Below are 57671 nucleotides of genomic sequence, written 5' to 3'. Positions count from 1 at the left end.
GCAGTCTTGATGCAGATGCCAGTCATCCTTATGGCCATCAACGCATTGAAACAGCTGCGACTTTATTGTTATCTCTTTTACTTATTTTTGCAGGCATTGGCATCGCCTGGGATTCAATATATGACTTACTCCACTCCAACTATATCACGCCCAATTGGTTCACTCTGCCAATAATTTGTATTTCCATCGTAAGCAATGAAATTTTGTTTCACTATACACTGTATATTGGAAGATACATCAATTCCAAATTAATTACAGCAAATGCCTGGCATCATCGCTCAGATGCGGCTTCCTCTCTGGTTGTCTTGGTAGGCTTAATTGGCAGTATTGCCGGTTTTGGTTATCTTGATGCCGTAGCCGCCATTATAGTCGGGATTATGATTGTTAAAATGGGTTGGGATTATGCTTGGAATAGTGTCAAGGAATTGGTTGATACCGCGGTCAGCCCTGAGTTATTGGCACAAATTGAAGAAGTAATTCAAAATGTAGATGGAGTTGAAAAAATTCATCAATTAAGAACTCGCTCAATGGGAGAAGATGTATTAATTGATGTACATATTTTAGTTTCACCTAAAATATCGGTTTCTGAAGGACATTATATAGCGCAACACGTCCACCATGCACTTGCAGATCAAATAGAGAGCGTCAAAGATGTGATTGTCCATGTTGATCCAGAAGATGACGAGCGTTGTTGCCCCTCTTTGCATTTGCCCAGCAGAAAAGTATTGCACGAACTACTACTCAATGAAGTACATATTGATTTCCCTCAAATTCAATTTTGGAATTTACATTATCTGGATGGCAAAATTGGAATAGATATAGTCTGCGATGAAACATTCAACCAGTGGCAAGAATTACATCATCGAGTGATTCTGGCATTAAAACTACAATCTGATATTGTAGAAGTTCGTTTATTTAGCTTGCATGAGGCCATGCATCACTACTAAACTACTGGATTTAATTAAGTCTTGTTGTTTCCCGGGTGAACTACGGCCTGGGTGAAACAGCGAAACCCGGGGTTTAAAAAGGCATATTCCAGTCCAGAAAATTCCGAGTTTCACTTCAATTCACCCAGGCTTCAGTACACCCAGATTACAATTTAAACTATAAAATTCTAGAATAAATAATAGGATAAACGATGGTATCAGCTACCACCTTAAAGATTTTTTTTGCATGTTCCATTTTTATAGTCATTTTAATTGCTGGCTGGTATCCGTTTAGAAAACGTATTAAAGATGATCAGCATATTGATTTTCCTGTAGGAGAAACCCTCGCTACAGGAGTGTTCTTGGGGGCTGGGTTGTTGCATATGCTTCCAGATGCGAATTCATTATTTAAAAAAATGGGATATAACTACCCTTTTGCTTACATCATTACTGGTGCCGTATTTCTGATTTTTCTCTGGTTCGAACATTTAGGGAAAGAGCTTTATCATCATAATAATACAAAACATCCTGCCTTTGCCATTTTAGCCTGGGGTATGCTATCCGTTCATTCAATTATGTTGGGAGCGGCTTTAGGATTATCTCATTATAACTCCATGATAATTATGATCTTTCTTGCTATTATTACCCATAAATGGGCAGAAAGTTTTGCTGTGGCAGTGCAATTAAATAAAAGTTCTATGAGCATGAATACCAGCCTGGTCTTTTTTATTTTATTCAGCTTGATGACTCCCCTCGGTATCTATTTGGGTTGGTACTTTGGACATGGAGTAGAAACCGATTCATTATTTGATCCAATTTTACTTGCGGCTTCATCAGGAACATTTCTCTATCTGGGAACCCTACATGGCTTGGAACGCTGTGTTATGGTAGAACGCTGTTGTAACCTCAAAGATTTCAGTTTCGTGATTATAGGCTTCTCGCTTATGGCATTGGTGGCTGTTTATGTCTAAATTGATACAACAAAAACCGATTATCCTTGCCTCCAGCTCTTCAATAAGATTAAAATTGCTGCAGTCTCTTGGCATTGAATTTTCTGTGGTTCCCTCTCATTGCGATGAAGATGCAATTAAGGCATCCTTCAACTCAGAGAGCACACTAGATTTAGGCTATGCGCTTGCAGCAAGTAAAGCATTGGCAGTCAGCCAGCAATATCCAGACCATTTCATTATTGCCGCAGATCAACTTTGTCTATTTGGACAAACCCTGCTGAACAAACCATTGAACCATCATACTGCTGTGGCGCACTTGCGTTTGTTAAGCGGCAAAGAACATCTGCAAATTGCCTGTCTTTGCATCGCAAAAAATAATGAACTCCTTTGGCAACATCATGAAACAGCGTACTTAACATTGCACCATTTAAGTGAACATTCAATTGAGGCTTATTTACGCAGTGAAAAGCCTTATCATAGTTGTGGTGGTTATCAATATGAAAGCCTGGGTAAATGGTTATTTAAAGAAGTTCAGGGCAATGAAGATACTATTTTAGGTTTACCTTTACTTCCTTTATCCAACGCATTAATGAAGCTTGGTGCGGTCAGTTTCTGATTATTTCATAGAACCCAGGGGATCAAAAGGCATTATATTTCCTGGGTTTCGTTTCACTTCACCCAGGCTGCTTTTTCAAATAAATACTAGAAAAATCATCAGATTAATGAATTATTGTATTTATTAAGATCATTTTGTTATGATTCTTTATCACTTGCTATGGAATTTAGAAAAAAATGGAAGGAAAAATTGAAAATCCTGTTACAGAAACTCCTGCATTAAGTTTGTTTGAATTTAAAACACAACTCGCAAACCATATGAAAGAGTGTGCAATTTTTAAAATAACATCAGAGAAAGAAATTGAGGAATTAGAATTAAGAAATGATCATGATGGTTTGATTGGGCTACATGAACAGATAATTACAACGGTCAAGGAGCAAATTGCGGTTAAAGAACAGCAATTAAAAACCGCTGATTCCTATATAAATTACACTTGGGATTTATTGCCTCGGATTACTAGCCAAATTGCCAGGCAAAACATGTATATAGAAGAATTACAATTACAATTGATTAAAATAAAATCTTTAAAATTTTTATTCTCTTTGAATCCGAGTGAACTGTTTGAGGAAGCATTAAGAAACAAACCCTCTGCTTTACTCATTATTCAGACTCCAAAACTGATTGCAAAAATCCCTAACCATCAATTAACGGATATGACGAGCAAGGACCCAGAGCTCATTAAATCACTGGCCCCTATTTTAGCAGCACGTGAATACTCATTTGAAACATCTAATATTTTTGCCGAACTCAAACAGCAAGTCCAAACTGAGGAAGATAAATCCTTTATTGTCGAAAAAGAGAATGCTGCGATCCGCGATTTGCTAGTCAAAATTAATAAGTATCTCGATAAAAAAATAGAACAAGCCTTGAACGAAAATACTCATCCCTGGGCACTTGGATATTTTGGATCACGCCACAAATTAAATAAAGGCGATAAAAAAGTATCTGTACCCCAGGGTATTTATGAATTAAAAGGGCATTTAGAGCAACTCAATCAAATTGCCCCCAGTGAAATCTTGACCAAGATGCAAAATACACTGCAGATTAAAAACCTAAGAAATCAGAATGAATCCTTGCTTCAGCAGTTTAAACGACTTATTAGTTATCTTTTTGGATATTATCAATCGCAAGATACAGCAGAAGAATATGAATATCTGGATCAAGTCACAGCAGGAAAACGATCTATCTCTTGACAAAGCAAGTACATATCAAAACAATACTTCAATTTGAACACGCAGTAGAAGCCTACTGCTCTCCCAGATTGGACAAATTTTAATCGTAATCAGGACTCAACATGCAAATTACAAAAATTCAGGCCCGTGAAATTCTGGACTCTCGTGGTAACCCTACTGTTGAAGCGGATGTTATTTTAAAAAGTGGAACTCAAGGAAGAGCGAGCGTTCCATCCGGAGCATCAACAGGAAGTCGTGAAGCCTGTGAACTCCGCGATCAGGATCCCAAACGCTATAATGGTAAGGGGGTGCAACAAGCGGTTGCTTATGTTAATCATGAAATCAATCAAGCATTACACCTTTTTTCCATCGAAGATCAAGACGCTTTGGATCAGAAATTATGCCAATTAGACGGCACAGAAAATAAATCACGTCTTGGAGCAAATGCCATTCTTGCTGTTTCTCTTGCAGCCGCAAGAGCCCGAGCAAATGAGCAGAAGTTACCTTTGTATGCTGCACTAAACCAAGGTGAAAAAATGTGCATGCCTGTACCCATGATGAATATATTAAATGGCGGTGCTCATGCGGACAATAATGTTGATATTCAAGAATTTATGATTATGCCCGTCGGTGCTGCTGATTTTCCCACTGCCTTACGAATGGGTACTGAGATTTTTCATGGATTAAAATCTGTTTTAAAAAAACAAGGTTTAAATACTGCAGTAGGAGATGAAGGAGGTTTCGCTCCCAATATTAAATCGAACGACCAAGCCTTAGACCTGCTTTGTGAGGCAATTGAAAAAGCTGGATTTAAATTGGGTGATGAGATAGTACTTGCATTGGATGTCGCTGCTTCTGAGCTATATGACCAAGGCATGTATCATATGACTTCTGAAAATCAAAAATTTAATTCAATGCAACTAATTGATTATTATACTAATCTCGTTGCTAATTATCCTATAGTAAGTATTGAAGATGGCTTGGATGAAAAAGATTGGAGCGGATGGAGTCATTTGACAGCTCAATTGGGCGGAACAATTCAATTGGTAGGTGATGATGTATTTGTTACTAACCCCAAAATTTTACAAGAGGGCATCACTCAAAAGGTAGCCAATGCCATTCTCATTAAAGTCAATCAAATCGGAACTTTGAGTGAAACACGACAAACAATTCAATTAGCCCATCAAAATGGTTATCGTTGTGTGATGTCACATCGCTCAGGTGAAACAGAAGATACTTTTATTGCGGACCTTGCCGTTGCTACAGGCTGTGGTCAAATTAAAACGGGCTCCCTATGCCGTACTGATCGCGTTGCAAAGTACAATCAACTGTTACGCATTAATGAAATTGCTGCATTACCTTATGCAGGAAGATCCATATTGAAAAGATAGATTTTAATTATAACCCGGGTAAAGGCGAAAGCCTTACCCCGGGGTTTCGTGCAGGCATAATACTCATCCCGGATTTCACAGCTCTTTACCAGGCTACACGTTCTTAATCCTCCGAAAAATGAATATTTGTGTGGTACTTAGTGCGATTAAGGCAAAAACTGCTTCGAAATACTTTAATATTTGCTTAATTGGCAAATACTCTGCGTGCAAACTCATCAATGCAATGCACATGAAGAAGGATTTTTAGATCCACAAACGATTATGCCAAGATCAGAGCTTTTTTTGTGCATCCTAACCATGCTCGGCAAGGCCTCGGAAAAATGCTTCTGGAATATTGTGAGCAACAAGCCTTGTTTCAAGGATTTACAAAGGCAACCTTGCCTGGAGTCAAACTATATCAGGTTTGCGGCTATCAAATTATTGGACCAGAATATTTTACCCTCCCCGATGGTGAACAGTTTAAAATGTTAAAAGTGATAAAACACTTTTAAAATTAGGGTCTGCTGACAATTCGCCTCACCGCCTACGTGCCGCGGTTTTTCCCTGTCTCTTAATCAAGAGACAGGTCACTGTATTCGGACTACACTCATAAAACTAATCATTTTTTCTGGAACGATAGTCTGGGATTTCCTTAGGATAGCGGCCTTTTATCGTTTTAAAAAAATCAAGAATCATTGGGAAATCTTTATCGATATCTCCCGATGGTTGGAACTTTTCATGAATTCGCAGTTCCTTTGTTGAATAATCAGGTCCTACCATGACTATAGGCAACCCGGCTTGACACGCGATATGGTAAAATCCCTCTTTCCAACGAGTTACTGCACTACGCGTCCCCTCAGGGGTAATGGCAAGCTTAAACTCATCACGAGAGCGAAATATTTCTACGACTTGCTCGACTGTCTTATTTTTTTTAGAACGATCTACAGGGGCTCCGCCTAAAGCCTTTAACAATAAACCTAAAGGAAAGAAGAACAATTGATCTTTTGCTAAAAAGTTAATTTTAATTCCCATTGAAAAACGAGCAAATAAACCAACAGCAAAATCCCAATTACTGGTGTGAGGAGCCACAACAACCAAATATTTTTTATCTTCTGGTAATTTGCCGACAACTTTCCATCCAAACAGTTTTAAAATAAAACGACCAAAATTTTTCATAATCAAAATCAAAAATTATTTTTTTTTAGTATATACAAATTATCATGTTGATACACCACTATCTCACAATGGAATCTAGTTTGCCAAAGCAAGAACGATAAAAAAATCAATAAACCGCACCACAGAACAATATTTATACTAAAATAATACATATATAGGTGGAGCTATGGAGTGCCAAAATGAATAAGCAAGATCCTGCACTTGAATTTTCCAATCCACGTTTACTGGCAAGTGTTTATTATGGATTACTGTCTGTTGTCGGAACGATACTCATTAATGCTTTTCTCACGACAATCGGTTTCGAGGAACTTGTACCTTTATTTAAGGCTATTATCCTGGGGATGATTGTAGCGTCCATAACTGGAGCTCTATTTGGAGAGCGAATCGTTCATTGCCCTGAACCCTATAAACTCAAAACATTTTTGTTGGGTTTTATCATGGTTCTGCTTTCCTTACCTTTTTTTGATCTTGGCCTGCTGCTCTTTATGGATACCTCAGAAAACCAAGTATTAAGAGTAACTAATTTTAATGATTTTGTTTCCGCTTACTTTATTGTCCTTGGCTACAGTTATATTCTTTTTGGCTTATGGCTCGCCATTGCATCGGGTTTAGCCTCTATCTATTTACGAGGCCATTTTGTCCACCATATTTTGTATACGGACAAGCGACGAAGTCATCGTTTACCTCAATATATAAGTGCAACAAAAAAAACCAAATCAAAGCCAGCACAAAAATCTCGTACTTTGCAGCGCAAAAAAACTTAAGTAAAATCCTTCAATACTCAGCTTTTCATCGCATTGTAGCCTGGGTAAACGCGCAAGCAATAACCTGGAATTCCTATCAGAGAGTTTCCGGATTTTACTTCGCTAACTCCAGCTACAGAGCATCCAGGATATAATTGATTTGGACTTTTATGCCTACATTTACTTTCACTGATAAAGAACATCTATTTCTTCGATTAGCTCAAAAAAACACTGTTCTCACCCCCAATAACCGACTCAGTGAAGCGATACTTCAACAGTATTTCTCCCAATGCAATAAGCAAACCATAGAAAAACCACAATGCATGCCGTTTAGCGTTGCATTAGTTAAGGCCTATGAGCAACTCAATTGCCTTAATCCACATAGTTTCCATCCCACTTTGTTAAACAGCACTCAATGTCAGTATCTATGGCGCAAAATAATTCAATCTGAATCGAATATAACTTACAGTGAAGGTCTGCTCAAATCGATAATCAGCGCTTGGGAACGTTGCCAACTATGGCAAATTAGCATGGAGGATCCTGCTTTTCATTACACAGCGCAAACACAACAATTCCAAAAGTGGTGGCAATTATTTGATAAGCAATTAAAACGACAACATTTAATTACTGAATATCAATTAGTCCCTTATTTACTCGATGTCGATAGTTCTTTTTTTTCTCAAGATATTGTTTGGGTTTGTTTTGATGATTTTACTCCGCAGCAAATACGTCTACAGGAGCATCTGGCGAAAAAGGGATTTGTTCAATACCAATATGATTTAAAAGAAAAATTATCCAACACTAAGGTATTCGCAGCTCAAGACAACAAAGAAGAATATCAACAGCTCATGTTATGGTTGCATTTAAAAATACAAGAAGGAAACCAACGGATAGGTGTCGTGGTCCCCAATTTAGAACAAGAATCGCCTTCATTACAAAGAATGTTGGCACATCATTTTGAGTCATCATACTTTAATATCTCTCTAGGCCAATCTCTAAGCAATTTCCCTTTAGTTTCCCATGCTTTATGCTGGCTTGGTTTAGATGCCACGCATCTAAATTCGCATCAAGCAAGCTTGCTTCTGCAATCACCTTATTTAGGCAGTTCTAAAGAAGAATTCATCGCACGATCTGAGTACTTGCAAGATGGAGTATTATTAGAAAATCGTTCCATTCCATTAAATACTTTGATAAAGGAACTGCATCGTTATGCCCCCAAACTTGCTAAGTTATTAGACAATATTACTCCTTACCCTCATGAAGCTACGGTACAAGAATGGATAGACTTGTTTCAAAAACGCCTAAATACTTTGGGATTTCCTGGGGATTATACCCTTAGCTCCGAGAACTATCAGTGTTTTAATCGTTTTATTACTGTCTTTGATGAGCTGAGGCAATTTGCTTTACTCAAGTCAAGTTTTACAAAATCGGATGCCTTTGAGGCAATAAAAAATCTTACTGACAACACCATTTTCCAAGCGCAAAAAACCAACGCCCCAATTCAAATTTCTGGTCTATTGGAAGCTTCGGGATGTGAGTTTGACAGTTTATGGATCATGGGGTTAACCGATCAATGTTTACCTCAAAAAGTTCAGTTATCTGCGTTTATTCCTCCACCGTTGCAACGTCAGTTATGCATGCCTCATAGCTTGCCTGCTCGTGAACTGCAATTTGCTCGTCAGACCCTGCAACGATTACAAAGAGGTGCCGACTCTGTAGTATTTAGCTATGCCCAATTACAGGCTGATACACCCAATTTACCTTGTTCCTTAATTACCAACATTCCCCATTTTGAACCACTGCCAACACATTATGAAGCACAAAAGTTGTCTGAGTTAATGACTATAGAAGAATGCTTTAACATTCCTGTATTGCCAGAGGAGAACATTTATGGCGGCACAGCAATCCTGTCGAATCAAGCCAAGTGCCCTTTTAAAGCATTTGCTGAACACCGACTCCGAGCAAAAAGCTTTTTACAAACAAGAGATGGTTTAGATAATAAAGAACGAGGTCAAATCATTCATAAGGTAATGGAGCTGCTATGGCAAAAATTGAAGAGCCAGCATCAACTGCTTCATTTAGCCGCTGAGCTGTTGGAACAGTATATTGATGAAGCCATTCATACGGCTTTAGCTTCACTAAAAAATCAACATTGTGACGCCACCAATTCAATTCAGGAGGTGGAATACACGCGTTTAAAACGGCTGGTACGTACATGTCTTGACTGGGAAAAACAGCGAGCTCCTTTTACTGTTGCAGCGATAGAGCAATCTTATAAAATTAATTTAGCCGGTCTTGATTTTCAAGTGCGAGTGGATCGCTTGGATCTGGTTGAAAACAAAAAATGGGTTATTGATTATAAAAGCTCGCTGCCAACCAGCAAACCTTGGAATGAAGAACGGCCTAAAGAATCACAATTATTGCTTTATGCTTTGCTCGATGAACAAATTAACACGCTGCTCCTTCTTCAATTGAAAACCGGCAAAATTAGCTGTTCCGGTTTTAGTGAAGAAAAACAAAATATTAGTGGGATTACTGCCTTAAAGAAAGAAGAAACATGGACAGAATATAGAGATATCTGGCAGAAGCAACTAACTGAGTTAGCTAAAGAATTTCAAGATGGTTTCTGCCCACCGCAACCAGCCCATATAACTATTTGTCAACAATGTGATTTTCAGAATTTATGTCGTTTTCAAGTAGAGGAATAGTATTATCCTTTTGATGTTAATTATGATATAAGACTTTTAGCCTATTCAAACTCCATTGAAGTGGTTTTAATCCCCATGGTTTCCCTACTATTAATAATAACAAAGAGATGAATCATGCCTTTTAATCAAAGAAAATTAGAACTACGTTTAAGCGCCTGTGACAGCAAACTACACGCTTTATTTGCTAAAGCTCAAATCGGCGAAAAATTACAACAACAAGTAAATGCCGTACAAGATTATTATAACCTTTCTTATACCAAAGCAACGACTGCCAAAAAAGTTGAAGAAATTGCAGCCAGTTATGAATTATTTATTGACCAATTATCCAAGCTAAAAAAAGGGGAGCTAACTCCAAAAGCAGCATCAGAACGAATTGCAAGTGCTTGTGAATCCAGAAAAATTGGAGTCCTATTCCATAATCTCGCTAAAGCATGCGAACTCATGTTCTATGCAGCAACCGCTTTTTCACTGTATGCAGGTATCTTCGGTATCGCGCTACCGGTACTCATTGTCCAACCTGTTTTAGGGGTTGCAGTCGGAATAACAATAGTCGGAGCAATGCTTTCGGCAATATACAAAGCGGGTACATGTCTTACAGAATTTAGATCATTAAGTCGCCACGATGCTGAATACACTAATGAGTTAAGTTTGGTTTCATTCTTTAAACCAAAACATCAAGAAAAAGAAAACGTTGACCGGATTGAAGATGAAGAGTTAGAGGGAGCTTGCTGTTATAGTTAATATTCCTACTGAGTTCTGCCGTTTTATATTATATGAGAGTAGTCTGGGGGTAATGCAAGAACGAGATTCGCTTTGCAGTCCCAGGCTATGTTTTTTATAACACTTGCTACAATTGCGAAATTTAACCAGATGTTTAATAATGATAAAATCACGGGACAAGGGAGTGAACATGTCACTCAAATTAGCTAAAGTACGAATTCTATATTGTAGTTTAATCACATGCTTACTGAGTAGTTGTTTTCATCCGCCATATAATAATTTCAAACCAGTACATCCCATGCCCAAAAGAGTTGCTACTGGAGCCGTTGTAGGAACCGCTGTGGGTGCTGCAGCAACAGGAAGCGTAGCTGGCGCACTCGTAGGCACTGTTGCCGGAGGCACTGTTGGTGCTGCTGTAGGATTTTACAAAACCAGTAGACGCAGCATTATTAAAGAATTAAATAAAGAAAATATCGAGTACGTACAATATGGGGATACCATAACCTTGATTGTACCAGTTGATAAATATTTTATGTTTGAAAGTCCTCGCCTCAATGAAATCTGTTATCCAGGTCTGGAAAATATTATTAGATTATTAAAATTTTACCCGAACAGTCCTGTTTATGTCGCAGGGTTCACGGACAATGTGGGCACGAGTCGTCATAAAAAATTACTGTCCCAAGCTCAAGCTGAAACCATGCTTACCTTTTTATGGGCCAATAAAATTCCTGCCCAACTTCTTAAAGCAGAAGGTTATGGGGATAAAAATGATGTAGGTGACAATAAATTGATTCATGGTAGTGCATTTAATCGTCGCATTGAAATTCAGTGGTTCAATAATTATGGTACTAAGACTTGTGCAACATGTCCAATTACAGTACCATCACCAGTAGTCTATTCAATGAAGTAAGGCGGATAATGCGTTCAAGATTTATTGGGGGAATTCTTTTAATTGTTGGTACGTCTATAGGCGGGGGGATGCTCGCCTTGCCAGTTGCCAATGCAGCAACTGGTTTTTGGCAGTCTTCAATTTTTCTGTTCCTTTGCTGGGTATTCATGACATTAGGGGCATTTTTTATCCTTGAAGCCAATCTTTATTTACCCAGAGGAAAGCATATGGTTTCAATGGCGCAAGCCACTTTGGGTAATTATGGCCTGCTTGCTGCTTGGATAAGCTATCTTTTTTTACTTTATACCCTACTCTCTGCTTATATTTCAGGTGGAGCTGATGTATTAAACAGCCTCCTTTTTAAAATAGGATTGCATCTCGCTGATTGGCAAGCAAGTTTGTTATTTACACTTCTATTTGGGCTGGTTGTTTACGGTGGGATTCGTTATGTAGACTATGTCAACCGCGGCCTGATGTTTGGTAAATTGGCTGTTTATTTCTTATTAGTACTGCTTATTGCGCCACACATTGAACTACAGCATTTGCGTCATGGCGACATACAATATATCGGCGGCGCGATTATGATTTTAATTACCTCCTTCGGATTCGCCATCATTGTCCCCAATCTAAGAGACTATTTTGATGATGACGTGAAACAATTGAAAAAAGTTATTTTTATTGGTTCGCTAATTCCTCTATTTTGTTATTTGGCTTGGGATGCTGTTATTATGGGCGCCCTTCCATCTGAAGGAAGTCAAAACCTTGAGAGCTTAATGCATAATCCACATACTACCAGTGCTTTAGCAAGCCTGCTCTCGAATAAAGTGCAAAATACTATGATCAGTGCTTTATTTAACTTCTTCACCTCTATTTGTATGCTCACTGCATTTCTTGGCGTGTCCTTATGCTTATACAGTTTTCTTGCTGATGGCTTAAAGTTGCGTGAACGAGGAAATCATGGCATTGGGTTATTTTTACTCACCTTTGTACCCCCGCTACTTATCGTTATTTATTATCCTGGTGCATACATCCATGCATTAGGTTATGCCGGCATTTTTTGTATCATCCTACTACTACTTTTACCGGCATTAATGTGTTATTTTGGCAGAAAAAATCATCACTCTGTCTTTATTGTTCCAGGAGGTAAATGGACTCAAATCGCTGTAGTTGCTGTTTCTGTCGGGTTATTGATACATGAATTCTGGAATTTGCTATAGATAACTTAAATGAAACACCACAACCCAGGATTTCGAAGAGCCATGGGCAATGATACAATTGACTAAAATTGAACAACAAGGTATCATATTGGATTGTTTTTAAACGATTTTGGATTATGTCTCATGATCAATTCAAAACTAATAGGTGGAATATTACTTATAGTAGGAACTTCTATAGGTGGAGGTATGCTTGCCCTACCTGTCTCGACAGCAGAAGTAGGATTTAGCAATTCGATTTTCTTCCTATTTTTTTGCTGGCTGGTCATGACTGCAGGCGCATTATTAATGCTAGAGGTCAATCTACGCCTTCCAGCAGGAAGCAATATGATTTCCATGGCTAAATCCACATTAGGCTTACCTGGTCAAATCATCGCTTGGATAACGTACTTATTTTTGCTTTACACCCTACTCTCAGCTTATATTTCAGGTGGTAGTGATGTATTCAATAGCTTATTACATAAATTGAATATCAATTTGCCTAATAGTGTCACTGCGATCCTGTTTACAGTTTTATTCAGTTTGATTGTTTATAAAGGTATACGCTCGGTAGATTATGTCAATCGCGGTTTAATGTTTGGTAAATTAGGCATTTATGTTTTATTAGTCGCGATTATTAGCCCCCATGCCTCAACTTTGAGTTTAACTGATGGTTCAGCACGTGCATTTACTGGCACATTAATGATCTTGATTACATCATTTGGCTATGCATCAATAATACCAAGCTTACGCGACTATTTTGGAGATGATATACGCAGCCTAAAACGCGTCATTTTATTAGGCTCACTTATCCCTCTTGCCTGTTATATTGTTTGGGATGCAGTCATTATGGGTGTAGTCTCTCGTGAAGGAGAGAATGGCTTACTGGCGCTGATGAACTCGGAACATGCGACAAGCGGATTAACTGAGGCTTTAAGTCAATCCGTGCAAAATCAATGGATTAGTGGATTCTTTGGCTTTTTTACATCCATCTGCATGCTTACAGCATTTTTAGGAGTTTCCCTGGGGCTATTTGACTTTTTAGCAGATGGATTAAAACTGAAGAAATCAGGTAATCAAGGAAAATATACCTTGGCTTTAACCTTCCTTCCACCACTAGCAGTAGTCTTGTTAAATCCTGGAATTTATCTACACGCTTTAAGCTATGCGGGTATTTGTTGTGTCATTTTATTATTGTTATTGCCCGCGATTATGGCATGGAGAGGACGTAAATCCTGCCTGGTCACAACAGAAACTCACTTGGTACCCGGGGGTAATTCCAGTTTAGCTTTAATCGGCTTCATTGCGGTGGGTTTACTTATCATCGCAATTATAAGCTAATGGCATAAGCGTAAATCGTTGCTTGGACAAAGCAATGATCTTAAGGAAAAATATACCTTAAATTCCTTGCATTATTTGCCCTAATTGACGCGTTGATACAGTAACAACAAGGAATCAAATCTATGAAATTTGGATATACCATTATTTATGTCAACGATGTAAAAGCTTCACTGGCCTTTTTTTCTGAGGCTTTTAATATAAAAACACGCTTCTTTCATGAAGCAGGTTATGGTGAACTTGAAACCGGAGAAACAACGCTTGCTTTTGCATCTCATCACTTAGGTGCGAACAATCTGCCTGATGGTTATGTAGCAGCTGATTCATCGAGCCAGCCTTTAGGTATGGAAATCGCGTTAGTTACCGAATCAGTCCAGCGAGCACATGAACAAGCTGTTGCAGCAGGAGCCCAATCAATTCAAGAGCCCATAAAAAAGCCTTGGGGCCAATTAGTCTCTTATGTTCGTTGTCCTGATGGAACATTAGTGGAGTTATGTTCACCATTATCTTAAATATCATTGTAGCCCGGGAATTTTCAACGTGAATAAAACGTTTTAACCTGGATTACGTGTTCATTCAATTAATCAAAAAGTTTAATTTGAATTTCTTGCGATGAACTTTTCCAAGCTCTTTTCATGATTTCCGTATTAAAAGAAATACCAAAATCACCCGTTTGATTAAGAGCAATTATACCCATTTCTCCATTTAACTTTTTATTACGCTCATGAATTACATAATCGCATGCCTCTTGTAATGGCATATCAAACTCCATCATCATGGATATAGTATGGCCAACCACCCCTCTGATTAAATATTCACCTTCACCAGTTCCAGAGACTGCGCAGGTAGTGTTATTAGCATAACATCCCGCACCAATCACACAACTGTCACCGATTCGTCCTGGAAGACAATTGCTGATTCCACCTGTGGATGTTCCCGCCGCAAGATTTCCTTGTAAATCTAAAGCAACAGCACCTACTGTTCCTTTCATTTTCTTTTTCTGAATTTCTTCCATAGTTTCTATTTTATTAAGCTTTTGATATACCTCATACTGATATGGAGTTATAAAATAAGATTCAGCTTCAAATTCCATACCATATTTCTTTGCTAACTCTAAGGCGCCATACCCAGAAAGGAAGACATGTCGTGTTTTCTCCATCACTAATCGAGCAAGACGAATTGGATTTTTTACCGTACGAACCATAGACACCGCACCAGCTTGCAGATCCTTACCATCCATAAGCGAGGCATCCATCTCCACTTCACCTCGTGCATTTAAGGCTGAACCTCTTCCCGCGTTAAATAAGGGATTATCTTCAAGAATCCCAACTGCCTCTTCAACTGCATCTAAAGCAGCCCCCCCCTTATCAAGCACTGCATAACCCTTTTCCGTAGCATTAGCTAAACCCTGCTCAAACTCTTGTTGATGTTCTTGCAAAAAAGAATAATTTTCACTAGCACCACCATGTACTGCAATTGCAATTTTATTCATAAGGTTTATTCCATCACTTAGATTGTTTGCTTACAGGGATTGCAGGGTTTGCCAGAGTACGATCTGCAATGGAAAACTGACATCCCTTTACTAAAAGATGAACGATCAAATTTTCAACAAATACGGGTTCCCCTTCTTCAACGTCAGTAATGTTCGTTTGATCAATATTTCTTCCATCAATGATAACTACCATACCTGAGCCATAACATTCTGCATCCGATCCATTCCGAATCACCAAAGCAGTATCTTCCCCTAAACCAATACCCAGTTGTTCTGGGTTCATAATAATTGCATGCGCAAGACGACTAAATCGCCCTCTTTTGATGAAATGTGTATCAACAATACAAGACTGTAAGATTCCTAACCCTGAAGAAGTTAATAAATTTCGATATCTTAAAGCCTCAGATAAACCTCCACCAGTAATCATAACCGTCCCCATAACCATAGCCCCGGCACTGGTTCCAGCTATAATAAACTCGCTATCATCCAGATATCTTTCTTTAATAATATCGACAATAGGAGTGCCGCCTAGTATGGTTGATAAGCGAAACTGATCCCCTCCGGTAAAAAAAATAGCTCCAGCATCTTCTGCTCTTTTTAAATATTCGTCCTGACGAGCCTCACTTCTATTTTTTATGGGAAGAAATCCTATATTGTTATAACCCATGTTTTGAAAAACTTTTTGATATATTTTTTTTACTTCATCCTGAATTTCAGAACCGGTAGTAATAATTTCTATTTTCTTATTCGATGGAGGCAATAATTCATTGAGAATTTCATAACGTGTAAATTCCTTTTTTTGATCCAAAAAATCCAGAGGTTCATTATCGCCCTTATCCTCAGCACCGCCAATGATCAATAACTTAGCTTTGGGCGTCATTATAAACCTCATTCACCAGCATCAATTGTTTTTCCTTTTTCTTGAGAAAATTGGTTGTTTCAAATACGTCTTCAACGGCGCAAAAAATAAAAGTATCTGGATCAGCAATTTCCATCATATGTTCAATAGCCTCAAGCTCATCTGAAATGATATTTAAAGACGGTTTAAAATCGGAGCGGAGTATTCCAGCAACAAGAAGACGATTTATTTCATGATGTGAGCGCCCTCTTCCGTCTTTATCATGACGAATAACGATCTCATCAAACATTGAAGCAACGTGATAGCCTAATTTTTCGATATCCTCATCACGCCGATCACCAACTACCCCAATAATTCCAATTTTTTTAGTACAACGAATCGAATCAAGATAATTTTTTAACTCACAAAATGCACCTTCGTTATGAGCATAATCGATCATAACTTGGCAATGAGGGAATTTGAAAAGATTCATTCTACCAGGAAGATTTTCAACAGTAGGATGGAAGATTTGAAGGGCTTCTTTTATTTTCTCTATAGAAAAATGACTGATCACGCCCGCTAGCGTGGCCGCTAAGATATTCATAATCATACCAGTAGCAGCGCCCTGAAAACTTAGTGGTATTGATTTTATATCTGCTAAAACCGTTCGTTCCGAGCCTTTTTGGATTACAATACTGCCTTGAGCAATATACGCGGCCAACCCACCTAAACTGCAATGTCGCCTAATCCTAATACTTTCAACCATACTAAATAAAGCAATATTACACGTTAAATCATTTCTTAAATCATAGGTTAAATCGTCATCCGCATTTAAAATAGCGTAGCCTGATTCTTTCGTACTCCGTGCCACAACGGCTTTCACCTGCGCCAATTCTTCAAGGGTATGAATATCATTTAATCCCAAATGATCTCCAGTAATATTAGTAATTACACTAATATCCGATTCATCAAAACCTAATCCTGAGCGCAAAATTCCGCCCCGAGCACATTCCAAGACGGCATAATCCACTTCAGGATCATACAAAACTACTTGTGCACTAGCAGGACCGCTGCAATCTCCGCTATAGATCAATTTATTATTTATATAAATACCCTCGGTCGTGGTATAGCCTGTGTAATGATTCGCAAAACGTGCAAGATGGGCAATCAAACGGACAACCGATGTTTTTCCATTAGTGCCTGTAACTGCAACTACCGGGATCCTTGAGGTTAAATTAGATGGATAAAGCATATTTAAAATAGGCTCTGCTACATTCCGTGGCGTACCTTCATTGGGGGATAAATGCATTCTTAATCCTGGTCCAGCATTTACCTCAATAATGGCTCCATTATTTTCATTGAGAGGATAAGCAATGTCTTTTGAAATTACATCAATTCCACAAATATCCAAATTCACAAGTCGTGCTACGCGTTCTGCAAGAAAAATATTAAACGGATGAACCTCTTCGGTAACATCTTTGGCGGTGCCGCCTGAGCTCAAATTTGCAGTTTCTTTTAAATATAAAATGTGATCTTTAGGTAAAATACTTTCCAAAGTAAGGTTATTTTGTCTTAAAATTGAAAAAGTCGATTCATCAATCTTGATTGTTGTCAGCATATTCTCATGAGACTCACCCCGATTTGGATCGTCATTCGCCTGATCAATCAATTGACTAATTGTAAGTATTCCATCACCTCTAACTTGAGCGGGGGTACGTTTTGCTACAGCAACTACTTTATAATTTATCACTAAAAATCGATAATCATCTCCGACAATAAAGCGCTCAATTATCAATTCATTAGAAATTTTTTTCGCAAGCTCATAACCAAAAATTGCTTTCTTGAGATCCGTAATATTAGTAGTTACCCCTTTTCCATGATTCCCGTTGTGTGGCTTTATTACTAAAGGGAATCCTAATTGCTCTATTGCATGGTGTAACTCTTCTTCGGCTCGAATAATCAACCCTTGTGGTGTTGGAATAAAATTGGCATTTAGAATCTTTTTGGTAAGTTCTTTATCGGAGGCAATATCCACACCAACAGAACTCGTTTTCGAGGATATAGATGCCCAAATCTTTTTTTGATTTCGACCATACCCAAATGTAATTAAAGAAGTATTTTCATAACGTTTCCAAGGTATTTTTCTTTTTTTCGCTTCTTCAACAAGCGCCTGCGTACTCGGTCCCAAACCCTGTTGTTTAAAAATTGCTTTTAAGCGATTGATAGCCTCATCAAGAGGATACTCTTTACCCTCTGCTATGGATTTGATGAAATTGACTGCAGCCTGTCCTGCATATATGCCTGCTTCCTCAATTTGGTATGCATATATCACTTGATACACACCATACTCATTTGTGCCATAAGTTCTGCCAAAACCACATTCCATTCCTGCAAGGCACTGCAACTCCAACGCAACATGTTCGATAACATGTCCTAGCCAGGTTCCTTCTTCTACTCGTTTTAAAAATCCACCTTCAATCCCCAAAGAACAACGATGCTTGTCTAAACTAGGGAGATTTTGTATCAATCGCTCCTTAAACCCAACCAACAGATTCGTAGGAAACTCCTCGTATGTCCCTAAATCGAGTTTGATAACAATGAGTTCTCTTCTGTAGTTTGACCAATAATTCGGGCCTTTCAAGACTTGGGTTTTTAAAATGTTCATTAGCATTCCTTTGGCATATAATGAATTACCGAAAACTCTTTTTAGCATAGGAAGAATTATTTAATTCTTCAAATCCATTTACAAAATAATTGATTCGTGGTTCAAGGTGAACTAAGGAAAATACTTAATTATTTGAAAGAAAATAATTTTTAGGAAAATTTACTAACTGCATTCCCAATAAAGCAATGCAGGTAAAATAGATTATTTTTTAATAAGGATGTGCGATAAGATATTAGGGTTTACATTACAATTTCCATTACGGTCACAGGATGTCCTTTGAAACTGTCAGTATCTATAATATTCCACCCTAATGATTGGTAATAATTCGGAATTGTTCGATCAAAAGCAAAAAGATAAAGCACTTTATATCCCATTTTTTTTGCTTGTTCTTTAGTCACCTCAATAAGACGTTGGCCAAGTCCTTGTCTTTGATACTCAGGTTTTACCGATAAAGAGCCTAGCCATGGCATTAAATCAGGGCGGATACCATCATTTTCACGTAAACTGCACATGCCTACTGGTTTTTCTTCATCGAATGCCACAAAGGTCATTGGCATCCTTTCATTATTCGCATGCTCAAGAAAACGCCGTTCAACATCGGCAAGCGGTACATCAGGTAGCCAAATTTTTCCAAGTCCTTCTCGCCAAATCAAAGCAAGCTCAGGGATCGCATCAAGATTATTTTGCAGAAGTTCAATTCTTATCATTTTTAATACCCATTAATTTTTTTCATTACCTGGTTAATAAAACTGATCAGGATACATCTTGTGTTTCTCTTTTACCACTGGTACTCCCAATAATTAACATGAAGCAGATATACCGTTAGTTTGGTGATTTCCCATATCTATTTAAAGTATAAAGTCCCATGTTTTTTGCTATTTCACCCTCCGCAAAAAACACTTTTCCCTTTATCTCTTTTTGTAGTAATGTAGCCTCTTCTTCATTATGGGTGCGGATCACAATCTCTATATCTGGATTGAGTTGAGTTGCATATTGAATCATCTTTCTTACATGAACCGTATCTGATATTAAAAGTACAAGCATACTGGCATGAGCAATATGGCTTTGAATGAGTACCGATGGTTTAGATGCATCTCCATAAACTGCTGGGATACCAGAAATTCGTAACTCTTCTATTAGCTCTCGATTATCATCTACCACAACATAAGGAACTGCATTTTCAGAAAGTAACTGAGCAACACGCTTACCCACGAGCCCATACCCCACCAAAACAACTTGCCCAGCAAGGTACTCTTCTTTAGTTGTCATTGGTAATTCAGTTAATGGATCTTTTGAACGCTCAAATACCTCAATTAATTTAGGGTGAGATTTTGCCCAGGAATGTATGGGATTTATCAATCTAAATATAAGAGGATTGATGGCTATTGAGATCAACGCGCCAGCCAAAATAAAACTTTGCCCTTCCACTGGAAGAAGACCAAGGCGTGTCCCAATCTCAGCAAGAATAAAAGAAAACTCACCAATTTGTGCCAAACTTGCTGATACGATTAATGCTGATTGTAAAGGATAGCGAAAAGCAAGAACTAATATAAACGCTGCAATCGATTTTCCAATAACAATGATACCTACAACAGTCAGAACTTGCAGTGGTTGTTTCACTAAGACAGCAGGATTAAATAACATACCTACAGAAACAAAAAACAACACTGAAAATGCGTCTCGCAGTGGCAAAGATTCTTGTGCAGCACGATGACTAAAAGCGGACTCCCTCATAATCATCCCAGCAAAAAAAGCGCCTAAAGCAAAAGACACTCCAAACAATTGAGCGGCCACATAGGCGATACTAATTGCGGCAGTAACAACACATAAAGTAAATAATTCATGAGAACCTGTGCGGGCAACATGCCAAAGCAATTTTGGGAAAAATCGACGCCCAACCAGAAACATCAGTGCAATAAAAGTTGAAACCTTTATCAATGTAAGGCCAAGTACAAACCATAATGGTTTGGGAATACTTTCTGATGCATTAGTACCTAACCATTGAGATAATGGCGGAAGCAATACAAGCACAACGACCATGGCTAGATCTTCTACCAAAAGCCAGCCTACCGCGATATGACCATTAATTGTTTCTAAGGTACCCCTCTCCTCAAGCGCTCTTAATAAAACAATTGTACTTGCAACCGATAATGAAAGCCCAAAAATTAATGCATAGCCATAATTCCAACCCCACATGAGGGCAGTACAACCGCCCAATATTGTTGCAACAATCATTTGCACAAGTGCACCAGGAATTGCAACCTTACGAACGTGCATCAAATCAGATAATGAGAAATGCAAACCCACCCCAAACATAAGCAGCATAACACCGATTTCGGCAAGTTCTTGAGCAATTTCAACATTTGCCATTAACCCGGGAGTAAATGGTCCCATAGCAACACCGGCTAATAAATAGCCTACCAAAGCTGGAATTTTGAATCGTACCGCAATGAACCCCATGATTAATGCCAAAGCAAATCCCATTGCAACGGTAGTTATCAATGGAAGAGCGTGATTCATACTAAAGTATCCTTATCTAATTTATTTTCTTTAGAAACCGTTGCTCGCATGCATATCTATTAATCAAACTGAACTTTGCCTTATTACAAATGACCTATCTGAGGAAAAATAATTCAGTCAGTCCCTCTTTATTTAATATAGTAAGCTTCCTTTAGATATCAACCAAATAATGATACCCTGAGTTGCCTCACCAAAGTTACAACTCCGGAATCATCATCTATACTAAAAGTAGTTTGTGGCATAGAGCAAAGGAATAATAATGAATACTCATTCTGGTAGTGGCCGCGGCGATTTTCATACTCTTTACCAAGGTCAATCTGTAGATGATCTCATCATTGAATATATGGAAGAAAATAACATTCCTGGAATGTCTTTAGCAATTGTTCAAGCGCCTTATATTACACGAGTAGTTGGCTATGGATTCGCAGATACAGAAAAAAAGCTTCTAGTTTCTACTCGCACCCTCTTTCATGTGGGGCAATTAACGCACGCATTTACTGCAGTAGCGATAATGCAACTACTAGAAGAAGGAAAACTACAATTAGATGACTCGATTTCTGCCTCAATATCGTCCTTACCTCAAGCATGGCAAGATGTTACCATCAGACAATTATTAACTCACAGTTCAGGAATACCCGATTACTCAGAGTGTGAAGGTTTTTCTTTCCATAAAAATTATGAACCCGAGGATATTTTTAGTTTAATCAAAGATCCGAATTTATTATTTACTTCAGGCACAAAAATGCAACCCAGTGCCTCAAATTATTACTTACTAGGAATTATTATTGAAAACATCAGTGGCATGAGTTATGAAAATTATGTTACCAAAAATCAAATTGAGCGCGTAGGGTTGAAACGCACACTGTTTGTCAAAAATACTTCCGCCATCGATAATGAAGTACATAATGGCACTACCCCTTTCAAACACAGTGAGTTTTTACATAATCCCTCTTATATCGACCCTGTAGAAGTCGCTGTTGGTTATAAAGTGGATAATAAAGCGGCTCCACAGCTTACTTGGACAACCACTTTTGCACACAGTGGCATAATTGCCTCCGCAGAAGATATCAGCATATGGGATATCAGTCTGGCGGGATCTATTTTAGTCAAAGAAGCCGAAAATAGAGATTTTCTATATCATTGTATTACTTTAAATAATAAAACAGTAATCCCTGGAAATGCGGGCTGGGTATTCCCTGGCCATCCTGGCTTAATGGAGATAAAAGGTAACATTCCTGGCTTTTCAGCCTTTTTAAGCCGTTTTACCGCGCCTAATGAGCTATTATGTGTAACTCTTTTAGCCAATAAAGAGAATTTATATGATTTAGATATTTTAGGCCGTAAAATTGCAGCCGCATTTGATATTAAGCTGGCCGCTCCAGCAGGTTCAGGCTCACAAACGCTGCAAAGTCCATATTCTGTCTCCCAAACAATAGAACGAATCACTAACATGATTACCCAAAAGGGAGGTAAAATATTTGCTCATATTGATCACAGTAGTGAAGCCCAAAAGGTGAATCAATCACTGCTACCTACAGAGGTACTTATCATAGGAAACCCTGAAAAGGGAACACCATTAATGCAAGAAAATGCGGCAGTTGCTCTTGATTTACCCTTGCGGATAATGGCTACGGAAGATCAAAGTGGGCAGGTATGGTTAAGTTTCACCGATCCAATTCAATTAGGTAAAGAATACAATTTACACACTAATGAATTAAAACAAATTGCCACTGCCTTGCGCATGCTTTGTGAAAAAGCCGTATCAGCACAAAGTATCATTTAAGATTATTTATTGACTGAAATTGACTTAAAATGAAAAATAGGGCTTATGTAAGCAGTCATTAATTTTACTAGAATAATCGAATGAAATTCTCAACATTATTAAGAATGATGCGATTTTGGCCACCTTTTTGGGGTGCTGGCATCAGTGTAAAAAGTTTTCATTCTGATGGTACTCAGATTGTCGTCCAAATGAAGATGCGTTTTTGGAATAAAAATTATGTGGGAACGCATTATGGTGGTTCCATGTACTCTATGGCCGATCCGTTTTATATGTTGATGTTAATGAATTTATTAGGGAAGGGATATGTTGTCTGGGATAAATCAGCATCCATCCGTTATAAAATACCTGCTAAAGGGACTCTTTATGCGCAATTCAAATTAACTCCAGAACAGGTTGAGAACATTAGGAATGAAGTCAATAAAGCAAAAAAAATTGACTCAGAATTTATTGTTCCTATAACTGATGAAGAAGGAAAAATCGTTGCCGAAGTGAAAAAGATTCTTTCTATTATCAAAAAGTAAAGATGCAAAAATTCGCAGTTGCTTTACACGATGTTCAGGATACTTAATTAATAAGAGAGAGTACTATGCCAATCCATTTCTTTTCAGAAGAAGAACAAGCTCCCATATTGCATCACTATAATGAAACCCAAACCAAGAAAAATAAAATCCCACATCTGCTACGCAATTACAATTCGGGTTGGCCACTCTTACAGGTAAGTCTGTTTAGTCTCAATGACACCGTTGATCCAATAAAATATGAGCATGTTCTAGGTGGTGGAACGTGTCATTTTTTTTATATTGGTGCTTTTAACTTCGCAAGTCTTTTAACAAAAATTCCAGGCAATATGGAGATCATTATCCCACATCCCATACCCCCTCAAAGAGAGCAGATCAAAGCTGATAATGTACTTTTGTTTTTAAAGGCATTTAGCATTCATCATAAAAAATTGGGTATTAAAATTATTAGTACCTCAGGAGGGTACGGTAAAAATTTAACCATTGAACTTCCTGTGGGCAATGCAGAACAACTACGTAATGCATTGAGCGCTAGTTTTTCATTTGCATTAAAAGAACACGCTTCGATCAAAGCAATTGGGCTATGGGAAGATTCTGACTACACACAAAAACAAATCGAGGATGCAATTAACCCTGAAGTTGCTGTTTTTATCAATGGTCAAATCTTTATTGATTTAGGGATGCTTTTAAAACAAACAGTAAAGGATAAAGAGATCAACTTATTATTTAAGTATCTATTTAAAGTGAACGCTTTTTTGGAACTAACAAAGAACTTTTCTGATTTCAAGCCCAATTCAACTACAATCAGTGGAATATCTCCAGAAACTCCTGCAAAACCTCTCGAGTCAAATCTCAAAAAAACAATATCCTTTTTCCAGGAAGAAAAAAAAGACACAACACCACTTCATGATATGGCAGATTATAGTAAGGCTCCAGCAACAAACCAGAGAAGTGAATTCTCATAATAAGAAGTTAAACATCAACTTCCAAAGGTAAAAGTGTATACTTTAAAACCAGGATCATGAGTAATAATTTGTAAATATCCATCGGTGAATCTTTTTTGCGAAAGTAACTCGTAAATGGAGTATTTATCAACTACCAGCATACGTTCTTGTAATTTTTTTCCTGATATGGAATCCGTTAAGATTACCTTAACCGTAATGGGGTTTGCTGTATTATTTCCCATAACAGCATAAACTTTGCGTGCCATAAAGTGTATTTTTAGACCAGCATTTGCTTCTGCCGATACAATGTTCTCTGCATTGACCTGCCATAATCCATTCAAACTCCATGCATTAGACGGTAATTTATCGGAAAAATGATATTGGGTGGTTTTGTCTTTTATGAGCTCCGGACTGTAATCAGAGTCAGCTTTTGCATACCCCAAATAAGTTTCTGGTGTTTGGGAGAGGTTGAATGAAATTTCCTTTAAAGATTTTAAGGTGCTTAAGTCCTTGATCCCCAATAAAAAGCGAATGTTATTCTCCATAACATCATATTCACCTTCCCCAAAATGCCTGTAAACCACATAGCCCTTTTTGTTAATTAAATAATGAGCAGGCCAGTAATGATTTTGATAATTTCTCCAGGTTACAAATTGATTATCGAGTGCTACAGGATACACAATTCCATATCGCTCCACCGCAGCTTTGACATTATCTAATTTTTTTTCAAAATCAAACTCCGGTGTGTGGATGCCAATAATAACCAAACCTTTATCATGATAACGATGATACCAATCTTTGATGTAAGGTATGGTGCGCAAACAATTGATGCATGAATAAGTCCAGAAATCGATTAAAACTACTTTTCCATGCAAATCGACCAAACCTAAAGCAGGCGAATTAATCCAGGCATCGATACCTTGTATTGGTGGCGCTGGATAAGTAAACCATAAACCATTGATGAGTGAATTTGAAGTTTTAATTCCTGTTTGAGGAGTCACTGAAGATGAAACCACCTCTCCTTCAAAGTAAATCATATAAATCACACTCGCAATAATTACGCCTCCTAAAAACTTACGAAAAATAGTGGCTCGCGTTTTAAAAAAGGTGAATGTATTTATTAGTTTTTTTCCATATAGGGAAATAATTAACATAGGAATTGCTGCTCCAAGGGCAAATGCCATCAAAGAGAAGAAACTAATTATTGTTGTTTTCTGTAATGCTGTTTGCACAATAATCGCAGCCAGTATCGGCCCTGCACAGGGAGTCCAAATAATTGCAATGACTCCCCCCAAAAAAAGCCCATTCCAAAAACCTCCTTCATTCTTATTGGCAGAAGAAAAAAAGTTACCTATTCGGGTAAATCCTTGTGTTATTTTGCCAAATTGTTCTGTTAAATAATTTGAGATCATGACGAGGCCTAAAAGAAGCAAAATGGCATAACCGAACCCTCGAACTAAGTTAAAATCAACATTTAAATAACGCACTAATTGATGAGAAAAGAATACGAATAATGAAAAAAACAAAGTAAAACCAACAATAATTCCCATTGGTCGTTTCTTGGATCCTGAGAGTGAACCTGCCAAAAAAATAGGTAGAATAGGTAAAATACAAGGAGAAATAATTAAACAAAATCCTTCTATAAACCCCAAAATAATATTAATAAAATTCGCTTCCATTTTATTTCCGGAAATCGCAATTGATTTTCAATCCATATCTTGTGCGTTGCGTGGCCACTCTTTGTTTTTTAATTGCAATTGCAGAGATCCATTGCTGCACACAAAAAATAAATTGGCGCGAAAAACATCAAATACAAACTATGACTTGTTATAAACGCACATGAGCTCCACTTTCTTGTAATCGCTTGGCAACAACTAACTGAATATTGTCGCGCGCGCGCGGAGGAAAATATTGATAAACTGCCAAAAAATCCCTTGCGGTAATCGTAAGAAACTGGCACGCAGTTATGGTACTAATACGCGCCGTTCTCCGAATATTACGTAAAATGGCAATTTCCCCGAACACATCGCCTGGACCCAAAGTATTAATGCGTTTCCACCCCATAGATTGGGTTTTTATAGAAACCTGAACAGTACCTCGAATAATAATATATAGCTTATCCCCTATTTCGCCTTGTTCTATGACAATCTCTTCGGGTCTATAGTTCGCTATAACACATTTATCAGCAAGCATTTTTTGCTCAATCAGGCCAATACCTGTAAAAATGGTTGCTCGAGAAAGGATGGGTATAATTTCTGCTTGAGATAAACTATTACTAGGTTCCATATACTTTCTCCCTATTTAAAATGATATCCTGGCAACGAGCTACCTACTGCTTATAGTATAGTTGTATTTTTTAAAATTTTTTAAAATCAGAGTAGTTAAATAGTTGTTTACAAAACAATTGCCCCAAAAATAATAAAACACTGATTAAATCAGCTACGCCCCCTGGACTAATTCCTAACTCAGAAAAATGTTGATGTAATTCCAATGCCTTTGTTTGGCGAGTTTGCACACATCGAATTGCTAATAATTCGGCTGCTTTACATTTTGCATAATCTAAACCTGACTTCCCCTTCCTATGAAGAATATTGGTATCATCCATACGCAGTAAAAGCTCTAAATAAGCAAATAAACAAACTGTATCCAGTGATTTAGTCTCAATAAAAAGTGAAATAAAGGCAGGAAGTAATTGAAAAATCAGTTGATAACCCTGCATCGCCATTTGCTTGGCATCAATAACCTTATATTTTCGACGTACTAATGCACCGTGGCTTTCTGGATTTTCAAGATGGTTTGCCAAATATTTCGGCCAATCTGTCAATATTTGCCGATGAACATCCATAGGAGTGAATTGTCTTTTTTCCTGGGCCAACCTCATCACTGAAATACAGATTATACCCAAGGCAAAAATAGCACCACGATGCGTGTTTATTCCCCTGGTTTTTTCAAACATCCGCCGTTCCGCCTCAATAGCTACTTGTTTTAATTCTTCAAAAGAGTCATGAATTAATCCCATTTTTGTAATTTGATAAAAATAATGACGCAAGGTAAATAGGCTACGATAAAATGTTTCACCATTCATATCATGATGTGCACCAGCATCCACAAAACTGACCAAACCTGGTTTAGGATACGCTTTGACTTCAAAATAAAGCGCTCTAACCGCCATTTTGGCAAGCGCTCTTTCACAACAGCGGATAATGTTCATAAAGTTCCACTCTTGATAATAATGTAACCTTGTCCTGACTCTTACATAACAGTTTTTTTGCAGCTAAATTGAGTAGCTCTTTGAGAGGAATATCGCCAAAACCAGGAAAGCGCACTTCGCCATCAATCGTTCGATTGAATTTTTTTGTTAATGCGTCAACGAATTCACGGAGAATAATCAAAGAATATCCTTGGTAATTGAGGAGTAAATCAACATCTGAATCGGACTCAACAAATGAGTCTCCTGATAAATAGTGAAATAAAAATGAGCCATACACCGCGATATCCGAAATCAAATACAATTCAAGAAGATGATTTAACTCCTTTACTCCATAATAACGGGAAAAAAAATCCTGCATCTCGATGAGTTGAGGAAGTGGCTTTTGTTTTTGTACTAATGATGGCGCAACTCGGATACCAACTCGGTGTTTTTTATTGGAAAACAGAAGGGTTAATCCAAGACTTATTGTTTCTTGAGAAACTAATTGTTTGGCATAAATACAAGGCAAGCCTTTTGCAAGCCAAAGTGTTACCTGTTCTTCAATCATTTGTTTGTCTTCATGTAATGAAGCAATAGCAAAATCAGCATCAGATTGGAGATAAATTAAATGATGTCGTTGTGGACTCATAAATGATTGGCTACTTTATTGATAATCGTGTAAGCAAGCTTTCTGCCATCACGTTCGCTCCCCAGGAGTGCTCGCTCATCTTTAGTATTATTTTTTCGAATTGCCAATGCAATTTTTTCAGCAAGTTCAGATGGACTTACAATCTCATGCAAACCTCCAAGTTCATAAAAATTTTGCACACCAGGTGCAAAAACTGGAAATGTCTTGCTAAGCTCCTGGAGTGTGCTCAATTCTATTTTGGTCACCTTTGCGATGCCTTCCAGCCACATCACAGCCAAAGCTGCATCAGGCAAAGCTAAGATAGTATCTGCCATTAAGCCATAGGCAATAAACGCGCCTCCTAAGGCTTGATTATACACAAGCGATATCAAAGCATTTCCTTGTTGGCGTAAACACTCCAAACATTCAAGCAAATGGCCAAAATATTGGTGCATCCCCAACCATTCGTCACGCATTGTTAACTTTTGCCCCGCAACATCGACTAAAAGCAGAACTGGATCCTTTGATTGACTCTCAAGAATATCGATGATGTGCTGAGCCATAATCAGTGCTTGCTCTACACCCAGGAATGTTGATTCCTTTACTCCAAGAAGATGGATCGGTTGATTATTCAGCTTTGCTTGTCCAGAAATAACCGATTGATGTTCCTGTAGCGTAACATCTTGAGAAAAAATCTGCTTGAGAAGAGCCTTTAATGCAACCATTTCTTATTCCTTCTGTATTATCGCAGCGCAGACTACAATCGATTACGATTCTTTTTTTATATTTTTTGCTGCGTTTAAAAATTCCTGTTCACTCATACCAAAAAGAGTTGCAGCATACTTTGGGGCAACTTTATTAAGATAAGTTCCCTCTTCTTGATATCCATCAGTTTCCTGAAAACGTTTTTTTAACAAAGCATGCTTGTGTTTTATGGAATAGAGATCCAATGGAACGCGCTGATTAAGAGCAGCAATCAGTTTAGTGCGTATTGCTGCAACATCAGAACCCACATAGCTTTGAGCAACATCCTGTAAATAGCGTGTTTTACCTCCATATACACGCCATACCAAAGCTCTATCCTGTGAATTAAACGCTTGAATTCCCGCTACCGCTTGAATCACCTCAGGACCCGATACTCCAATACGCCCTACTTCATTAATTACAAGATAATCCAAACAAGCCGAAATAATTCCCATACCACCAAAAGCACCATTTTTACCACAAACGACACCTATAGTGGTTACCCCTTGATGACGTGCGTCAAAAATAGCGCGAATTATTTCTGAAATTGCTATTTCTCCCGCATTTGCTTCATGCAAACGCACACCGCCACTATCAATAAGAAGAATAACTGCTTTAGCCTGGGTTTTAATTGCTGCTTTAAATAAGCCAGTAAGTTTTGCTCCATGAATTTCACCGACGGCACCACCCATGAAATCTTTTTGCTGGGCAGCAACAAGTACTTTATTCTTTTGTAACAATGCAGATCCGATAACAATGCCGTCATCTGCTTCACCTGGCAAATTTAATGCAGCTAAATAAGGACTGTACTGCTTTTCATCAGCAAGCCACTCCATAAACGAATCCTCATCAAAAACAACCTGGATTCGTTCACGTGCATCAAGCTCTTCATAATTAGTACCTATTTTGCAATTACCCTGAAACTCGTCCAATGCCTGACTTAAACGTAATAAAACAACAGCAGGTGTTGCTCCATTATCATTGAGTGTAAATTGCAAACCAACGGGTTGATGTTGACTCACAAAATCCCCAATTACCATTTTCCAAACTGGTTTATAATGTTCAATTGCAGTCTGGATCGTGAAAATCGTTTCAGAATTGGTATTTTCCTCAATAATGACTTCTAGATTTCCAGAGCCAACAACCCCACAAACCGTTTTTTTGCCTCGCAAACGTTCTCCAGAAAGTGTAAAGCGAAACTCCATCATTTCCATATTTTTTGTCCTACCAATTTCTAAATTTTACAGGCGGTTCATATAGACCCTGTGAACAATCAACAAGATCACGAATTGACTTGGCTGCCAATAAATCTCGAGTTGCATCGGAAATTTTAATTCCTAAATCTTCAGGACGTTTAATCACTCCTCGCTGACGCAATTCATCAACCTTTCTCCTATCACGCATTATTCCAACCTCAGTATATCCTGCGATGCCACGAATCGCTTGCTCACGCTCTTCAAGATTACGGCACATCAAAAGATTTGCAATACCCTCTTCAGTCACTACATGACTTACATCGTCTCCATAAATCATCACTGCGGGTAAATCAGCATTCATCGATTTTTGCAAAGCCCAGGCATCCAGATGCTCCACAAATGTAGGTTGTGTTGAACTCTGGAATGTTTCTACCATTTGAATCACCAATTTTCTTCCTCGCGGCATTTTTGTCGCCAGGGCGTCACTGCGTTCTTGTCCTGCTTTTAACCAAGCATATGAAGAATGACGTCGACCCGGAGCATCACAACCCATATTGGGAGCCCCACCAAAACCTGCGATACGCCCCTCAACTGCTGTAGAACTATTTCCTTCAAGATCCATCTGCAATGTTGCTCCGATAAACACATCACACGCATAATGCCCAGCCAACTGGCCTAACATCCGATTTGAGCGCAAGCATCCTTCTTTACCAGTAAAAAAGATATCTGGACGAGCAGCTGCATAGCGATTCATACCCACTTCGCCCCCAAATGGATAAATTGTTTTCACAAATCCAGCTTCGATAGCAGGTATTAAGGTAGGTAAAGGATTAACAACCCAATGCTGGCATATTTTTCCCTTTAACCCTAATGATGCTGCATAGGTCGGCAAAAGTAATTCAATGGCACATGTATTAAAACCCACGCCATGATTTAATCTATTCACTTGATAAGGTGCGTAGATCCCTTTAATCACCATCATGGCCATTAATATTTTCACTTCATCTATGTGTGCGGGATCCCGGGTAAACAGTGGTTCAATATAAGATGTATCTGGACCTTGAACAATGACATCAACCCAATCTCCAGGAATATCAACTCGCGGTAACTGCTCTACCACTTCATTGACTTGTACAATAACTATGCCATTTTTAAAGTTAGTCGCCTCGATAATTGCTGGCGTTTCTTCGGTATTGGCTCCGGTAAACAAATTACCTTGTTTATCTGCCTTATCCGCCATCAACAAACAAACATTTGGCGTCAAATCAGCAACCAATCGTCCAAATAATTCATTATAAGTATGGATATTTCCTATCTCGATTTTTTTATTTTTTACCATATCTGCAAGACGAATTGATTGTGGGCCTGAATAGGCAAAATCAATCCGGTTCGCTATTCCTTTTTCAAAAATATCGAGATGTTCGGACAAGGCAATAGCGGATTGGATCATATGTAAATGATTTACCCTGCCAGGATTTAACTGAGTCAATGCTGCAGCCAAAAAATTGGCTTGCTTTTGGTTATCTCCTTCGATGCAAACTCGGTCACCTGAGTGAATGAGCAGCGAAAGCACGGCAACTAGGTCAGATGCCTCAACAAATTTGTTGTTTTTAAGAAAAGATTTTATTTTGGACAGGCGCTTTAAATATTCTTTTTTATTCTGGTCCCACATTGTGCTTCCTGCGTTATTATTTTTGAATATATATCCAAGAGACTCCTCAAACCTTGCATTTTGGAGTTTCTTCGGTATAGCTAGTGCAATTTAAGCCGAGGTTTTACTCTGCGACTTAACACATTCGACAGAGAAAGCAAAAAAACTCGCCACCCGCCATATAATGCCATTTGGTGTTGTTTATATAAAGATAAATAGAATAAGCGTGCCAACTTACCTTCTATCATGAATCGTTTAGTAATTTTACCCATTAAATTACCAATCACATGATGACTTAAAGTAACTAAAGAACCATGATCATGATAATGATATACAGGTAAAGGCTTACCCTCCAAATATTTATCCAAATTTTTATATAAAAAACTTGCTTGTTGGTGTGCTGCTTGTGCACGTGGCGGAACCGTTTTATCCGAGTTGGTTTGTGGGCAACTCGCACAATCACCTAGAGCAAAAATAGAATCATCCAGGGTTGTTTGTAAGGTTTGCTTCACTAACAATTGATTGGTGTGATTCACCTCCAAACCATCCAGCTGCCTCAAAAAATCTGGGGCTTTAATGCCAGCAGTCCAGACAACAAGATCGGCAGGAATAAATTGTGTCGATTTTGTATGTAAACCACGTTCTGTGACTTTATCAACTTGTTCATTGACACAGATTGTTACCCCCATGCGAGTTAATTCCGCAGATACTTTTTCAGATAATTCTTCTGGAAGCGCGGTCAATAATCGGCTTGCTGCTTCAATTAGGGTAAACGAAATGATTTCAGGTTGAATACCAATACCATAATTTATAATTTCATGAATTGTGTTATTTAATTCTGCGATTAATTCAATCCCCGTTGCGCCACCTCCCACCACTACGAGATTAAATTGACCTTGCTGTGGTTGCTGGGAAAGACGCATAAAACGGTTTAATAATTCGCGATGAAAATAGGTCGCTTGCTGTATGTTATCTAAAAACAAACAATGTTCACGTACCCCAGGGATACTGAAATCATTAGCGACACTTCCCACCGCAATAATTAAAATATCGTATGAAACAGCTCGTTTTGGCAGAACCTCTTGTTCATGACTGAAAAATGGGGACAAATAAATTTCTTTTTTACTTCGATTTAAACCTTCAAGAGCTCCTAAAACAAAATGAAAATGATGTGTCGCTGCATAAGCAAGATAGTCAATTTCATTTTCATTGGTAAACAAGCTACCTGCAGCCACCTCATGTAATAAGGGTTTCCAAATATGGGTCGGGGAACAATCCACCAAAGTAATGGCTGCTTTACCTCCTTTCCCATATTTATTTCCAAACAGTGCAGCCAGCTCCATTCCTCCTGCACCACCGCCGACAATAACTATGTTGGGTACATGAATTTTATTTGGCATAAAAATTCTTCCACAGAATAAATTGTTATTATAGTAGGTTCTGCTGATAATTTATTTTCATACTAATGAGTTGCTTATCATAAGTAAACATGCCGCTCCCCCATTCATATTAAAGACAGAAGAGGGAAAACTTCAGGACTAATCACTACTGACAGAAACTGTCAACGCTATCATTTAAACTCAAATCTCCGTTCAATTTAGGAGAGTTTTTTATGAACCTTGATCCAAATTTAATAATTTTTTATGTTGATAATCCTCAGGTTAGTGCGCCTTTTTACGAGCGTTTATTCAAGAATCAACCTATTGCATCGTCACCTAATTTTGTCATGTTCTTATTAAAATCAGGCGTACGTTTGGGCTTATGGTCAAAGCACTCTGTTGAGCCACCCGTAAGAGTACTTGGTGGTGGTAATGAGCTTTCACTACAAGTGCATGATAACCATATAGTTGACGAACTTCACGCACTCTGGCAGCAAGAGGGAATTCAGATTGCCCAACCACTTACGATGATGGATTTTGGCTATACTTTTGTCGCACTTGATCCCGATAATCATCGTCTTCGGATTTTCTCATTGAAGGCCCAAAACAGTGCCTCGTAATTCCGGCCTTAAAATAATTAGCTTTTTTACTTACCCTAGGGCTTTATTCGAAATCCAGTCTCCCTTCCCCAAAGGGAGCTCCCACAAGGAGAGCTGCAATGAGGTCATATGGTTCACATCATGGGTATTACTTTGATGCACAGATTCAGGCAGGAGTAAAAATATTTAAATCTCGGTTCTAGGCGTTGAGGCCTCTTTCGCTATTTTAAATACTGGTTTTGCTCAGGTTGGCCAGTGTTTATTAGTCTGATCATTGTTTTTTATCTGATAACCAATAAGCCTGCGGGCTTTTAATTTATCCCCCTATTATGGGTTATAATTTAGATCATCGCTTAAAATAACTCTGAGCAGTATGCTCATTTATAAAATCGATCATTTTTTCGTTTTTATTATGTTCGGCCCAATCCATAGGGGATTGATTTAAACCATCACTAAGTTTTAAATCGGCTCCTTTTTCCACTAAATACTCTAATATTTTTAGATCGTTACGCTTGGCGGCAAGCAAGGCAGGAGTCATCCCATATCTATTTTGGGCATTCACATTTCCACCATACTCATTTAAAATTATCTGAACCTGCTCCAGATCGCCATCTAAAACAGCCTCGCACAAACTTTCATCCATTAAATTAAATTTAGTTTGCATGAATTAATCTCCTATGCTATTAAGTCTAATATGGTCTTTGTACCTGGGTCTATTGAAACCCTTTCTTGGGACTGTTGTAAGATACCATACCATATTGTTCGTCCCAAGCATTCTGAGCCGTCTTAGACTCGTTCTTGATCCCTTCTAGGTTTTCTCGAGATAGCGTTTTGAAAAAATCCAATGCCTGTTGACGTTCTTTCTTAGGTAAACTATCTACTGATTGTGCAATGACCTTCAAGGTTTCCTTGGTCATCAAATGTTCAAATGGTCTTGGAGAAGGAAAGAATGAAAACGGAAACATTCCTGTCAAATTAGGAGCTACTTTTTGCAGAAAACCAGGTGATACCTCAACTTTAAATTTTCTCTGATATCTATGTTCTAGTTCAATCGGTAATAAGGCATTACGTACAGGATTTTCATGCAAGTCTTTTACAATACAACCAAACAATTCGGCACATAATCGATTACCCGCGTCTGTATCGGGAATCAGCCTTGATAATGCTTCCAATGTGTGTTTTCCTGTTTGAAAACGTCCTGCCTCGTACTCTTGTTTCACAGTATTGTAATATCGAGCAAGAATCTCCATACATAATAGAGTATCTTGTTTACTTACGAATATATTTCGGGCATGTTCCGCCATCTTATAAAAATCTTGTGTTTGGTGTACATATTTGTATCTTTCTTCTTCCGCATGCCAACTCGGTATGTTTGTGTATACTCTGAGTAAACTTTTAAAATGATAATATCCATATTTAACGCCATTAATTTCAGCCTCAACAGCTGGCTTGCTCTTGCCATCATCTGAAGTTAACTTCCCAGTTAACTCAAGAACTTCCGGTTTCGGTGGAGGCATACCCACACGCCAACTTTCTCGTTGGCATGCAATAACAAGTGGCATCAATTTATATCGAGAATCATCTAAATTTGCTGGATAAAAATCAAAAGTTTTATCTTTTTTATATTTATCATCTATTCTCACTCTATAGGTAAGACCATACTGGCTCATGCCCTCACAAAAAGCGATATCATATACCCCATTGCAGTTTTCATCTTTATGCCATGGATCAGAATCATATTCAGTACAATAATCAACTAAAGTTTTCGCAAAAATTTCTGGTAACTTACTCTCAGAACCGGTGAATACTAATTTATTATGCGCAGAAACATAAACTTCAGAGCATCTGCTGCTATTAAACGCATCCGTATTGGAGTGAAAAGTTAACTCATACAGTTTATCAAAATTATTATTTGCCCATGTGACATTCGAGTCTGTCTGTAAGCATGGCCTGCCCTGGTTGTCTATAATCGTACGTGTTTTAACAATATCAGCAACACTTCCCATAGCCTTACAATTTCTTAAAAATTTAAGCTCCGCATCACTGACGTTACAGCTGAGAAAATCCTTAATCAAGATGTCATTTCCATAAAATTTTTTGGCATCTTGGATCATCCTTTCTTTTGCCGCTATATAATTTGGTGAATTATAATCTTCTCCCTTTTCCCAATTAGGTATAAGAAACAATGTAATTTCAACCTTAGGTGGTATTTCTTCCCTTTTTTTTGCAGCATTTTCAAGTCCTTCTTTTAAACGAACCACGTCTTGCCTATTTCCCTCACTTAAAATACCCGTGTGATATCCTGGCTCTGAATCGGTTCGCTTTGAATAAAAAGTTATTGCTACGACCGGTGAGTCTTTTTTGGCTATAACTTTTTTACTTGATTCATCAATTCTATTTAGCATATCGCATTCCTAAAATGATGTTGCTCTCGTTTAATAAGTATAGCCAAAAAGATTAAAATTTTTTCGTTTTGTTGATTTGAATTTCAATTAAACAGTACTCAAAGAGATTACAAATGCTTAGCTGCTTTTTAATGAACTGATTCCACGATATTCATGGATCGTTTAGACTTTTTTTTTGGAGGACAAATCAGGGGGGTAAAATAAACATCACTACCGACTATCGAACATATTTGGCATAGAAAATCGAGTATGATGCAATTGGATTATTAAACAATAAACGAACCAACATCTACATTATATTCAGATACATTTTTCAAATGTCTGGATGGAGCGAAACCCCGATCTTGTTCCAAAATCAACAGTCCTAAATTTCACTTTGAGCTCGTTGCTAGTAACTAACTCTAACTTGGGTTAAAAAGTTGAAATAAAATTGTTTGATATTAATTTAGTCAAGCGTGTCGCTACCTCGTTATAAATTCCGGGGCATCCAAGTCCCCGGAATTCACTCGCCAACGCGATAGGTTAAAGGCCGCGAGCGTCCTGCTTCCGGCACGTTTGCTCTGAACGAGTAAAGCGCATGCCTGCACCAATGACTTAACGCCTACAGAAAGATTTACTCCGCATCAGAGAGTTGCAGAATGAAAATGGTTCGTTATAATGCTCTTCTTTCAGCAATATGTTTATTTTTTATAAGATAATTAGGAGAGTTTTAAGTGCGAATCAAAGATGTATTAACATTCGCTTATTCAGAGTTGGTAAAATATTCCAATTATAATCCCACATCGAACACATTCTTTAATGTGGATTCTACCGGGCTACAAGATATAACAAAGCTCAAAGGTTGGTTAGCTACTATCATTTCAAATATAGATGATGAAACAACTCTCAGCCGGCATTATCAAACGCTGGTATCCGATCTGAAAAGAATTGTGGCGAGATCAACTAGAGATATTTCCTTTCTGCAAGCAAAAGAGACTATATCAGCTAAAGCAGAGTCACCTTTAGCTCATAATATGAATTTAACGATTCAATTAATAGAAGACAAATTTCGAGTCGCCGAATTGCATCAACAAAGTGAGTTGGCGATAGCCTTGTGTAATCAAATACAGCTAGAGGAAGATGAGCTTAAATTAAAAATGCAAAAGCAGGAAGAGGAATACAGAAGTAAAGAACTAGCTTTGTTGGACAGAGAAAAAGAATGCCAGCTTAGTGTAGAGAAAGCCACTAGCGACGCGCAAAGAAGTCTTGCTGTGCTTGCAAAAATTTTCAGCGCTATTCCATCAGAGTGGCAACAGAAATTCCAGAGTGATATAAGGGAATTGAATATATCAACCTTTCCAAATGGTACCATGGATATCGCAGTAACTTTTGCAGCGCCGATAGCCTCATCATCCCAGCTTTCTGCTTCTTGCTCCCCTGAGCCATTGAGAGCGATTAAACCCAAATATTTACCTGATAATCAATTAATGCTCAATGAACATATGTTGACTCATACTCCTTATGAAGGTGCAAAATTAGTTTTTTCATATGCAATGTCGCCACTTCATGCTCTGGCAGCTGCGTATTTATATCGTTACTTTTTAAGATTAAATGATTTTTTACCTAGCCTAAAATCTTCCTCTCACCAAACGGAATACAGAGAAGAAAATCATCTGAATAAAGAAAAGAACCTGGATATAGGTGGTTATATCATGGCAGCAATCTTTTATTTATTCATGGAAACAGAAAAAAACTGGGAAAAAATACAAGAGGAAATAGAGAGCGGCGAAATTTCTGTAAGTCCTTTAGCAGCCATAGCCAAACTGGCAAAGGATAATAACCTGACGAGATTAGTCAGAAAAATAGACAAAATCTCTCAGCTTCCTCTTGATATTAGTGATAAAGTGCCTGCGCCTGACTCAGGGAAAACACCACTTAGCTCTATCGGTAAATATGCCGGAATGTTTTTTAACAGTTCAAATTTAAGTGCGCGTCATGCTTCATATTGCCATCAATTGTATAGTAATAAGATACAGCAACATGATAATGATACTTTGAAAAGCTTATATCAACCTGGTTAATATTTTAGGGAAATAGGGAGAACAGTTCAAAATGAGTGAAATTTTAGCAAGACAGGCGACAGATTTATTAAAAAGAATAAGGGACAAGAAGCAAAGAATAATTCTTGAGCACATAACAAAGAAAAGTCCGCCAGATGTGATTGCTGATATTACTAGCTTTGAACCAGCGAAGGTCCTGATCTCCCTTATGGCCTTTTTCCCCGTGAATATTGAAGAAAAAAAAAGCGCTTATATTGATTTCCTTGCTCAATATTTTCCCGAAATTTTATGTAGCACTATGTTTATGTCTCGTGAAAAGGCGGCTAAATGGCCTCCCGTGGTAATTTGGCAAGACATAACAGAGGTGTTACACAATAAATTATCTACTGAACTAGATTTCGCCAATTATTATTTAGATTATTATACTTTGTTAATGATAAAGGATAGTTCGCAACACGTTCCCAACATTGATCTCGGCCAGATCGCGCCTGCTGCGGCAAAAAATTATTGTGAACAGAATAAACTTGATAAAGGTAAATTTTTTAATCAATTTTTAGGGGGCTTTGGTAGAAGCGTTGTCTCTTTTATTTTTGGTTATGGTGTTTTATATCAGTTTCTCTATGGTAGAACCCATGATCAAATAGCTGAGGATTTGCAAGCTGCCTTATCAGAAAATAAGGATAGGCCTAGTGATTTTTCCCCCATAGCTCCAACTTCAGAAGCCGAGTCAGGATTAACCGTTGGAGAAGAGCTTATAGCGGATGCAGAAGTATATATAGATCAGCCCCCTACCCCTACCACCAGCCCAGCCAAAGTATTGGGGCGCTTGGCGTCAGCTAACCTACCAATGCGAATAGAACCTATTTCACCAGACAGTACTTCAGCGAAATTACCCTCTTTAGTATCATCAACCCCGTTAACGTCTCCTTCATCCCCTAGCCCTAGTCAGCTTGGAGGCAGTATGCGGCCAGAAGATAGTCCTGATTTCGCTGATAGTGCATTAGCAACAAAGGACTTTTCAACACCACCAGCAAAGCGTCCCGTCCTTTCACAGAGCGTCCTCGAATTTTCTCCAGTAAAGAGGGGATTTACTTATTCTCCAGTTAAGAAGAGCCTTAGCTTCTCTCCAGTTTCGAAGGATAGCGCTCTTGCATTTTCTCCAGTAAAGGAAGGACGTACCACGTTCTTTTTCCAGGTTTCTGGAAACAATAGCTTCTCCCCCCCTCAGGTGAGACGAAGTGGCGATTTATCGTTGACAACAATACCCCAACCACGATGGAGCGATGCGGAGGAAGTCCCTAGCAACACTATGGACTCTAAATTGGGTTAAAAAGTTGAAATAAAATTGATTGATATTAATTTTGTGATGAGATTGATTGAATTTGTACAAAAAGAATCTTTATTAACCTTATAAATTTTATTTTGGATGATCAGCATCCTGGGGGGCTTCGCCATAAGAAAAAATAAGCAATTTCTGTACCTGCTACGGACTGCAGAAATGGCGCAGCTTGATCATCGTATAGGCAAATGCGACCTTATCCGCTTTGAGGGATTTGTGTCCGTTGCCCCCAAGATTATTGCCCCTTATTTAGCAGACGTCTTTGTTCCGTCGCCATGAGGAATACTTGTATCCAGTAAATTATTCCTGCAACCGACGCTTCAAACATGTGTTCAGCAGTTTTCTCCAATCGGCAATTTATTGAATTTAAATTGATTTTAATAAATTACAAAACGAATAACGAGTTCTAAAAAATAGAAGCGATTTGTTAAAATTCAAGAACTATGAACATGATTATTTGTAATGAATTTTCATGCGAAGAAGAATAAATTTTTCTAAAAAAGTATATGCGTTTTTAAGATTAAGATATTATCAATGAAGGACGATTTCTAATTAAAAAATGGAGCATCTCAATGCAATACCTAACAAAAATCCTGGCCTTAACTTTTGGTTTGACGTGTGCTTTCATAAGTTTTGCAAGTTCATCTGCCGCAGAAACACCTAATTTAGGAAAAACATTAACTCAAGAAAAACAACAGAAAATGACTCCTAAGCAAGCGCTACAACGCTTGAAAGATGGAAACCAACGTTTTTTAAACAACACCCCCATACCGAGGGATTATTTAAAACAAGCACATCAATCTTCTTACGGACAATACCCGTTTGCAGTAATCCTCAATTGTATGGATTCACGCAGTGTTCCCGAGTTATTTTTTGACCAAGGTTTGGCAGATTTATTTACCTTGCGTGTGGCAGGAAATGTACTCAATGATGATATTCTGGGGAGCATGGAATTTGCGACCAAAGTAGCGGGCTCTCGACTTATTGTCGTCTTGGCACATACTTCCTGCGGTGCTGTAAGTGGTGCATGTAGTGGCGTACAACTCGGACATTTGACCGATGTTATTGATAAAATTAAACCTGTAGTGCCGATGAGTATGCAAGAGCAAGGAACAAAAGATTGCTCTGATGCCAAGCTAATTGATGCTATTGCTAAAGCCAATGCCTTAAGAATTGTCAAAGAAATGCAAGAGCGAAGTCCTATACTTAGAGATTTAATTAGTAAAAAACAAGTAGGAATTGTAGCGGGATTACATGATATAAAAACAGGAAAAGTACAATTCTTTGAAGAAGAACGTTCTGTCCCCAATTAATCTAAACCTAGCCTGGTGCAGCAAAACCCGGATTCACAGAATTCCGAGGATTTTGCTGCAATTGCCCCAAACTAAATTTCTACCCTTTAGGCAGTCTTTTTTAATGTATCCATCAAAATGGTTTCAAGTTGCTCCTGATTTACCGTGGTACACACACGCACGGCATTACCATTTTTATCAACTATGGTAGTACCTGATTGGTCTTCCGGGCTTAATACAACCCGCAATTTTTTATTTGTAGATTTAACGATTGAATTATCATGAGCTACAACCGCGGAAAGCACGTCCCAAAAATACCACTTATGCTCAAATATCTCGGCCTCATTGCGATGAAAAAGTTCATAGAAAAATTTATTGCCCAGACTATTTTGATTTTGCTTTAATTTTAGATAAAAATCTTTAGTTACTGGAACCTGATTGGTCACATCCAGACCAATCATAGTGATAGGGATTCCTGAACGAAATACTTTGTCTGCAGCATGAGGGTCAACATAAATATTCCACTCCGCAGTGTTATTTCGAATTGAGCTATCTACCTCAATTAAATTTCCCATACTATCTACTGCCCCACCCATGACATAAATCATTTTTATTTTATTCTTTATTTTTGGCATCTGGGTCACAAGCTCTCCAAGGTTTGTCAACGGACCAATAGCTAAAATCTCAACAGGTTCTTTTGCATTCTTTAAAGTAGTCTCCAGCAATTGAACCGCAGTCTGTGAGGTGGATACTTCAACCTTGGGCAACAAATTTGCAGCTCCTGCTAAACTATCTGCTTGTTTACGTAACCAATTAGGGAATTGATGGGTTCCAGTCATCGGTGCAACGCGTCCGCAAGCTAATGGAATTTTTTCGTGGTGCGTCAACGCTAATAATCCAGCAACATTTCTCAATCCAGCAGGGCAATGTGACTCTCCAGTACCGACTATAGTAATCGCCTTTATGTCGATGTCTTTTTGTGCTAACAAATAGAACATTGCTAATTCATCATCGATTCCTACATCCGTATCAATAATAAAAGGTCTATTAGCATTTGCTAGAGAAAATAATATAGAGAGAATAAGAAAAACAACTGTTTGTTTTGCAAAATTCATAATCAATCTCCCGATTCTTCATATAATTTAAAAAATACTCGAAAAACCCCTACCTGGTGAAAAGAAGTAAGAATAATAATTTTTCGTTCTATAGAACCTAATTTCAACTCATGCACTTGCAAATCCTTGTCTCATAAAACTTTGTAAAATATCATAAGTGTTCATTGCATACCCGGTATATGAATTACATAAATCACTAAATTCTGCCCGTTCATAATATCATTTGGCTTATATTTTGGGCTCTCAGTGCCATTAGAAAATCGACTATAGACCGCATTAAAAATAAGTACATTTTAGTGCGTCTCTGCATAGAGACCGCTCATAAAGCGGTGGAAGTAGGTGGAATTAAATGAAATGTCAACAGACTCTAAATTTTTCTAATAAAAATTCTGTTTTTTTTCTTAAAAATAAGCAATACTTCTTTCTGAATAAATCGTGGTAAAACCTATGGTTAAAATAAGGCCTTTTCTTAAATGGGCAGGGAGTAAATACAATTGTTTGGAAAAGATTATTCCCTTTCTTCCTCCAGGTAAACGCTTAATTGAGCCCTTTGCCGGCTCGGGCGTCGTTTTTATGAATTCAAATTACTCTTCCTATTTGTTGGCTGAAAGTAATTTTGATTTAATTTATCTTTTTACTACGTTGCAACAACAAGGAGACGCATTTATTAAACACTGCGAAACCTATTTTAGCCCGGAGTTCAACCAGAAAGAAAAATATTACCAAATAAGATCTGATTTTAATGCGTCCCTGCATTCACCGCAAAAATCTGCGCTTTTTCTTTACTTAAACCGACATGGTTATAATGGATTATGTCGATATAATTCTAAAGGGATCTATAATGTTCCTTTTGGGCTTTACAGCAAACCTTATTTTCCACGCAAGGAAATGCAGCTTTTTCACTCCAAAAGCCAACAAACAGAATTCATCCATAATGATTTTAGAAAAACTTTTGAGTACGCAGAGCGAGGGGATGTGATTTATTGTGACCCCCCTTACGTACTTCTTTCAGAGAAATCACGTCATTTACCCTATAATAAAAAACTGTTTACAACTGAAGATCAAATCGAATTAACAGAATTGGCTAAGGAAACTGCTGCTCGAGGAATACCAGTGATCCTGTCCAATCATGACACTGAATTTACTCGCTACCACTATCGAAAAGCAGAAATTAGAAGTTTCCCAGTATCACGTTTTATTAATTGCCAAGGATCGCTACGTCGTCCAGTAAACGAGTTAATCGCAATATTTAATTAATGTGGGAGCATTTTAGACTGGCCGAAGCAAAACGGAACCAGGGTTCCACTTCGCTTCATTTGGCTACAATTTTAATTAACTTGATTATCTTTATGATCTTTTATAAAGAATGCAAGAATGGTAACGAGCAATAATGAAAGTGGTAAGATAGATAAAGCAACCTGATAATCCACCATGGTGTAGATATGCTCTCCCTCTACAATGCCACTATCACCAAAAGTATCCAGTAATTTACCAACTAATGGTTGGAAAATAACGCCACCAAGTGTAACTATCATGTTTGTTGCTGCAAATACCGTACCCGATAATTTAGCACCACTGCATTCTTTAGCCATAATAAATACGATAATTTCCGTGGCACTAAATACACCATACAAAAACAATAAAACATTTAAACTAAAGTATGATAGCCCTGGGCAATATAATACAAGGCTAATACAAACCAAAGCCAAAATTGCACCTAAAACCAAAGGTAACAAGCGTCTTCCGGTATGATCCGATAAATAACCCGCTATAGGGGCACCAACAGCCCAACCTAAAAAGACAGCAGAGACTGTCTTGGCGGCCTCAACTTTAGTTAAGTGGTGCGCTTGTTCCAAATACGTTTTTCCCCACAACTCCCCAAATACAGATAAAGAAGTGTACAAACAGGCACCGACAAAACCAATAACCCAAACTTCTGGAGCCATTAATACTTTAAGAACATCTCGGAAGAATTCTGGTAAAGGATGTTTATTCGGTTGATGTCCTTCGGGTCCATCACGAACCACGATGAACATTAATACACTCAATCCAGAGCCTACAATGGCAATAAACAGCAACACCTGTTCCCAACCAATGCTCTGAGACCACTCGGTAATCTTCACTTCACCATAAACAAGACCTAACATTCCTAGAGTAGTCATCAAACCCGCAACTAAAGAAAAGTAGCGTCTGGGCAACCAATGTAGTGCTAGAGATAAAACTCCTACAAATGCAAAAGAAGAACCAAACCCCACTAGAAAACGCCCTGCTCCTACCAAAAACATGGATGAGGTCAAGGTAAACATCCAGGAACCCACGGTACAACAAATGCAGGCAAAAGTTAAAAGCCGTCTGGGACCAAATCGATCCATGAGCATTCCTACGGGCATTTGCATGGGCGAGTATGCAAAATAATATAAGGCAGATATTTGTCCAAAAGTAGTCGCTGAAATATGCCCCAACGCAATACTTAGCTCCGTTTGCAAAACACCTGGAATAATGCGTAAGATAAACTCATAGCAATAAAAAATAGCCCCAACAAAGCAGATAAACATGCCAAAGAGCATTTGTTTTCTTGAAACAATATTATTTAGGTGCATGTGCGTGAGTTTCCTTTAAAAAGAAAGTTAATAAAGCTGCAATAAACATGCTTAGAGGTATGAATGCCAGCGCAATGCGATAATCACTCACGTTATAAAGCTTATTAACGTTTTCAACAACCAGCGCTGAAGAAAGCGATGCACCACTCCGTAAGGAATAACTGAAATCCAGTAAATGTCCTACCAAAGGCTGTAATAACATACCGCCGAGCATAACGATCATGTTGGTAAATGCCATAGCGGTACCAGCTGCTTCCCCCGGACTCAATTCTCTTCCGACGGCAAATACAATTGCTTGCGCGCTATAAAATAAACCCAGGAAAAACATGAGTATTTGTACATTAGTTTCATTTAAACCTGGGAAATACAGAATAACCAGCATGAGAACGGTAGCCATACTAGCGCCTAGAAGCATAGGTAACTTTCTACGTGCTATTCGATCAGAAAAGTAACCCATTAGAGGGGCGCCTACGGTAAAGCCTAGGAAAAGCAATGAGTTTGCTAAACCAGCAGCGTGTGTTGACAAGCCGTGTGCATGTCTTAAATAGGGAATCCCCCATAATTCAGCAAAAACAGTTGTAGGAAGATAAACCATACAACCGTACAGTCCATTAATCCATATCTGTCTATTTCTGAGTATTATATTTAAGTCAATTAAGCCAATTTTAAAATTAGAAACAGTACCACTTTGTCTATATCGTCCTTTTTTATCGTGGATGCCTAACCATAAAACAAAGGTTAATACAATCCCAAAAAATGCGGTCATATTTAGGGTTTTAATCCATCCTAATTTCGTAACGAATAGTTCTAAAAAATTATCACCAAGCATGGCACCGACTGTTCCTAATGCCGAGGTGATACCAGAGACCATAGCGAGTTTATTCTCAGGCAACCAGATTGTAGCAAGCTTTAATACTCCCACAAATGCAAATGCAGAGCCTAATCCAACTAAAAATCGTCCTGAGGCGGCAACCCAAAAAGATGTAGTACTTGTAAATAAGAACGTTCCTAAGACACAAATAAAACAGGCTACAGTTAATAATCTTCGCGGGCCATACCGATCCATCATTATCCCTACAGGCAATTGCATAGGGACATATGCATAATAATATACAGATGAAATGAGTCCAAAACCTGTTGCAGACAAATTAAAATGTTCGCGTAGAGCAGTTTCCATGACACTAGGCGCAATTCGAAGCAAATATTCGTAACTGTAAAATAAAGCTCCAAGACCACAAATAAGCCATCCAATTAATGCGTAATTTCTCCGGTTTTCAGAAAGCAAAGTAATCTCCTTAACTATTTGTTAGGCAAGAACATTCACTGTCTTAAAGTCCAACAGTTAAAAATTCGTACCTACAATTAACCTACTATTATCCCGAGCGCAAACAGGAATATCTCATATGGTATACTCCTACACCTTGAGATCCCTTATTGCTTTCGGGATGCTACTTTTATTCTAAATTACAACTTACTTGATTCGCGCCGCTTGCTATTGCAGCCTGAGCCACAGCAGCAGGGACTCGTTCTCTTAAACGAGGGTCTATAGGCTTGGGAATAATGTAGTTAGGGCCAAAATCCCAATGCGTAACACCTGGGTAATTATCCTTCACTACCTGGGGAACAGGCTCGTGCACCAGTTGACGAATGGCTTCAACTGCCGCAATTTGCATCGATTGATTGATACACTTGGCACGTACATCCAACGCGCCACGAAAAATATATGGAAAACACAACACATTATTGACTTGATTAGGATAGTCGCTACGTCCAGTAGCAATAACCAAATCGTCACGTACTTGAAAAGCTAATTCAGGTCTGATTTCAGGATCAGGGTTAGATAAAGCAAAAATAACAGGTCTAGGGGCCATTAATTTCAATAAATCAGCATCTAATAAATTCGGTTTCGCAACCCCAATAAATACATCAGCATCAACAAGTGCATCAGCTAAAGTTCGGCATTCCGTAGTACGAGCAAAGGCAAATTTATAAGCATTTAGATCTGCACGACCCGAATGGATGACTCCTTTGGTATCCAAAAGTAACATATTCTCTTTATTGGCACCCAACGCAACAAGCAATCGCATAGAAGCAATTCCAGCAGCCCCAGCACCAATACACACAATTTTTGCATCAGATAATTTTTTTTGCTGCAAATCAAGAGCATTAAGCAAACCTGCCGCAACAACAATGGCCGTACCATGCTGATCATCATGAAATACAGGGATATTCAATTGCTCAATTAAAGCCTGCTCAATCTCAAAACATTCAGGAGCTTTAAGATCTTCCAGGTTAATCCCTCCGAAAGTAGGAGCAATTCGTTTTGCTGTAGAAATAAAAGCTTGTGAATCATGAGCATCAATTTCTATATCAAATACATCAATTCCAGCAAAACGCTTAAATAAAACGGCCTTACCTTCCATAACTGGTTTACTGGCGAGAGGTCCAAGATCCCCTAACCCCAGTACCGCAGTGCCATTAGTCATTACTGCGACTAAATTTCCTTTATTCGTATAACGATAAGCATCTTCGGGGTTTTCTGCTATTGCAATCACCGGGGCAGCAACACCAGGTGTATAAGCCAGAGACAAATCACTCTGAGAGTCCGTTGATTTGGTAATATGAACACCGAGTTTTCCAGGGGTTGGAAACTCATGATAATCCAATGCGCACTGCTTTAAAACTTCATTATCCAAAGTACTCACTCTCTTACATTGAAATAAAACTTAAGTAAGGTCTAAAAATCCTACCAACCATTATCAATTCATTGTTCATCCATAGTGCTAGAGGCACACAAACATCAGACTATGAACTCTTAATAAAATATAAGAGAAACAGCCTAAGGATGATGGGATGGAGACAATAATTGGACGTCAAGAACCTGCGACACTGAAATTAGCATTGCAGGAACAATCTGTCAATAAGATATACTTCGAATGAAGTATATACAAATAAGGCGCAAAGTAACGCGCCTTATTTCTTTTCTTCTTTAGAAGCTTGTGTAGAACGCTGGCTATAACGATCGCGGAACTTCTGAACACGACCTCCAGTATCCACCAATTTTTGTTTACCAGTATAAAAAGGATGACATTGTGAGCATACTTCAATGTTCAAATCTTTACATAATGTTGAACGAGTTTCAAATTCCTCGCCACAACTGCATATTACCTTAACTGTTTTATATTCTGGATGAATTGATGCCTTCATAATACTACTCTCTATAGTTTAAATGAGTATCGCCACCTGAACCCAATGCCAGGCACCATACTCGGTATAAATGACGCAAAACAATAGCAGAAAAACGTCTGTAAAGCAATTTTTATCAAAACCAAACCGAGGTTATACCCCTGTTTGTTATATTAAATGAAACATTGATACACAATGAAAACCGATAATTAACAAAAATATGAGTTGTGATATTGAGCTGTTTCATCATCTAATTGTGCTTTAACGGCTTACATTAAAGTTAGTTTTTCTCTAGCTTGCCTCTAATTAAAATAGACTATAATAATCCACGGTTCATCCAGGCAATGATTATGACAATAAAATATAAGCCCTTTGACCAGCTAAAACGTGTCGTCTGATAAGATCTGATGTTGAACCAACATAAATAGTGGCATTTCGTTTGGATGCTAAAATGTAGACATAATACGAATAAACAACTCTTTACTTCATTTCTTCATATCTGGTCATTGAAGTAACAATATTGATTGGCAATTGAACAAAATAGCCACAATTGGTCTACGCTTATAAAAACAAATTAATTTAACAGGAGTTAAAATGAAAAAACTGGAACTGTATAAGCTTGAAACACCAAATGATCTCGATATAAAAGATCGTCGTAAAATTGCCGAAGCGGTTAATCCCCTCTTGGCCGATACCTTTGCTTTATTTGTTAAAACCAAAAACTTCCATTGGCATATGACAGGCCCCCATTCTCGTGATTATCATCTTTTATTGGATGAACAAAGCGAACAAATTTTTGCGATGATTGATGCTTTAGCAGAACGTGTGCGCAAATTAGGAGAAAGAACGATACATTCTATTGGAGAGATCAAGCAATTGCAGACGCTTCGAGACACAAATGAAACTCTTTCTGCAGATGATATGCTCCAAAATCTACTGGAAGACAATAAAAGTTTCTTAAAAAGCTTGAGAAGAGTTCATGAGGTTTGTAGCAAAAAGAACGATTTCGCTACCACGAGTATCTTAGAAGTTTATATTGATGAAACAGAACGGCGAATTTGGTTTTTATTTGAAACCTTGCAAAATCAATGATGGAAACAGAATAACAACAGTAGACCTAATTATAGCCTGGGTACGAAACTGGAACCCGGTATCTGGTGTTTTCCAGATCCCAAGTTCCACTACAACAGACTACATCTAACTCACATTAAGATCCAATTCAACCCATACAGGTGCGTGATCAGAGGGTCTTTCTGATTTGCGCGGCTCTTTATCAATAACAGATTGCCTACACAATCCATTAAGCGTTTTACTCAATAAAATATGATCAATCCGTAAGCCTCGGTTACGCCTGAACGCAGCAGCACGATAATCCCACCAACTGAATATCTGCTCATCCTGCGTAAAATTTCTAAAACTATCATATAATCCGAGTTGTAACAGTTGCATAAAAGCTTCTCGTTCAGCGGGACTAACTAATACAGAGCCCACCCATTCAGCAGGATCATGAACATCACGATCTTCAGGAGCTATATTAAAATCGCCAACTACAGCTAAATTGGGAAAAATGCTCATTTGCTGTTGAATAAAAGCCGTAACTTTTTGCAACCAATTTAATTTGTATTGATATTTATCTGAAGTTAATTCTGACCCATTAGGGACATACAAATTGATTAACCGAATACCTGCAACGGTAACCACCAAAATCCGTCGTTGCGGATCATCAAAATCAGGGATATCAGTTAGAACATCAGAAAAAGGATATCGGCTTATTACAGCAACACCGTTGTAAGTCTTTTGTCCTGAAAATACTACATGATAGCCTTTCTCAATAAACGCATTCATAGGAAAATTTTCATCAAGTAATTTTGTTTCCTGCATGGCAAGAACATCCACATGCTCAGAATCAAACCATTCCAAAACTTGATCCAATCGTATCTTTAAAGAATTCACATTCCAGCTTGCTAATTTAAGCACACCAATCTCCTTTATATTCAATTAACAAAGGAGCGTGGTCAGACAGGCGTGCTTCTCGAAAAATGCAACTGTCAACTACATGCCCTGTGAGTCCAGGGGTAATTACTTGATAATCAATTCTCCATCCTACATTTTTTTCCCATGCACGCCCTCTAAAAGACCACCAGGTATATTGTTCTTCTTCCTGATTATGAACACGAAACGCATCAACAAACCCCATAGCTCCAAACAATTCATCCATCCAGGCCCGTTCCTCAGGTAAAAATCCTGAATTCTTTTGATTACCACGCCAATTTTTCAAATCGATTTTTTTATGAGCAATATTATAATCACCACACAATATCAACTCTCGTCCATCATTTTTTAATCGCATTAAATGCTTGGCAAATTGTTCGAGAAAATCGTACTTCACCATCTGACGTTCATCACCACTTGTACCTGAAGGTAAATAAAGTGAAATGATACTGAACTTGGGATAATCAAATTGAATGTATCGTCCTTCATTATCACAATAATCAAAGCCCATTCCTTTAACTATGCGATTCGGTTTATGACGGGCATAAATTGCCACACCGCTGTATCCTTTTTTTTGAGCTGAATAATACTCACAAAAATAATCGCGTGGATAATACAATTCTTCCGGAATTAATTGTTCAGGCTGAGCCTTCGTTTCTTGAATGCAAACAAAATCAGCATCTTGCATTGTTAGCCACTCATAAAATCCATTACGCGCCGCTGAACGAATACCATTGGCATTAAAACTAATTACTTTCATTTTTTTCACTCAATTTTAGAGCAGCTCGAGCCAAACGCTCGCCTAAGTGCTTGGCTATATTAATTTCATCCTGACTCAGAGGCCAATCATTTGCCACACCAGAAACATGCGTTACACCATAAGGTGTTCCGCCACTAACCGTTTCATTTAAAGAAGGCTCAGAGTAAGGTACTCCCAATAAGAGCATGCCGTGGTGCAATAAAGGCAACATCATACTCAATAAAGTTGTTTCCTGGCCACCATGCATACTCGCAGAAGAGGAAAAAACACAAGCCGGTTTATCTACCAAATCACCCGCCAGCCATAAAGATGAAGTACTATCCAAAAAGTATTTCAAAGGGGCTGCCATATTTCCAAAACGGGTTGGGCTACCTAAAGCAAGTCCCTGACAATGACGTAAATCATCCAAGGTTACATAAGGCGCGCCATTATCCGGAATCGCCTTATCAACTGCTTCACATGTTGCAGAAACAGGCGGAACCGTTCTTAAACGCGCTTCAATTCCCTCAACACGCTCTACACCTCGTGCAATATATTGTGCTAATTGCGCTACAGAACCGGTTCGCGAGTAATATAAAACCAAAATATAAGGATTAGACATCACACAACTCCATTACCTTAAATCTAAAAATACAGTCGAGCCCGAGCGAAGAATACTAAAATTGCCAGTTTCTTTGCTTGCAACAACTCAACTGCTTTTCGGATTAAAATTTAAAATCATACTTTAGTTGGGCTTCCAATTTCATTTCAATAAATTTAATTAGCTGGTACAAAGTTCCTCCTTTTCTAGGTTTTAATTTTTTCAAATCAGAAACAATGTCATCAGCTGAATCATAATAATTATTAACCGACATATTCGCGATAATTTTACTTATTGCACTAACATGATGTCTATTCCAATTTCCTGAAATCATACGGCCGATAAATGAACCAAATAAACAGTCTTCTTTTGTGTAATCTATAAGCAACGCTTTGATTCTTCTGTGATTTGAATCTCCCCTGCATTTATTCCAAATCTTGGTATAATCCGGGAAATCTAAAGTCAATTTTGGATGATTAAAAAATGAATATGCTTTTACACCAATACACGAAAAAGAAGATTGGGACTCATAATTTTCGGAAGAATCATCTGTTCCCTCTTCTATAAACTCAAGATCTTCACTTCTTATTGTAGCAATACTCAGTTGATGTGACATTTTATTCTCCTCCGTGAGAACAACCGTTTTTTAGAACTTGCAGTTTCTTTTATCACATACCAAAATTACAATTGAATCAAGTCCTCCGCAAATTAAACAGGAGGCCGAGTTGTCATAATAATTTTCCTTAATTTATTTTGACTTCCTCATTATAACAAGCAAATAAAAAATATACCTTGGTTTTTAGAAATAAAGATAATCGCATTGAATTTCTGGAGATTTTAAGTCAGGGCGCAGCGCAGAATCCGGGATTGAACAATTCATTTATTTTCATCAAACCCGGATTCACTTATTGCACACAGACCACTTTAGTTTAAAGAATATAACGAGCTAAATCCTCGTCCGCGACGAGCTGCCCGAGGTTTTTTTCAACATATGCTTTATCAACATGAACAGATTCGCCTGATTTATCTGTGGCTTCAAACGAAACGACTTCTAATAACCGCTCCATCACGGTATAGAGCCTACGCGCACCAATATTTTCTGTACGCTCATTCACTTGCCAAGCTACTTCGGCAATACGCCTAATCCCTGACTCATCAAAAGTCAATGTGAGTCCTTCAGTAGCCATCAAAGCACTGTATTGCAATGTTAATGATGCAGTAGGTTCTGTAAGAATACGTACAAAATCATCAACAGAAAGAGCAGATAATTCCACACGTATAGGTAATCTACCTTGCAATTCAGCAATCAAATCAGATGGCTTAGCTACATGGAATGCTCCAGAAGCAATAAATAAAATATGATCCGAACGAATCATACCGTATTTAGTAGTAACTGATGTTCCTTCAACTAGAGGTAATAAATCTCTTTGTACGCCTTCACGAGAAACATCCCCACCGCCCGCATTCTCGGTACGACGTGCTACTTTGTCCAATTCATCAATAAAGACAATTCCATTTTGTTCCACATTTTCTATGGCACGAATCTTAATATCGTCTTCATTAATCAGCTTAGCAGCTTCTTCTTCACGTAAAATCTGCATTGCCTTGGCTATAGTCATCTTACGTGTTTTTGTTCGATGAGTCCCTACTTGCTGAAACATTGATTGCAATTGGCTTGTCATTTCTTCCATGCCCGGAGGAGCCATAATTTCAATGCCTATTGGTGTTGCTGAAACCTCTATTTCAATTTCATTCTCATCAAGAATTCCTTCACGCAATTGCTTACGAAAGACTTGTCTGGCTGTACTGTCTTTTTCACTAGGAGTTAAGCTACCTCGTGCAGGTGGAAGTAATACATCAAGAACTCGTTCTTCAGCTGCATCTTCAGCCAGATGCTCCACCTTTTTCATCGCAAATTCACGTTCTTGCTTTACGGCAATATCCGCCAAATCGCGAAGAATCGAATCTACATCACGTCCGACGTATCCTACCTCGGTAAATTTTGTTGCTTCTACTTTGATGAAGGGGGCACGAGCTAATTTAGCTAAACGTCGAGCAATCTCCGTTTTACCAACACCAGTTGGCCCAATCATGAGAATATTTTTGGGCATGATTTCATTGCGTAAAGCAGGATCTTTAATATTCATGCGCCGCCAACGATTACGTAATGCAATTGCCACCGCCCTTTTTGCATCATCCTGGCCAATAATATATTTATCCAATTCCTGGACAATTTCACGAGGAGTCATCACTTCTCGGACAATCTCACGAGGAGTCGTCTTCTTGCTGTTATTTGTTGCCATTATTTAATTCTTCTATAGTTAAGTTGTTATTGGTATAAATACAGATATCTCCAGCAATGTTTAATGCTTTACGCACTATATCTACAGCAGATAATTTTGTATTTTCCATCAATGCTCGTGCAGCTGCTTGCGCAAAGGGACCGCCTGAACCAATAGCAATTAAGCTATGCTCAGGTTCGATTACATCGCCATTACCTGTAATAATTAGTGAAGATTTGACGTCTGCAACCGCAAGAACTGCTTCAAGTCGGCGTAACATTCTGTCTGTTCGCCAATCTTTAGCAAGCTCAACTGCAGCACGGACCAAATGGCCTTGATGCATTTCCAACTTGCTCTCAAAACGTTCAAAAAGAGTAAACGCATCCGCAGTACCACCAGCAAAGCCAGCGATTACTTGATCTTTGTAGAGGCGTCGCACCTTGCGCGCATTACCCTTCATCACGGTATTACCTAAAGTTACCTGGCCATCCCCACCGATAACCACTTGATTTCCGCGTCGTACTGAAAGTATGGTTGTCCCACGAAATTGTTCCAAAATAAAATCCTCAAATCAAACCGGAACCACATACATGGGGATGATAAACAAAAAAACAAGGGGTGACAAAGTGAATAAATTGTAACTATGGCATCAGAGTGTACTAGGGGTGAAGTAGAGGAAAACTCAGTTTTTCAGTCTTGAATCCCTGGCTACGACTTGCACCTTAAACGATGTTTGTAAGTTGATGCAAGTACGTAAACAGTTAAATTAAAATCTGCAGATTCAGATTAAAAAAGATACTCCATGAGATAAATTCTCTAATTCAAGATGTTGTGCAATACTTTGGCCTACATCAGCAAAGGTATCACGGCGTCCGATAAAACGGCTCTTAAGACTTGGACCATAAGCTAATACGGGGATATGCTCTCTCGTATGATCTGATCCAGGAAAAGTAGGATCACAACCATGATCTGCTGCAATAACAACTAGATCATTCGGCTTTAATAAAGCATCAAGCTCTGGAAGACGTGCATCAAACTCCTCAAGCGCATGCGCATAACCCGTTACATCGCGCCGATGGCCGAATGAGGAATCAAAATCTACAAAATTAGTGAAAACCAAACTACCATCAGGAGCAGTCTTCATTGCGGTCAAAGTAGCATCAAATAAAGCCATATTATCATCAGCCTTAATGACTTGGGTGACTCCTTGATGAGCATAAATATCAGCAATTTTTCCTAGAGCAATCACTTCGCGACCTGCTTCTTTCATATAATCAAGTAAAGTTTTTGCCGGAGGTAAAGTGGCGTAGTCCTTGCGATGAGCAGTGCGTTTGAAGGCTCCTGGTTGACCAATAAAAGGTCGGGCAATTACCCGTCCGATCTGATACTCATCAACTAAAATACGAGCAATTTCACAAATATCATACAAACGCTGCAAACCAAAATGTTCTTCATGAGCGGCAATTTGAAATACACTGTCCGCAGAAGTATAAACTATTGGTTTACCACTTCGCACGTGCTCTTCACCTAATTCTTCAAGAATTGTAGTTCCCGACGCATGTTTCTCACCAAGAACTCCTGGTAATCCGGCTCGTTGAATAAAGGTATCAATTAATTTTTTCGGAAAACAAAACGGTTGTTCAGGGAAATAACCCCATTCGAACGTCACAGGGACTCCTGCTAATTCCCAATGCCCGCTGGGAGTATCCTTACCTAAGCTCTGTTCAACTGCATAACCATAATAGCCCACAGGTTCAGGAAAAGTAGACAATTCAACAAAACGCAATCCACAACTGGCTAGGGCTGCATGATAAAGTCCTAATTTGGCCAGATTGGGCAAAGTTAATGGGCCTTGACGCCCCCCTTCCCGATTGCATTCACCGCGCTCACATGCTTGATGGATATGAACAAAAGTATTGGCACCAGCATCACCATAGCGATGGGCATCTAAACTAGCACCAATGCCGAAAGAATCCATCAGTAATATACAAACTCTCCCTGTCATCTTAACCCTCGATATGTTGGCAGCGTGTTTCTTTTAAACCTATAAGCATGAAGAAAGCAACCAATAATCCTACAGGTAAAATAATTGCAGCATATTGATATGCATCGAGTAGATAAACAGGAGTTCCGTTAACCATTTGCATGCCGCCGTAATTCGTTAATAAATAACTAAACATATTTTGATACACAATATAACCGCCTTGAGTCAATATCGAAATGACGCTTACAGCTGTTGCGGTCATTGCATGTGAACTGCTTTCAGCCACCAATGCGTAACTAATCACTTGAGCTGAAGTAAAAAAACCAAGCAAGAAAAACAAAAATGCCATCATACTATAAGAAACAGGGAGGTAAAGCACTGCAAGCAAAGTCAATAAGGAAGCAATTACGCCTATTCTCATAGGCATAATCCGTAAACCCATTTTATCAGATATCCAACCAACTAAAGGTGAGCCAATAATCGCCCCCAAAAATAACATGCCATTTACCACAGATGCTTGCGAAGAACTAATATCCAGGCGTTGAACCAGATATAAAGTACCCATCATGGCACCAAATACAGCAATGGCCATATTCATTAAACTGGCATAAAATGCTGCTCGCAAATATTGAGTATTTAAATAAGCCTTTTTAGCGGCTGAGAATACATTGATTGGTTTAACAACTTGCTTAATTGCTGTATGCGGTCTTTCCTTTATCCAAAAAAACATAACAATCAGCATGGCAAAACCAAGAATTCCGACATCTTGTACTGCCTGACGCCATCCAACCAAAATAACTAACTTGGTTAAAGGATATTGAGCCAACATTCCTCCAGCCATTGCCATAGTCACTATAGCTCCAGTCACCAAGGCCATACGCTTTGGGGGAAACCAATGAGATGCTAAACGTACCGGCCCCAAGAAACAGAAAGCACTGCCAATGCCGGTGATAAATCGACAAAATAAGGCCATATAAAATGAATGAGAATAAGCCAAAAGAAAGGTACTGGCCACACATAAAAACATAGCAATTAACAATGTATTTTTAATCGAGAAGCGGTCAAGAACCATCCCCGCAACAAAAAGAAACAATACATTAGAAAGATAGTAAATACTTGATAACCAGGCCATCTTATCAGCTTGTATCTGATAATCCTGCATAATATTTGCAGCGATGGATGCAAACATATTTCCCTGAATAAACTCATAAAAAAAGAATAAGGTCGCAGCAAAACACACCATCCAGGGTAATAATGACGATTTAATCTCATTATATCCTTGAAACTCATCCACCACTTGCATTTTTACTCCTCAGCTTTATCGCTTGCAATATGTTTCACGGGTTATTAATACGGCAATTAAAGCCGCAACCGTAGTTATTGGGAACATCCACATGGCGTATTGAAAATCAGCCACAGAATAAGTAGTCACTGCCGCCCCAGCATGATGGGTTATTAACCAACCATAGAGTACTTGTCCTACGCCACCACCGCCCATGATAATTACTGAGGCAATACCTGTCGCAGCCCCGGTGTTTTCAGCAGAATTACTCTCAGCCACTAAAGGATAGGAAATTACTTGTGTACTGGTAAAAAAGCCTAAAGCAAAAAATATAATACTCAGCGCAAATTGCGATAAGACTATATCCAGGAATAAAGGAATTACGGTGATCAGTGTTGCGATAGCTCCCCCGATCATTAAAGGCTTACGACGCCCCTGGGAATCAGACAACCATCCAGCCAATGGGCAACCAATAACACTTCCCATAAAAATCAAACTGACAACATTGCTGGCTACCATTTCGGGTAAATGATGAACCACTTGCAAGTAACTCGCTCCCCATAAAGCACATAAAACCATAATGGGCAAATTAAGAAAGGAAGTGTAAAAACCTGCTAACCAATTTTGTGAATTAGATAATGCCTTGATAAATTCAGAAATGACTTCCCCCTGATTGGAACAAGTTTTCTTTGGTGACTCTGCGGGTTTATCGCTTACCATATAGTAAATCCACAACAGCAACCCAGCACCAACTGCCCCATCAATTAACAAAGCCTTACGCCATCCAAATAATTCATAAAGATAGGCAAAAGGAGTATGGGCCATCATACCACCAACAAATGCCATAGTGACCAAAGAGCCGATAAC

General features: G+C 38.4%; 52 protein-coding genes and 1 pseudogene (2 of these 53 cut by a window edge). 22 read left to right on the top strand and 31 right to left on the bottom strand.

The window, feature by feature from the left end:
• The 6 genes from ELY20_RS02940 to ELY20_RS02910 form a co-directional block, all read left to right on the top strand.
• Nucleotides 1-947 carry the 3' portion of a cation diffusion facilitator family transporter gene (locus ELY20_RS02940; RefSeq protein WP_110143141.1) on the top strand. It extends 190 nt beyond the left edge of the window, so the window shows 947 of its 1137 coding nt (coding positions 191-1137); its start codon lies beyond the left edge, outside the window; its stop codon occupies nucleotides 945-947.
• A 191-nt stretch (nucleotides 948-1138) separates the two neighbouring features.
• Nucleotides 1139-1897 carry a ZIP family metal transporter gene (locus ELY20_RS02935; RefSeq protein ID WP_110143142.1) on the top strand — a complete coding sequence of 253 codons (759 nt, stop codon included), beginning with the start codon at nucleotides 1139-1141 and terminating at the stop codon, nucleotides 1895-1897.
• Nucleotides 1890-2492: a Maf family protein gene (locus ELY20_RS02930; protein WP_110143143.1), complete on the top strand. Its 603-nt coding sequence runs from the start codon at nucleotides 1890-1892 to the stop codon at nucleotides 2490-2492. Before ELY20_RS02935 ends, ELY20_RS02930 begins: the two co-directional genes overlap by 8 nt.
• Before the next feature lie 176 nt (nucleotides 2493-2668).
• On the top strand, nucleotides 2669-3685 hold the full coding sequence (locus tag ELY20_RS02925; RefSeq protein ID WP_110143144.1) for a hypothetical protein: 1017 nt from the start codon (nucleotides 2669-2671) through the stop codon (nucleotides 3683-3685).
• 101 nt (nucleotides 3686-3786) lie between these two features.
• On the top strand, nucleotides 3787-5055 hold the full coding sequence (gene eno / locus ELY20_RS02920; RefSeq protein WP_110143145.1) for a phosphopyruvate hydratase: 1269 nt from the start codon (nucleotides 3787-3789) through the stop codon (nucleotides 5053-5055).
• Between the two features lie 284 nt (nucleotides 5056-5339).
• On the top strand, nucleotides 5340-5546 hold the full coding sequence (locus ELY20_RS02910; RefSeq protein ID WP_233590477.1) for a GNAT family N-acetyltransferase: 207 nt from the start codon (nucleotides 5340-5342) through the stop codon (nucleotides 5544-5546).
• Between the two features lie 103 nt (nucleotides 5547-5649).
• On the opposite strand, the gene ELY20_RS02905 is transcribed toward ELY20_RS02910, so the two are convergent.
• A complete protein-coding gene (locus ELY20_RS02905) occupies nucleotides 5650-6210 on the bottom strand; it encodes a 1-acyl-sn-glycerol-3-phosphate acyltransferase (protein ID WP_110143147.1) in 561 nt (186 codons plus the stop codon).
• 179 nt (nucleotides 6211-6389) lie between these two features.
• Between ELY20_RS02905 and ELY20_RS02900 the strand changes: the two genes are divergently transcribed.
• The 7 genes from ELY20_RS02900 to ELY20_RS02870 all read left to right on the top strand — a co-directional run bounded on the left by ELY20_RS02900 (nucleotide 6390) and on the right by ELY20_RS02870 (nucleotide 14313).
• Nucleotides 6390-6974 carry a hypothetical protein gene (locus tag ELY20_RS02900; RefSeq protein WP_110143148.1) on the top strand — a complete coding sequence of 195 codons (585 nt, stop codon included), beginning with the start codon at nucleotides 6390-6392 and terminating at the stop codon, nucleotides 6972-6974.
• Nucleotides 6975-7123: 149 nt separating this feature from the next.
• Entirely contained in the window at nucleotides 7124-9661 is a 2538-nt protein-coding gene (locus ELY20_RS02895) for a PD-(D/E)XK nuclease family protein (RefSeq protein ID WP_110143149.1), read from the top strand.
• A 114-nt stretch (nucleotides 9662-9775) separates the two neighbouring features.
• On the top strand, nucleotides 9776-10402 hold the full coding sequence (locus ELY20_RS02890) for a DUF5638 domain-containing protein (RefSeq protein WP_110143150.1): 627 nt from the start codon (nucleotides 9776-9778) through the stop codon (nucleotides 10400-10402).
• A gap of 169 nt (nucleotides 10403-10571) precedes the next feature.
• Nucleotides 10572-11291, top strand: coding sequence for a C-OmpA-like family protein CmpA (gene cmpA, locus ELY20_RS02885; RefSeq protein ID WP_110143151.1), 720 nt, complete (start codon nucleotides 10572-10574; stop codon nucleotides 11289-11291).
• 8 nt (nucleotides 11292-11299) lie between these two features.
• A complete protein-coding gene (locus tag ELY20_RS02880) occupies nucleotides 11300-12487 on the top strand; it encodes an amino acid permease (RefSeq protein ID WP_110143152.1) in 1188 nt (395 codons plus the stop codon).
• Between the two features lie 123 nt (nucleotides 12488-12610).
• Complete coding sequence (locus ELY20_RS02875) at nucleotides 12611-13804, top strand: amino acid permease (protein WP_165831614.1); 1194 nt, start codon at nucleotides 12611-12613, stop codon at nucleotides 13802-13804.
• A 122-nt stretch (nucleotides 13805-13926) separates the two neighbouring features.
• Nucleotides 13927-14313 carry a VOC family protein gene (locus tag ELY20_RS02870; protein ID WP_110143154.1) on the top strand — a complete coding sequence of 129 codons (387 nt, stop codon included), beginning with the start codon at nucleotides 13927-13929 and terminating at the stop codon, nucleotides 14311-14313.
• A 68-nt stretch (nucleotides 14314-14381) separates the two neighbouring features.
• Here the strand turns inward: ELY20_RS02870 and ELY20_RS02865 are convergent, their stop codons facing one another.
• The 5 genes from ELY20_RS02865 to ELY20_RS02845 all read right to left on the bottom strand — a co-directional run bounded on the left by ELY20_RS02865 (nucleotide 14382) and on the right by ELY20_RS02845 (nucleotide 21316).
• Nucleotides 14382-15293 (bottom strand): isoaspartyl peptidase/L-asparaginase family protein, encoded by a 912-nt coding sequence (locus ELY20_RS02865; protein WP_110143155.1) that lies wholly within the window; start codon nucleotides 15291-15293, stop codon nucleotides 14382-14384.
• Nucleotides 15294-15306: 13 nt separating this feature from the next.
• The gene (locus tag ELY20_RS02860; protein ID WP_110143156.1) at nucleotides 15307-16173 is read right to left on the bottom strand and encodes a cyanophycinase; all 867 of its coding nucleotides are present in this window, start codon (nucleotides 16171-16173) and stop codon (nucleotides 15307-15309) included.
• The gene (gene cphA / locus ELY20_RS02855) at nucleotides 16157-18796 is read right to left on the bottom strand and encodes a cyanophycin synthetase (protein WP_110143157.1); all 2640 of its coding nucleotides are present in this window, start codon (nucleotides 18794-18796) and stop codon (nucleotides 16157-16159) included. Before cphA ends, ELY20_RS02860 begins: the two co-directional genes overlap by 17 nt.
• Nucleotides 18797-19035: 239 nt before the next feature.
• On the bottom strand, nucleotides 19036-19503 hold the full coding sequence (locus ELY20_RS02850) for a GNAT family N-acetyltransferase (protein WP_110143158.1): 468 nt from the start codon (nucleotides 19501-19503) through the stop codon (nucleotides 19036-19038).
• A 115-nt stretch (nucleotides 19504-19618) separates the two neighbouring features.
• Complete coding sequence (locus ELY20_RS02845) at nucleotides 19619-21316, bottom strand: cation:proton antiporter (RefSeq protein WP_110143159.1); 1698 nt, start codon at nucleotides 21314-21316, stop codon at nucleotides 19619-19621.
• Nucleotides 21317-21575: 259 nt separating this feature from the next.
• Between ELY20_RS02845 and ELY20_RS02840 the strand changes: the two genes are divergently transcribed.
• From ELY20_RS02840 to ELY20_RS02830, 3 genes are all read left to right on the top strand, one after another.
• Nucleotides 21576-23099: a serine hydrolase gene (locus ELY20_RS02840; RefSeq protein WP_110143160.1), complete on the top strand. Its 1524-nt coding sequence runs from the start codon at nucleotides 21576-21578 to the stop codon at nucleotides 23097-23099.
• Nucleotides 23100-23179: 80 nt separating this feature from the next.
• Nucleotides 23180-23620, top strand: a complete 441-nt coding sequence (locus ELY20_RS02835; RefSeq protein ID WP_110143161.1) for a DUF4442 domain-containing protein — start codon at nucleotides 23180-23182, stop codon at nucleotides 23618-23620.
• Nucleotides 23621-23685: 65 nt separating this feature from the next.
• Nucleotides 23686-24582 carry a hypothetical protein gene (locus ELY20_RS02830; protein WP_110143162.1) on the top strand — a complete coding sequence of 299 codons (897 nt, stop codon included), beginning with the start codon at nucleotides 23686-23688 and terminating at the stop codon, nucleotides 24580-24582.
• A 14-nt stretch (nucleotides 24583-24596) separates the two neighbouring features.
• Here ELY20_RS02830 and ELY20_RS02825 read toward each other — a convergent pair whose 3' ends face one another.
• The 8 genes from ELY20_RS02825 to ELY20_RS02790 form a co-directional block, all read right to left on the bottom strand.
• Nucleotides 24597-26240: a cytochrome c biogenesis protein DipZ gene (locus ELY20_RS02825; RefSeq protein ID WP_110143163.1), complete on the bottom strand. Its 1644-nt coding sequence runs from the start codon at nucleotides 26238-26240 to the stop codon at nucleotides 24597-24599.
• A 148-nt stretch (nucleotides 26241-26388) separates the two neighbouring features.
• The gene (locus ELY20_RS02820) at nucleotides 26389-26847 is read right to left on the bottom strand and encodes a cyclic nucleotide-binding domain-containing protein (RefSeq protein WP_110143164.1); all 459 of its coding nucleotides are present in this window, start codon (nucleotides 26845-26847) and stop codon (nucleotides 26389-26391) included.
• 70 nt (nucleotides 26848-26917) lie between these two features.
• Nucleotides 26918-27772, bottom strand: a complete 855-nt coding sequence (locus ELY20_RS02815; RefSeq protein ID WP_110143165.1) for a triphosphoribosyl-dephospho-CoA synthase MdcB — start codon at nucleotides 27770-27772, stop codon at nucleotides 26918-26920.
• The gene (locus ELY20_RS02810) at nucleotides 27750-28400 is read right to left on the bottom strand and encodes a phosphoribosyl-dephospho-CoA transferase MdcG domain-containing protein (protein WP_110143166.1); all 651 of its coding nucleotides are present in this window, start codon (nucleotides 28398-28400) and stop codon (nucleotides 27750-27752) included. The genes ELY20_RS02815 and ELY20_RS02810 overlap by 23 nt, the downstream gene beginning before the upstream one ends.
• A complete protein-coding gene (locus ELY20_RS02805) occupies nucleotides 28397-29104 on the bottom strand; it encodes a biotin-independent malonate decarboxylase subunit gamma (protein ID WP_110143167.1) in 708 nt (235 codons plus the stop codon). The genes ELY20_RS02810 and ELY20_RS02805 overlap by 4 nt, the downstream gene beginning before the upstream one ends.
• Nucleotides 29105-29146: 42 nt before the next feature.
• Nucleotides 29147-30337: a biotin-independent malonate decarboxylase subunit beta gene (locus ELY20_RS02800; RefSeq protein WP_110143168.1), complete on the bottom strand. Its 1191-nt coding sequence runs from the start codon at nucleotides 30335-30337 to the stop codon at nucleotides 29147-29149.
• A 10-nt stretch (nucleotides 30338-30347) separates the two neighbouring features.
• Nucleotides 30348-31991, bottom strand: coding sequence for a malonate decarboxylase subunit alpha (gene mdcA / locus ELY20_RS02795; protein WP_110143169.1), 1644 nt, complete (start codon nucleotides 31989-31991; stop codon nucleotides 30348-30350).
• Between the two features lie 80 nt (nucleotides 31992-32071).
• Nucleotides 32072-33370: an NAD(P)/FAD-dependent oxidoreductase gene (locus ELY20_RS02790; protein WP_110143170.1), complete on the bottom strand. Its 1299-nt coding sequence runs from the start codon at nucleotides 33368-33370 to the stop codon at nucleotides 32072-32074.
• 212 nt (nucleotides 33371-33582) lie between these two features.
• On the opposite strand from ELY20_RS02790, the gene ELY20_RS02785 reads away from it, so the two are divergent.
• The gene (locus ELY20_RS02785; RefSeq protein ID WP_110143171.1) at nucleotides 33583-33969 is read left to right on the top strand and encodes a VOC family protein; all 387 of its coding nucleotides are present in this window, start codon (nucleotides 33583-33585) and stop codon (nucleotides 33967-33969) included.
• A 325-nt stretch (nucleotides 33970-34294) separates the two neighbouring features.
• Here ELY20_RS02785 and ELY20_RS02775 read toward each other — a convergent pair whose 3' ends face one another.
• Both ELY20_RS02775 and ELY20_RS02770 read right to left on the bottom strand, forming a co-directional pair.
• Nucleotides 34295-34612 (bottom strand): ankyrin repeat domain-containing protein, encoded by a 318-nt coding sequence (locus ELY20_RS02775; RefSeq protein WP_110143172.1) that lies wholly within the window; start codon nucleotides 34610-34612, stop codon nucleotides 34295-34297.
• Nucleotides 34613-34661: 49 nt separating this feature from the next.
• Entirely contained in the window at nucleotides 34662-36353 is a 1692-nt protein-coding gene (locus tag ELY20_RS02770; protein ID WP_110143173.1) for a hypothetical protein, read from the bottom strand.
• A gap of 713 nt (nucleotides 36354-37066) precedes the next feature.
• Between ELY20_RS02770 and ELY20_RS02765 the strand changes: the two genes are divergently transcribed.
• From ELY20_RS02765 to ELY20_RS02750, 3 genes are all read left to right on the top strand, one after another.
• A complete protein-coding gene (locus tag ELY20_RS02765) occupies nucleotides 37067-38413 on the top strand; it encodes a hypothetical protein (RefSeq protein ID WP_110143174.1) in 1347 nt (448 codons plus the stop codon).
• A 31-nt stretch (nucleotides 38414-38444) separates the two neighbouring features.
• The gene (locus tag ELY20_RS02760) at nucleotides 38445-39722 is read left to right on the top strand and encodes a hypothetical protein (protein ID WP_110143175.1); all 1278 of its coding nucleotides are present in this window, start codon (nucleotides 38445-38447) and stop codon (nucleotides 39720-39722) included.
• Between the two features lie 581 nt (nucleotides 39723-40303).
• Nucleotides 40304-41044 carry a carbonic anhydrase family protein gene (locus ELY20_RS02750; protein ID WP_110143177.1) on the top strand — a complete coding sequence of 247 codons (741 nt, stop codon included), beginning with the start codon at nucleotides 40304-40306 and terminating at the stop codon, nucleotides 41042-41044.
• Nucleotides 41045-41130: 86 nt separating this feature from the next.
• Here ELY20_RS02750 and ELY20_RS02745 read toward each other — a convergent pair whose 3' ends face one another.
• Nucleotides 41131-42138, bottom strand: a complete 1008-nt coding sequence (locus ELY20_RS02745; RefSeq protein WP_110143178.1) for a nucleoside hydrolase — start codon at nucleotides 42136-42138, stop codon at nucleotides 41131-41133.
• Nucleotides 42139-42585: 447 nt separating this feature from the next.
• On the opposite strand from ELY20_RS02745, the gene ELY20_RS02740 reads away from it, so the two are divergent.
• Complete coding sequence (locus ELY20_RS02740) at nucleotides 42586-43395, top strand: DNA adenine methylase (RefSeq protein WP_110143179.1); 810 nt, start codon at nucleotides 42586-42588, stop codon at nucleotides 43393-43395.
• A 71-nt stretch (nucleotides 43396-43466) separates the two neighbouring features.
• Here ELY20_RS02740 and ELY20_RS02735 read toward each other — a convergent pair whose 3' ends face one another.
• From ELY20_RS02735 to ELY20_RS02715, 5 genes and pseudogenes are all read right to left on the bottom strand, one after another.
• A complete protein-coding gene (locus ELY20_RS02735; RefSeq protein ID WP_110143180.1) occupies nucleotides 43467-44738 on the bottom strand; it encodes an MFS transporter in 1272 nt (423 codons plus the stop codon).
• Nucleotides 44725-46023 carry an MFS transporter gene (locus ELY20_RS02730; protein WP_110143181.1) on the bottom strand — a complete coding sequence of 433 codons (1299 nt, stop codon included), beginning with the start codon at nucleotides 46021-46023 and terminating at the stop codon, nucleotides 44725-44727. Before ELY20_RS02730 ends, ELY20_RS02735 begins: the two co-directional genes overlap by 14 nt.
• A 169-nt stretch (nucleotides 46024-46192) precedes the next feature.
• Complete coding sequence (locus ELY20_RS02725; protein ID WP_110143182.1) at nucleotides 46193-47434, bottom strand: malic enzyme-like NAD(P)-binding protein; 1242 nt, start codon at nucleotides 47432-47434, stop codon at nucleotides 46193-46195.
• A gap of 277 nt (nucleotides 47435-47711) precedes the next feature.
• Nucleotides 47712-47945 carry a 50S ribosomal protein L31 gene (gene rpmE / locus ELY20_RS02720; RefSeq protein WP_058467126.1) on the bottom strand — a complete coding sequence of 78 codons (234 nt, stop codon included), beginning with the start codon at nucleotides 47943-47945 and terminating at the stop codon, nucleotides 47712-47714.
• A gap of 327 nt (nucleotides 47946-48272) precedes the next feature.
• Nucleotides 48273-48380, bottom strand: a pseudogene (locus ELY20_RS02715) (hypothetical protein); the annotation flags it as partial.
• A gap of 138 nt (nucleotides 48381-48518) precedes the next feature.
• On the opposite strand from ELY20_RS02715, the gene ELY20_RS02710 reads away from it, so the two are divergent.
• Complete coding sequence (locus tag ELY20_RS02710; protein WP_110143183.1) at nucleotides 48519-49016, top strand: Dps family protein; 498 nt, start codon at nucleotides 48519-48521, stop codon at nucleotides 49014-49016.
• Nucleotides 49017-49121: 105 nt separating this feature from the next.
• On the opposite strand, the gene xth is transcribed toward ELY20_RS02710, so the two are convergent.
• From xth to ELY20_RS02665, 9 genes are all read right to left on the bottom strand, one after another.
• Nucleotides 49122-49901, bottom strand: coding sequence for an exodeoxyribonuclease III (xth, locus tag ELY20_RS02705; RefSeq protein ID WP_165831615.1), 780 nt, complete (start codon nucleotides 49899-49901; stop codon nucleotides 49122-49124).
• Nucleotides 49894-50676: an exodeoxyribonuclease III gene (locus ELY20_RS02700; protein WP_110143185.1), complete on the bottom strand. Its 783-nt coding sequence runs from the start codon at nucleotides 50674-50676 to the stop codon at nucleotides 49894-49896. The genes xth and ELY20_RS02700 overlap by 8 nt, the downstream gene beginning before the upstream one ends.
• Nucleotides 50663-51277, bottom strand: a complete 615-nt coding sequence (gene wrbA, locus ELY20_RS02695) for an NAD(P)H:quinone oxidoreductase (RefSeq protein ID WP_110143186.1) — start codon at nucleotides 51275-51277, stop codon at nucleotides 50663-50665. The genes ELY20_RS02700 and wrbA overlap by 14 nt, the downstream gene beginning before the upstream one ends.
• 103 nt (nucleotides 51278-51380) lie before the next feature.
• Entirely contained in the window at nucleotides 51381-51872 is a 492-nt protein-coding gene (locus ELY20_RS02690) for a DUF5617 domain-containing protein (protein WP_110143187.1), read from the bottom strand.
• A gap of 313 nt (nucleotides 51873-52185) precedes the next feature.
• Nucleotides 52186-53559, bottom strand: a complete 1374-nt coding sequence (gene hslU, locus ELY20_RS02685) for an ATP-dependent protease ATPase subunit HslU (RefSeq protein ID WP_199739189.1) — start codon at nucleotides 53557-53559, stop codon at nucleotides 52186-52188.
• Nucleotides 53546-54094 (bottom strand): ATP-dependent protease subunit HslV, encoded by a 549-nt coding sequence (gene hslV, locus ELY20_RS02680; protein WP_110143188.1) that lies wholly within the window; start codon nucleotides 54092-54094, stop codon nucleotides 53546-53548. Before hslV ends, hslU begins: the two co-directional genes overlap by 14 nt.
• A gap of 225 nt (nucleotides 54095-54319) precedes the next feature.
• Nucleotides 54320-55543, bottom strand: coding sequence for a phosphopentomutase (locus tag ELY20_RS02675; protein ID WP_110143189.1), 1224 nt, complete (start codon nucleotides 55541-55543; stop codon nucleotides 54320-54322).
• A 1-nt stretch (nucleotide 55544) separates the two neighbouring features.
• Nucleotides 55545-56825 carry an MFS transporter gene (locus tag ELY20_RS02670; RefSeq protein WP_110143190.1) on the bottom strand — a complete coding sequence of 427 codons (1281 nt, stop codon included), beginning with the start codon at nucleotides 56823-56825 and terminating at the stop codon, nucleotides 55545-55547.
• A 15-nt stretch (nucleotides 56826-56840) separates the two neighbouring features.
• Nucleotides 56841-57671, bottom strand: the 3' portion of a protein-coding gene (locus tag ELY20_RS02665; RefSeq protein ID WP_110143191.1) for an MFS transporter. 438 nt of this gene lie beyond the right edge of the window; only the last 831 of its 1269 coding nucleotides appear in the window; its start codon lies beyond the right edge, outside the window — the gene reads right to left on this strand; its stop codon occupies nucleotides 56841-56843.

It is taken from the genome of Legionella qingyii (genome assembly GCF_003990155.1).
Taxonomy (GTDB): Bacteria; Pseudomonadota; Gammaproteobacteria; order Legionellales; family Legionellaceae; genus Legionella; species Legionella qingyii.
This window is presented reverse-complemented; position numbering and strand designations above follow the sequence as displayed.

What these genes read in the sequence shown, in the direction of transcription:
- ELY20_RS02735 (WP_110143180.1), bottom strand. Translation starts at nt 44,738, where the DNA reads ATGCACCTAAATAATATTGTTTCAAGAAAACAAATGCTCTTTGGCATG.
- ELY20_RS02700 (WP_110143185.1), bottom strand. Translation starts at nt 50,676, where the DNA reads ATGAAAGTAATTAGTTTTAATGCCAATGGTATTCGTTCAGCGGCGCGT.
- ELY20_RS02935 (WP_110143142.1), top strand. Translation starts at nt 1,139, where the DNA reads ATGGTATCAGCTACCACCTTAAAGATTTTTTTTGCATGTTCCATTTTT.
- wrbA (WP_110143186.1), bottom strand. Translation starts at nt 51,277, where the DNA reads ATGTCTAATCCTTATATTTTGGTTTTATATTACTCGCGAACCGGTTCT.
- ELY20_RS02740 (WP_110143179.1), top strand. Translation starts at nt 42,586, where the DNA reads ATGGTTAAAATAAGGCCTTTTCTTAAATGGGCAGGGAGTAAATACAAT.
- ELY20_RS02895 (WP_110143149.1), top strand. Translation starts at nt 7,124, where the DNA reads ATGCCTACATTTACTTTCACTGATAAAGAACATCTATTTCTTCGATTA.
- ELY20_RS02880 (WP_110143152.1), top strand. Translation starts at nt 11,300, where the DNA reads ATGCGTTCAAGATTTATTGGGGGAATTCTTTTAATTGTTGGTACGTCT.
- ELY20_RS02760 (WP_110143175.1), top strand. Translation starts at nt 38,445, where the DNA reads ATGAGTGAAATTTTAGCAAGACAGGCGACAGATTTATTAAAAAGAATA.
- ELY20_RS02845 (WP_110143159.1), bottom strand. Translation starts at nt 21,316, where the DNA reads ATGAATCACGCTCTTCCATTGATAACTACCGTTGCAATGGGATTTGCT.
- cmpA (WP_110143151.1), top strand. Translation starts at nt 10,572, where the DNA reads ATGTCACTCAAATTAGCTAAAGTACGAATTCTATATTGTAGTTTAATC.
- ELY20_RS02830 (WP_110143162.1), top strand. Translation starts at nt 23,686, where the DNA reads ATGCCAATCCATTTCTTTTCAGAAGAAGAACAAGCTCCCATATTGCAT.
- ELY20_RS02670 (WP_110143190.1), bottom strand. Translation starts at nt 56,825, where the DNA reads ATGCAAGTGGTGGATGAGTTTCAAGGATATAATGAGATTAAATCGTCA.
- ELY20_RS02800 (WP_110143168.1), bottom strand. Translation starts at nt 30,337, where the DNA reads ATGGAAATGATGGAGTTTCGCTTTACACTTTCTGGAGAACGTTTGCGA.
- ELY20_RS02860 (WP_110143156.1), bottom strand. Translation starts at nt 16,173, where the DNA reads ATGACGCCCAAAGCTAAGTTATTGATCATTGGCGGTGCTGAGGATAAG.
- ELY20_RS02750 (WP_110143177.1), top strand. Translation starts at nt 40,304, where the DNA reads ATGCAATACCTAACAAAAATCCTGGCCTTAACTTTTGGTTTGACGTGT.
- ELY20_RS02770 (WP_110143173.1), bottom strand. Translation starts at nt 36,353, where the DNA reads ATGCTAAATAGAATTGATGAATCAAGTAAAAAAGTTATAGCCAAAAAA.
- ELY20_RS02865 (WP_110143155.1), bottom strand. Translation starts at nt 15,293, where the DNA reads ATGAATAAAATTGCAATTGCAGTACATGGTGGTGCTAGTGAAAATTAT.
- mdcA (WP_110143169.1), bottom strand. Translation starts at nt 31,991, where the DNA reads ATGTGGGACCAGAATAAAAAAGAATATTTAAAGCGCCTGTCCAAAATA.
- ELY20_RS02825 (WP_110143163.1), bottom strand. Translation starts at nt 26,240, where the DNA reads ATGGAAGCGAATTTTATTAATATTATTTTGGGGTTTATAGAAGGATTT.
- ELY20_RS02905 (WP_110143147.1), bottom strand. Translation starts at nt 6,210, where the DNA reads ATGAAAAATTTTGGTCGTTTTATTTTAAAACTGTTTGGATGGAAAGTT.
- ELY20_RS02815 (WP_110143165.1), bottom strand. Translation starts at nt 27,772, where the DNA reads ATGAACATTATCCGCTGTTGTGAAAGAGCGCTTGCCAAAATGGCGGTT.
- eno (WP_110143145.1), top strand. Translation starts at nt 3,787, where the DNA reads ATGCAAATTACAAAAATTCAGGCCCGTGAAATTCTGGACTCTCGTGGT.
- hslU (WP_199739189.1), bottom strand. Translation starts at nt 53,559, where the DNA reads ATGGCAACAAATAACAGCAAGAAGACGACTCCTCGTGAGATTGTCCGA.
- cphA (WP_110143157.1), bottom strand. Translation starts at nt 18,796, where the DNA reads ATGAACATTTTAAAAACCCAAGTCTTGAAAGGCCCGAATTATTGGTCA.
- ELY20_RS02875 (WP_165831614.1), top strand. Translation starts at nt 12,611, where the DNA reads ATGATCAATTCAAAACTAATAGGTGGAATATTACTTATAGTAGGAACT.
- ELY20_RS02840 (WP_110143160.1), top strand. Translation starts at nt 21,576, where the DNA reads ATGAATACTCATTCTGGTAGTGGCCGCGGCGATTTTCATACTCTTTAC.
- ELY20_RS02745 (WP_110143178.1), bottom strand. Translation starts at nt 42,138, where the DNA reads ATGAATTTTGCAAAACAAACAGTTGTTTTTCTTATTCTCTCTATATTA.
- ELY20_RS02710 (WP_110143183.1), top strand. Translation starts at nt 48,519, where the DNA reads ATGAAAAAACTGGAACTGTATAAGCTTGAAACACCAAATGATCTCGAT.
- ELY20_RS02810 (WP_110143166.1), bottom strand. Translation starts at nt 28,400, where the DNA reads ATGAGTCCACAACGACATCATTTAATTTATCTCCAATCTGATGCTGAT.
- ELY20_RS02850 (WP_110143158.1), bottom strand. Translation starts at nt 19,503, where the DNA reads ATGATAAGAATTGAACTTCTGCAAAATAATCTTGATGCGATCCCTGAG.
- ELY20_RS02805 (WP_110143167.1), bottom strand. Translation starts at nt 29,104, where the DNA reads ATGGTTGCATTAAAGGCTCTTCTCAAGCAGATTTTTTCTCAAGATGTT.
- rpmE (WP_058467126.1), bottom strand. Translation starts at nt 47,945, where the DNA reads ATGAAGGCATCAATTCATCCAGAATATAAAACAGTTAAGGTAATATGC.
- ELY20_RS02790 (WP_110143170.1), bottom strand. Translation starts at nt 33,370, where the DNA reads ATGCCAAATAAAATTCATGTACCCAACATAGTTATTGTCGGCGGTGGT.
- ELY20_RS02775 (WP_110143172.1), bottom strand. Translation starts at nt 34,612, where the DNA reads ATGCAAACTAAATTTAATTTAATGGATGAAAGTTTGTGCGAGGCTGTT.
- ELY20_RS02870 (WP_110143154.1), top strand. Translation starts at nt 13,927, where the DNA reads ATGAAATTTGGATATACCATTATTTATGTCAACGATGTAAAAGCTTCA.
- ELY20_RS02690 (WP_110143187.1), bottom strand. Translation starts at nt 51,872, where the DNA reads ATGTCACATCAACTGAGTATTGCTACAATAAGAAGTGAAGATCTTGAG.
- ELY20_RS02925 (WP_110143144.1), top strand. Translation starts at nt 2,669, where the DNA reads ATGGAAGGAAAAATTGAAAATCCTGTTACAGAAACTCCTGCATTAAGT.
- ELY20_RS02785 (WP_110143171.1), top strand. Translation starts at nt 33,583, where the DNA reads ATGAACCTTGATCCAAATTTAATAATTTTTTATGTTGATAATCCTCAG.
- ELY20_RS02890 (WP_110143150.1), top strand. Translation starts at nt 9,776, where the DNA reads ATGCCTTTTAATCAAAGAAAATTAGAACTACGTTTAAGCGCCTGTGAC.
- ELY20_RS02820 (WP_110143164.1), bottom strand. Translation starts at nt 26,847, where the DNA reads ATGGAACCTAGTAATAGTTTATCTCAAGCAGAAATTATACCCATCCTT.
- ELY20_RS02675 (WP_110143189.1), bottom strand. Translation starts at nt 55,543, where the DNA reads ATGACAGGGAGAGTTTGTATATTACTGATGGATTCTTTCGGCATTGGT.
- ELY20_RS02930 (WP_110143143.1), top strand. Translation starts at nt 1,890, where the DNA reads ATGTCTAAATTGATACAACAAAAACCGATTATCCTTGCCTCCAGCTCT.
- ELY20_RS02835 (WP_110143161.1), top strand. Translation starts at nt 23,180, where the DNA reads ATGAAATTCTCAACATTATTAAGAATGATGCGATTTTGGCCACCTTTT.
- ELY20_RS02900 (WP_110143148.1), top strand. Translation starts at nt 6,390, where the DNA reads ATGAATAAGCAAGATCCTGCACTTGAATTTTCCAATCCACGTTTACTG.